Source organism: Bradyrhizobium sp. Leo78 (genome assembly GCF_059512425.1).
Window position 1 is genome coordinate 55,957 of record NZ_JCAMOT010000031.1, and the last position, 44,166, is coordinate 100,122.

The 44,166-nt window shown below is 64.1% G+C and carries 36 protein-coding genes (1 of these 36 only partly in view); 14 read left to right on the forward strand and 22 right to left on the reverse strand.

The window, feature by feature from the left end; translation table 11 throughout:
* Positions 1–14, reverse strand: the 5' end (the start) of a protein-coding gene (locus AC5ZG1_RS30840; RefSeq protein WP_496135049.1) for a CBS domain-containing protein. The gene continues 655 nt to the left of window position 1, outside the view; 14 of the gene's 669 nt are visible here — the first part of the coding sequence; it begins with the start codon at positions 12–14; the stop codon falls past the left edge of the window.
* Positions 15–228: 214 nt separating this feature from the next.
* On the opposite strand from AC5ZG1_RS30840, the gene AC5ZG1_RS30845 reads away from it, so the two are divergent.
* The 4 genes from AC5ZG1_RS30845 to AC5ZG1_RS30860 all read left to right on the forward strand — a co-directional run bounded on the left by AC5ZG1_RS30845 (position 229) and on the right by AC5ZG1_RS30860 (position 2,878).
* Positions 229–459: an MGMT family protein gene (locus AC5ZG1_RS30845; protein ID WP_455999110.1), complete on the forward strand. Its 231-nt coding sequence runs from the start codon at positions 229–231 to the stop codon at positions 457–459.
* 568 nt (positions 460–1,027) lie between these two features.
* Positions 1,028–1,297, forward strand: a complete 270-nt coding sequence (locus AC5ZG1_RS30850; protein ID WP_496135050.1) for a hypothetical protein — start codon at positions 1,028–1,030, stop codon at positions 1,295–1,297.
* 388 nt (positions 1,298–1,685) lie between these two features.
* Positions 1,686–2,219, forward strand: a complete 534-nt coding sequence (locus tag AC5ZG1_RS30855) for a YkgB family protein (RefSeq protein ID WP_496135051.1) — start codon at positions 1,686–1,688, stop codon at positions 2,217–2,219.
* Positions 2,220–2,389: 170 nt separating this feature from the next.
* Positions 2,390–2,878 (forward strand): GDCCVxC domain-containing (seleno)protein, encoded by a 489-nt coding sequence (locus tag AC5ZG1_RS30860; protein WP_496135069.1) that lies wholly within the window; start codon positions 2,390–2,392, stop codon positions 2,876–2,878.
* A 57-nt stretch (positions 2,879–2,935) separates the two neighbouring features.
* Here AC5ZG1_RS30860 and AC5ZG1_RS30865 read toward each other — a convergent pair whose 3' ends face one another.
* The 6 genes from AC5ZG1_RS30865 to AC5ZG1_RS30890 form a co-directional block, all read right to left on the reverse strand.
* The gene (locus AC5ZG1_RS30865; RefSeq protein ID WP_028169234.1) at positions 2,936–3,520 is read right to left on the reverse strand and encodes a TetR/AcrR family transcriptional regulator; all 585 of its coding nucleotides are present in this window, start codon (positions 3,518–3,520) and stop codon (positions 2,936–2,938) included.
* A 16-nt stretch (positions 3,521–3,536) separates the two neighbouring features.
* Positions 3,537–4,991 carry an amidase family protein gene (locus AC5ZG1_RS30870; protein ID WP_496135052.1) on the reverse strand — a complete coding sequence of 485 codons (1,455 nt, stop codon included), beginning with the start codon at positions 4,989–4,991 and terminating at the stop codon, positions 3,537–3,539.
* Between the two features lie 512 nt (positions 4,992–5,503).
* Positions 5,504–6,301 carry a transglycosylase SLT domain-containing protein gene (locus AC5ZG1_RS30875; RefSeq protein ID WP_496135053.1) on the reverse strand — a complete coding sequence of 266 codons (798 nt, stop codon included), beginning with the start codon at positions 6,299–6,301 and terminating at the stop codon, positions 5,504–5,506.
* Positions 6,302–6,721: 420 nt separating this feature from the next.
* Complete coding sequence (locus AC5ZG1_RS30880; RefSeq protein ID WP_496135070.1) at positions 6,722–7,171, reverse strand: amidase family protein; 450 nt, start codon at positions 7,169–7,171, stop codon at positions 6,722–6,724.
* A complete protein-coding gene (locus AC5ZG1_RS30885) occupies positions 7,104–7,796 on the reverse strand; it encodes a glutathione S-transferase C-terminal domain-containing protein (RefSeq protein WP_496135054.1) in 693 nt (230 codons plus the stop codon). Before AC5ZG1_RS30885 ends, AC5ZG1_RS30880 begins: the two co-directional genes overlap by 68 nt.
* 164 nt (positions 7,797–7,960) lie before the next feature.
* Positions 7,961–8,548 (reverse strand): TetR/AcrR family transcriptional regulator, encoded by a 588-nt coding sequence (locus AC5ZG1_RS30890; protein WP_496135055.1) that lies wholly within the window; start codon positions 8,546–8,548, stop codon positions 7,961–7,963.
* A 101-nt stretch (positions 8,549–8,649) separates the two neighbouring features.
* On the opposite strand from AC5ZG1_RS30890, the gene AC5ZG1_RS30895 reads away from it, so the two are divergent.
* The 3 genes from AC5ZG1_RS30895 (at position 8,650) to AC5ZG1_RS30905 (ending at position 14,703) form a co-directional block, all read left to right on the forward strand.
* A complete protein-coding gene (locus AC5ZG1_RS30895; RefSeq protein WP_496135056.1) occupies positions 8,650–10,059 on the forward strand; it encodes an amidase in 1,410 nt (469 codons plus the stop codon).
* Between the two features lie 757 nt (positions 10,060–10,816).
* Positions 10,817–12,190, forward strand: a complete 1,374-nt coding sequence (locus AC5ZG1_RS30900) for a cation-efflux pump (protein WP_130227485.1) — start codon at positions 10,817–10,819, stop codon at positions 12,188–12,190.
* Positions 12,191–12,387: 197 nt separating this feature from the next.
* Positions 12,388–14,703 carry a sensor histidine kinase gene (locus AC5ZG1_RS30905; RefSeq protein WP_496135057.1) on the forward strand — a complete coding sequence of 772 codons (2,316 nt, stop codon included), beginning with the start codon at positions 12,388–12,390 and terminating at the stop codon, positions 14,701–14,703.
* 45 nt (positions 14,704–14,748) lie between these two features.
* Here the strand turns inward: AC5ZG1_RS30905 and mdoH are convergent, their stop codons facing one another.
* From mdoH to AC5ZG1_RS30920, 3 genes are all read right to left on the reverse strand, one after another.
* Positions 14,749–16,884, reverse strand: coding sequence for a glucans biosynthesis glucosyltransferase MdoH (gene mdoH / locus AC5ZG1_RS30910; RefSeq protein WP_496135058.1), 2,136 nt, complete (start codon positions 16,882–16,884; stop codon positions 14,749–14,751).
* Positions 16,872–18,326: a glucan biosynthesis protein G gene (locus AC5ZG1_RS30915; RefSeq protein WP_130227484.1), complete on the reverse strand. Its 1,455-nt coding sequence runs from the start codon at positions 18,324–18,326 to the stop codon at positions 16,872–16,874. The genes mdoH and AC5ZG1_RS30915 overlap by 13 nt, the downstream gene beginning before the upstream one ends.
* Before the next feature lie 307 nt (positions 18,327–18,633).
* Positions 18,634–19,548: a LysR family transcriptional regulator gene (locus AC5ZG1_RS30920; protein ID WP_496135059.1), complete on the reverse strand. Its 915-nt coding sequence runs from the start codon at positions 19,546–19,548 to the stop codon at positions 18,634–18,636.
* A 237-nt stretch (positions 19,549–19,785) separates the two neighbouring features.
* Here AC5ZG1_RS30920 and AC5ZG1_RS30925 point away from each other — a divergent pair, with 237 nt between their 5' ends.
* From AC5ZG1_RS30925 to AC5ZG1_RS30945, 5 genes are read left to right on the forward strand one after another with little or no spacing between them, the layout of a single operon-like run.
* A complete protein-coding gene (locus AC5ZG1_RS30925) occupies positions 19,786–20,262 on the forward strand; it encodes a formate dehydrogenase subunit gamma (RefSeq protein ID WP_028167967.1) in 477 nt (158 codons plus the stop codon).
* The gene (locus AC5ZG1_RS30930; protein ID WP_496135060.1) at positions 20,259–21,815 is read left to right on the forward strand and encodes a formate dehydrogenase beta subunit; all 1,557 of its coding nucleotides are present in this window, start codon (positions 20,259–20,261) and stop codon (positions 21,813–21,815) included. Before AC5ZG1_RS30925 ends, AC5ZG1_RS30930 begins: the two co-directional genes overlap by 4 nt.
* 10 nt (positions 21,816–21,825) lie before the next feature.
* Positions 21,826–24,702, forward strand: coding sequence for a formate dehydrogenase subunit alpha (fdhF, locus tag AC5ZG1_RS30935; RefSeq protein ID WP_496135061.1), 2,877 nt, complete (start codon positions 21,826–21,828; stop codon positions 24,700–24,702).
* 2 nt (positions 24,703–24,704) lie between these two features.
* The gene (gene fdhD / locus AC5ZG1_RS30940; RefSeq protein ID WP_028167970.1) at positions 24,705–25,535 is read left to right on the forward strand and encodes a formate dehydrogenase accessory sulfurtransferase FdhD; all 831 of its coding nucleotides are present in this window, start codon (positions 24,705–24,707) and stop codon (positions 25,533–25,535) included.
* Complete coding sequence (locus AC5ZG1_RS30945; RefSeq protein ID WP_028167971.1) at positions 25,525–25,737, forward strand: formate dehydrogenase subunit delta; 213 nt, start codon at positions 25,525–25,527, stop codon at positions 25,735–25,737. Before fdhD ends, AC5ZG1_RS30945 begins: the two co-directional genes overlap by 11 nt.
* 201 nt (positions 25,738–25,938) lie before the next feature.
* Here AC5ZG1_RS30945 and AC5ZG1_RS30950 read toward each other — a convergent pair whose 3' ends face one another.
* The 12 genes from AC5ZG1_RS30950 to AC5ZG1_RS31005 form a co-directional block, all read right to left on the reverse strand.
* Positions 25,939–28,899 carry a bifunctional [glutamine synthetase] adenylyltransferase/[glutamine synthetase]-adenylyl-L-tyrosine phosphorylase gene (locus AC5ZG1_RS30950; RefSeq protein ID WP_496135062.1) on the reverse strand — a complete coding sequence of 987 codons (2,961 nt, stop codon included), beginning with the start codon at positions 28,897–28,899 and terminating at the stop codon, positions 25,939–25,941.
* A complete protein-coding gene (locus AC5ZG1_RS30955; protein WP_130227473.1) occupies positions 28,896–30,356 on the reverse strand; it encodes an ATP-binding protein in 1,461 nt (486 codons plus the stop codon). The genes AC5ZG1_RS30950 and AC5ZG1_RS30955 overlap by 4 nt, the downstream gene beginning before the upstream one ends.
* A gap of 84 nt (positions 30,357–30,440) precedes the next feature.
* Positions 30,441–31,121 carry a response regulator transcription factor gene (locus AC5ZG1_RS30960; RefSeq protein ID WP_130227483.1) on the reverse strand — a complete coding sequence of 227 codons (681 nt, stop codon included), beginning with the start codon at positions 31,119–31,121 and terminating at the stop codon, positions 30,441–30,443.
* Positions 31,122–31,445: 324 nt separating this feature from the next.
* A complete protein-coding gene (locus AC5ZG1_RS30965; RefSeq protein WP_496135063.1) occupies positions 31,446–33,029 on the reverse strand; it encodes a Do family serine endopeptidase in 1,584 nt (527 codons plus the stop codon).
* 230 nt (positions 33,030–33,259) lie between these two features.
* Positions 33,260–34,603, reverse strand: coding sequence for a methyl-accepting chemotaxis protein (locus tag AC5ZG1_RS30970; protein WP_474418914.1), 1,344 nt, complete (start codon positions 34,601–34,603; stop codon positions 33,260–33,262).
* 290 nt (positions 34,604–34,893) lie between these two features.
* Positions 34,894–35,391 (reverse strand): cytochrome c-type biogenesis protein, encoded by a 498-nt coding sequence (locus AC5ZG1_RS30975; protein WP_496135064.1) that lies wholly within the window; start codon positions 35,389–35,391, stop codon positions 34,894–34,896.
* Positions 35,391–37,373, reverse strand: a complete 1,983-nt coding sequence (locus AC5ZG1_RS30980) for a heme lyase CcmF/NrfE family subunit (protein ID WP_130227470.1) — start codon at positions 37,371–37,373, stop codon at positions 35,391–35,393. Before AC5ZG1_RS30980 ends, AC5ZG1_RS30975 begins: the two co-directional genes overlap by 1 nt.
* A complete protein-coding gene (gene ccmE / locus AC5ZG1_RS30985; RefSeq protein ID WP_130227469.1) occupies positions 37,370–37,858 on the reverse strand; it encodes a cytochrome c maturation protein CcmE in 489 nt (162 codons plus the stop codon). The genes AC5ZG1_RS30980 and ccmE overlap by 4 nt, the downstream gene beginning before the upstream one ends.
* Before the next feature lie 29 nt (positions 37,859–37,887).
* On the reverse strand, positions 37,888–38,994 hold the full coding sequence (gene ccmI / locus AC5ZG1_RS30990) for a c-type cytochrome biogenesis protein CcmI (protein WP_496135065.1): 1,107 nt from the start codon (positions 38,992–38,994) through the stop codon (positions 37,888–37,890).
* A gap of 198 nt (positions 38,995–39,192) precedes the next feature.
* Positions 39,193–40,596 carry a hypothetical protein gene (locus AC5ZG1_RS30995; RefSeq protein ID WP_496135066.1) on the reverse strand — a complete coding sequence of 468 codons (1,404 nt, stop codon included), beginning with the start codon at positions 40,594–40,596 and terminating at the stop codon, positions 39,193–39,195.
* Between the two features lie 126 nt (positions 40,597–40,722).
* Positions 40,723–42,096, reverse strand: coding sequence for an ATP-binding protein (locus AC5ZG1_RS31000; protein ID WP_496135067.1), 1,374 nt, complete (start codon positions 42,094–42,096; stop codon positions 40,723–40,725).
* Positions 42,097–42,212: 116 nt separating this feature from the next.
* The gene (locus AC5ZG1_RS31005; protein ID WP_496135068.1) at positions 42,213–42,884 is read right to left on the reverse strand and encodes a response regulator transcription factor; all 672 of its coding nucleotides are present in this window, start codon (positions 42,882–42,884) and stop codon (positions 42,213–42,215) included.
* 235 nt (positions 42,885–43,119) lie between these two features.
* Here AC5ZG1_RS31005 and AC5ZG1_RS31010 point away from each other — a divergent pair, with 235 nt between their 5' ends.
* Together AC5ZG1_RS31010 and AC5ZG1_RS31015 are read left to right on the forward strand one after the other, a co-directional pair.
* Positions 43,120–43,521, forward strand: coding sequence for a VanZ family protein (locus tag AC5ZG1_RS31010; RefSeq protein ID WP_456645070.1), 402 nt, complete (start codon positions 43,120–43,122; stop codon positions 43,519–43,521).
* A gap of 161 nt (positions 43,522–43,682) precedes the next feature.
* Positions 43,683–43,892, forward strand: coding sequence for a hypothetical protein (locus tag AC5ZG1_RS31015; protein ID WP_028167983.1), 210 nt, complete (start codon positions 43,683–43,685; stop codon positions 43,890–43,892).
* Positions 43,893–44,166: the final 274 nt, after the last annotated feature.

The following is a 44,166-nucleotide window of genomic DNA, read 5'->3' on the forward strand; positions in this document are numbered from 1 at the left end:
TCCCGCGCCTGCATGTCCGGCTCCCTTGTTCGGGGCAAAAAATCTACCACGCGCGCCGACTTATTGCAGCCCCGCAGGAAGCATGTCCGGTCGGGGTTCAAGATACAAAGAACTCAGAGTGAGCAAACCTAGCCCACTCCGCCCCAGTATGCGGACCTCAATGAGGCGCTCGTTCCAATCGAAAGTAAACAGGCGAAAACCTTCTGAGAAACGTGCTACACTCGGCGTATGAAAACGTTTTCAGATAAGGTCCGCGACATCGTACGTAAGATCCCAAAGGGGACGACCATGACGTACAAAGCTGTCGCTGCTAAAGCCGGCAATCCGAAAGCTGCACGCGCGGTTGGTGCCATCATGCGCACGAATTACGACCCATCGATCCCGTGTCATCGCGTTATTGCAAGCGACGGCTCAATGCGCGGCTACGTTCGTCCGCGCCGTCGGCCGGCCCAACAATGATCCGCTTGACAGGGAGCTTCACCGCTGGATCGCGGAAGAACGTGACGTAGCGCGCTTTACCGCTGCTTTGGGTCAAACTGAGAAGAACTCAGAGTGAGCCCATCTTTTCCGCTTTGACCTCGAATGCGGACATTCATCACAGCGGTCCGCATGTCTCCGACGGGCCAAAATCTGAAGTGTCTGACTGGCGCGCCCTATCCGTTTCGTAGATTGGCAACCTCGGGCCTGGCCAGAAATGGGTGGCGCCCGAACGGGCCTTGATTGTGCCGAACGTGAACGTGTCGCGCCGCCTTGGCACGCCTTCGGCCGCGCTAGATGATCGAGTGACTTCGATTGAGCGAGGCTCGCCACGTACTTGTTTGACGTGCTTAGAGAACAAAGATCGTTGTTTTTCGAAAGCCAAGGCGTTGAAGTCGTCGCATGCTACTGAAAACGACGGGCTAGCGTCTCGATCAGACTTTTCGGATATCAAACTGCCGAGCAAGTCGGTTGACGTTCGGTATTGATTTCCCTTTCCCTGATGAGGTGGGTTTTACGTTTGAGCTCGATAACTGCTTGAGAGCGGATCATGTCAAGCAAGTTTGTATATGGAGTCACATTGGCTCTGGCGTCGTTGTTGCTGGCAAACATTGGATCTGCAGAGGACGCCTCGTCAGGCCGCAAGGGATCATGGCCGATCCGCAATGGGCACAACTACCAGCCAACCGAGCATGAACTGAGAGGCTTGCATCAGGAGGATGTCACGGCCGATCAGGCGCGCGAGATTGACCGATTGTATGAGCAGCTCCTGGCAAACGGTGAAAAAGTCCGAAATCGGCATCCCGCACCCAAACGTTGAGGATACGCCCGTTGGGTAGGAGGTGAGCGGCTATCAGGTGAAGAACCTCTCGCAAACGCTGGATAAAGCCAAAGCGGCAGGCGTTGGGAGCAAGCAAGAGCAATTGCAGGCATCGCTCCTTTAGTTACTACAGGGTCTACTTTTCCACCTCTGGGCGACAGGAAATCGCAATGAAAACATATGACTTGATGGTGATTGGGTCAGGCACCGCCGCTCAGGTCACCGAGTCCTCCGGCCGAGACGATGGAGCTTATAATTGAGCCTGTAAAGCCTCATCAATCTCAGTCGCGCGCTTATGGTGACATTCGTCGTCATCAGCCAGATGCGATCTTGGCTCCGGAGTGCGATCCCGAGGATTGCTTGGCCTTCTCGTTGAGGAAAAATCCAAATGAACGCTATCGCTCAGCTTCTCGGCCGCACGGGCCTCCTGAAGGTCGATTATCACCTGCTCCGCGCCGCAATGGTGATCATCTTCGCATGGTTCGGGTACGACAAATGGTTCGAATCGGAGATCAGAGGACTGCTGCCCATAATTACCCACGGCCCGCTTATCTCCTGGACGATTCCGGTGTTGGGCATTCGCGGCACCGGCATTCTTCTCGGCACCTCAGAATGGACGTTTGGCACGTTGCTGCTTCTGGGTTTCTGGAACAACAAAGCGGGCATGCTCGGCGCCCTCGGTTCGACCTTCACCTTCATCGCTACCTTCACGGCATTTCCGTTCGTTCCGGACGCGTGGGATGCTGGCGCCGGAGGCTTTCCAGCGATGACGAATAGTTCGGCCTTCCTTTTGAAGGATCTCGTGCTGCTCGCTGTCTCAGTCTACCTCCTGAAGGAAGACGTTAAACGGATCGTCACCCCGGGTCGCGCGTTGCAATCTTCCGAAATGAAGGCTGGTGCGCTCCGACTGGCAGACAATTGAAAAGATCAAAGAGTCTACCCGGGGCGCTGGTTGCGGTGTCCTACAAGGACAAGACGGCAACGGTCATTTATGACGACGCTAACGCCGACGTGAACCAACTAACCTCGGCCACCACGAAGGCTAGTTATCCGTCCACATCCAAGAGCTGATCCGATGCTTTTCAATCGACTATCACTTGTCCGTACTGCGCCGTCGCGAAAGTCGAGATTATGCCGACGGATGCCTGTCAGTTTTTCTATGAATGCACCGGCTACGGCACAAAGCTAAAGCCCAAGTCCGTGATCTGGATCATCGCCCTCATCTGGATGGGCACAGCGCGCATGCTGAATGCGCGAAGCTGTACTCGTACACACTGCCGATACATCGGACCTTACTACCTCGCCATGACCGTACCCGTGATGGTGCTTGGTGCGGAGGTCGTCACCATCGGCATACTTGGATGGGTTTGTTTGGGCGTGATCATCCTCGGTGGCAGCGGGCTGATATGGTGGGCCACAGAACGCGCTGGGGGAAGCTCTCTCAGTGTTGATAGCGGAACGCTGTTCACCGCACGAGGTCCGTTGTGGGTCATTTTCGACCCATTCCGCGGGCTCTGCCTACCACTTGATGTCCGCTTTGCTCCAAAACGGTTGCCGGCCCGAGCATCGTGTTTGACCTGACGGTTGTGATTCAAGCTCACGAGCTGGGGCCACGTTTCATGCGCTACGAACTCGCGACTATGGGGGAGACGGCGTTCGCGCCAGCTGCAGCGCAGCCTCGACGCCCCCTTCTAGGATCTGCTCCGCCTGGGCAGCGTCGGGCACGGCCCGCGCGAACTGGAGGGTGCCCACCATGAGGCCGAAGATGGCCGTCGCACGGCGGACGCTCTTTGCGGAGCCGGCATCTGGAAGCAGTGCAGCCAGCGTCGAAACGTAGCTTCGCAGCGCCTCCTCGTAGGCCCGCCGGGTGGGCAAGGGCTGGCGGGCGATTTCCGGGAGCAACGCCGCCGAAGGGCACCCCGCGGCCAGGTTTTCAAGGTGGGCGCGGTTCAGGTAGCTCCGGATCGCGCCTTCGAGATCGAGGCCCCTTCGCTGATCTTCATCGAGGCGATGTTGCTGGTCGGCGAGCGCGCTCGCCAGCGCCTCGCGAACGAGCGCCTCCTTGGAGTCGAAGTGCGGAGAGAATGCCCCTTTGGTCAGGCCGGCTTCGCCCATGACCCCGCCGATCCCGGCGGCGGAGACGCCGTCTCGGCGAAAGCATTTCGACGCCACATCGACGATGTGCCGTCGCGTCGCCGCCTTATGACCCTTCTCGAAACGCATTGTTCCTTCTCGTTCCCTAGCCTGCCGACAAGACGCCTTCGATCCGGCGTGCAAGGTCCAAGAGCGTCCCGTCACTCCCCAAGGGGGCGTCCAGCTCAAGGCCGATGGGGAGGCCGCCGCGCGATAGGCCAGCCGGAAGGCTAATACCCGGCAGGCCCACGCTACTCGCCAACACGGTGTGGTTCGCCAGGGTAAGGTGACTAACCTGCCGCCCCGCGATTTGGAAGTTCGTCTGCTGTTCGATCAAAGGCGCCGTGCAGGGCGTCGTCGGTTGCAGTATGGCCTGCACCCCTCGGGCGACGAACACCTCGTCGAGCCGGCGTTGGATTTCCGGGCGGCTCACAGCCAGTGCGGTCTGATAGGCCTCTGCGGAGATAGCGCCTGCACCTTCCGGCAAGACCACATGTCTCCACGTGTCACGAAGCTCGGGCTTGAGTCCCTCGATGATCTCCTCGAACGTGGTCGGGATATCGTGGCGGCGAAGGAACTCAGAAATCGCGCCCATCGTCTCATGGAAGAAGATGCTCCATGTCGCTGTCTGCGTAAGGGCGCCGAAGTCATCGCCAAGGTCGACCTCAACGACCTCGGCGCCGGCGTCCCGCAGCCGACGCACCACCTCGCGGAAGCGCCCTTCGATTTCCGGGTCGACCAGATCGAGAACTTGTCGCGGTGCGTAGGCCAGCCGGGTCCCCTTCGCGTCGTATCCGCGCCCGGATGGCTCCGCGGCCATTTCACCGGTCACCACCTGATCCATAAGAGCGCAATCCTCAACGCTGCGGGCGAACACGCCCGTCGTGTCGAGGGTATGGGAGATCGGCGCAACGCCATTGCGGGGCCATCGCCCGGTCGTAGGCTTGAATCCCACTACGCCACAGAGCGATGCGGGCACCCGGATCGACCCGACGGTATCACCCCCTAAGGATGCGGGAACGATGCCGGCGGCCACGGATGCGGCGGATCCGCTCGACGAGCCGCCCGACACGCGATCGCGGGCGAACGGGTTCTTCACCTGGCCATAGCGGGCATTGTGACCGGTCAAGCCGTAGGACATCTCGACGAGGTTGTTCTTGCCGAAGACCAGAGCGCCCGCCCCCTTGATGGCGCGGACAGCGTCCGCATCTTCCCGCGGCACGAAGTGAGCGAGACCGCCGAGACCAAGGCTCGTAGGCAGCCCTTTCGTCAAATAGCTGTCCTTCACCCCGAGCGGCACGCCCAGGAGCGGCGCCACCGACCCGGCCGCACGCGCCGTGTCCGCGTCCCGCGCGGCCACGAGCACGGCGGCCTCGTCGATAGTGATGAAGGCATTGAGCTCGGCAAGCGCTCCGGCGCGCTGCAGAAGCGCCGTGGTGTAGGTCTCCGACGTGATGTCGCCGTTACGAACTGCGGCTGCAGCGGCTGCGAGCCCAAGGGAGGCCAAGTCCGCGGTGTCTCGCGATGCGGCGCGGCGTGAAGTGGCGGTTGCGTCGTCCATGAAATCCTCGCAAGAGAGCTGAGACGCGGCATCTCACTGCCACGAACGGCGGTTTAGCTCGATGTAATTACAATCATCATATAAAATTACGATCGTAATTCAATAGGAATCTTCGCGGAGATGTGGCGTCGCCAGACACATAAAGGTGAGACGCCGGCAGCAGCGGCCAAACGGTGGCCAGGGCAAGCATGCGGGTGTACGGCCGCCGAGCACGCTCTTACGCACTCATTCAGCATGGAAGATGCGGATTGATTGAGCCGGGGCAATCACTCGTTTCGACGAACCACAGACCTGGCTCATCGTCGTCATAGTGATCGCAGGGCTCCTCAGATTGCGGGAGCCACGCCATCTATTTGCTCAAGCATTCCGGGCGGCGGGACTGCTGGCCTACTTCACACCGGCGCCATGGTCACGGTCGGCAGGCTGAGCACATGACTTTTGCTTCGGGACCGGACTCCCAAGAGTGCCGACACACCTTCCCGACGAAACGACGTGTGGGCGGTCGCAAACTGTCATCTCAAGCGTTCGGCCGTCGCTAGCGTCGGCGCCGGATAGCGGGCATAGAGGGTGTCGACGCGGTCCCGCCACATCGCCACGAACGCGCCCGAGGTGAGGCGATCGACCGACTTCCATTCGCGTTTGACCGCTGGCAGCGTGTTGCCCCAGATGGCGCGCTTGCACCATCGCTCGCCCTTCGCCGAGCCCTCCTGGGTTGCGCACATCGATTTCCAGGCAATCCGCTGCGGATGGCTGACGTGTTCGGCGGCTCCTTCCCCGCCCTGCTGGTGGATCAGGTAGAGATCGGAAAACGTCGGCTGCTTGTGAGTTATTACTTCGAATAGAACAGCCTCGGTGACGAACTTGTAGGCGGCAGCCATCGCGTTGTCGCGAGGATTGAGGATGTCGCCCGATCCGTATTTGCCGAACTCAGCCTTGCTCAGCTGGAACAGACCGATATAGGAGCCAGTGCGTTGCCTGGGATCGAAATCGGATTCGATTTTGGCGACCGCCTTCATGAAATTGGCATCGACATCGAACGCCTTGGCCGCGCGTTCGATCTCCTGGACGGGCGTTCCGAGCGGGACGCCGCTCAACGCCGACGAGGCGATCTTGGCGGGTTTCTCCGGCGGCGGAATTTCCGAGTAGACATAATACTTCAGATACGACTGTTTGCCTTCGTCCGGATTGGGCGAAGCAGGCGGACCGCCCTGTCGTAGCGTCGCCTCGTTCTCGGGCGGCACAGCCTCGAGGCTGGCACTGGCGTGCAACATCCGTCGTTGCCGCAGCGAACTGGTCACATCGGACGGCATCGCCGCGTCCGGCGCCGCGGCGCTGAATCCCTCCGCAACGATCGCATTAGCCGATGACCTTGTATCGAATTTCGCCTCGAGGACCGGGGCCGGCAATGCTGCCAGGGCGTTTGTCAGGACCCTCGTCACATTAAGCGGCATGGCGCTGAATGCATCAGCAACTCTCGCATTCGGCGTTGCGACGCTCGGGGGCGATGCCGCGATTTGACAAATCGCGGCAAGCGAAGTCGCGATCAGCGCGCCGGCAACACAGCTTGCTTGCCAAATCTTCAATGTCGCCAGCCGCGCTGCCGCGGTTCCCCCATACAATTCCGACTGCAGATCCCCGACTTGGTGCGCAGATTAAGGGGACAAAGGGAAGACAATAGGGCGCACCTGTGGCGCAGGTGCGGCCTGTCTCGGCCGCTTCGCCAAGATCGCCTAAATTGGAGTTGGGGTCTTGATGCACCTCCCGCCGAGGGACAGGACAGACGCCATGTCCGCGCCTTCCCGCGGTACGAAGTGAGCGAGACCGTCGAGACCCAGGCTCGTGGGCAGCCCTTTCGCCAAATAGCTGCCCCTCACCCCGAGCGGCACGCCTAGCAGCGGCGGCGCCGCCCCAACCGCACGCGCCTTGTCCACGTCCCTTGCGGCCGCGAGCACGGCAGCCTCGTCGATGGCGATGAAGGCATTGAGTTCGGCAAGCGCTCGGGCACGCTGCAGAAGCGCCGTGGTGTAGGTCTCCGACGTGATGTCGCCGTTACGAATTGCGGCTGCAGCGGCTGCGGGCCGTGCGGCATCGGCGGCTAATCTTCTTCCGTTCTCACATACTGACTGCCGTATGGATGGAGCGGCAATGTTGTACCAAACCGTCGTGCGAGACCACGAAATACTTCAGCGGTGTGTCGATCTCGTAGAAATAGATGTTGGCGACGAAGCCATAGATGCCGGCGTCGATGGCCGTCGGTCTGTCGCCATGCACATAGCCTTGCCGCGGGATCAGGCTCGCGAGTGCGGCGAGATCGGCGAGCCCGCGGGCCATCACGGCGTCGGCCTCGAAGCGGCCGATGCCCTGGTAATAGTAGCGCTGGATGTTGAACTCCCTGGCCTTCATCAACCCGTCATCGGTAAGGCTCGGATGCTCTCGCTTGAGCGCATCGCGGAACTGGGGCCAGTAGCGCTCGTCCTTCCAGCGGGAATAGGACATCACCCAGTAGAGATCGTCGAGCGTGCGTGTGATGAGGAGATTGGTCGCGCGCTGCGCCGGCGTCAGCGCGACGTCCAGCGTCACGCCATATTTTTCGGTGGCATACGCAAGGATGGTCTCGCTGTCACCGACGCTGTCATTGCCATCTACGATATATGGCAATTGTCCGCGCGGCGCCTTCGACGCATCGAAAATATGCTCGTGCCGGAACGGCACGCCAGCGAGCTTGAGGAAGGCGAATACCTTCAGACCGTAGCCATTGTTGTCGGCGACGCAGAACAGCGGCGGATAGGAATAAAGCGTGAGCATGGTGGCCTGTCAGGTTCAAGCAGGCTATTTTCAAAGTTGACCAGTCGAAAAAGACCGGCAGACACCCCCAGTGCGCCGAGCATAGTCTAGGCCACCAATTAAATCGAGGACGCCAACGTCTGCTTTGGGTCCAAGAGCCGACATGAAGAACTGGCGCCGAGGCTCTACGACCGACGAGATGCTTTCTTTCCGCCCGGCAGGAGACCAGCGGCTCGATAGCCATCGATGAGTGCATCGAACAGTGAGATGTCCGAGCGGCTGCGTGCCATGAGCTGGGCCCCCGCGACGGCGGCGAAGATCGAGCTGGCTCGGGCTTCGCTTTCCTCACGTCCGACCAAGCCCGCCGCGACAAGAGTTCTGCTCAGCCACGCGACGTTGACGTCGCCGAAAGCTTGCACCTCCTTCTGAACCTCCACCGGCAGGTCGTCGTATTCGGCGGACATGAAGCTGCAAAGGCACAGACGGTTGCCGCTCTCGAGCGATCTTCGGAAGATGCTGGGATATGCTTGCAGACAGCGCAGCGGGTCGGCGCATTCCGACGACATGGCCTCCAGTTCGGCGGCCGTATCTTCCCAATAACGCTTCGCTACCGCCGCGCCGAGATCGGCCTTGCTCGGGAAGTGGTGGTAGATGCTCGGGGCTCTGATACCCACATCGGCCGCGAGATCGCGGAAGTTCAGGCCGCTGTAGCCGTGAGCCTGCGCCGTCCGCCTGGCCGCCGCCAAGATCGCTTCTCGTGAATTTGCGCTCAACGAACCCCCCTATACGCTACCTACCAAGCGTTAGATAGGGGTTGACGCCAGGTTTTGGAAGAGATAACTGCACCCTACCAAGTGTTAGGTAGGCAACATGCATGAAGACCGACATCATCTATTCCGACGCCACCAAGCTGGCCGAACTGATCCGCACAAAGGAGCTGTCGCCACTGGAGGTCGTGCAGGCACACCTCGATCGCATCGCGGCCGTGGACCCGAAGATCAACGCGATTGTTACGCTCGCCGACGATGCGCTCGAAGCAGCCAAGGTGGCGGAGAAGGCGATCGTCGCCGGCGAGGAGCTCGGGCCGCTGCATGGCGTGCCTTTCACGGTGAAGGACTCGATCGACACTGCAGGCGTGGCGACCCAGCGCGGTTCGCCGATCTTCAAGGGACGCGTTCCCGAGATCGACGCGACCAGCGTCGCACGCATGAAGAAGGCGGGCGGCATCTTGCTCGCGAAGACCAACCTTCCCGAGTTCTCCTACTGGATCGAAAGCGACAATCTGCTCTCCGGCAGGTCGAATAATCCTTGGGATCTGACCCGCACGCCGGGGGGCTCGAGCGGCGGTGAATCCGCGGCCATCGCGGCCGGCATGTCGCCGCTGGGACTGGGCACCGACCTTGCGATCTCGGTGCGCGGTCCGGCCGCGCAGACCGGGATCGTCTCCCTCAAGGCAACGCATGGGCGTGTGCCCATGACTGGGATCTGGCCGCGCGCGCCGCGCCGCTTCTGGCATGTTGGTCCCATGGCACGCAGTGTCCGCGACCTCGCGCTCGCCTTCTCGCAACTGGCCGGCCCTGACGGCCAAGACGCTTTCGCAACGAGCACCGCGCAGTTCGATGCGGGGGTCGGGCGCTCGCCCCATCGTCAGCTCCGGGTGGGCTGGCTGGTCGAGCCCGGCTTCGGGCCGGTGGCCCCCGAGGTCGCGGACACAGTGAAGACGGCCGCGGAGGCGCTCAAGGACCTGGGCTCTTTCGTGGAGCCGGTGCGCATCCCGGCGCTCGAGCGCGACTTCGCCCTCGACGTGTTCAACCGCCTTCACGTGATGGAGATGAAGCCTGCATTCGCGGAGGCGACCGCCGGCCGCAGTCAGGGCGAGCTCTATAAAATGGCCAAGACCATGCTCTCGCTGCCCGACACGTCCATGAAGGACTACATCGACGCGGAGCAGGCCGCCGAGCGGCTGCGCGACGGCTATGCCGACTATTTCAGGACATACGACGCGCTAATCACCCCGGTCTTGCCGATCCCGGCCCACAAGCATGGCGTCGCAGAGTTCGTCATCAACGGCAAGACCGTGGACGCCACCTTCCTCCAGGGCGCCACCGTGCCGCTCAACGTCACCGGGTTGCCCGGGCTGTCGATGCGGTTCGGCACCAGTAAGGAAGGACTGCCGATCAACGTGCAGCTTGTCGGAAGCTGGCTCGCCGAGTCGACTATCCTGCATCTTGCCTCCCTACTCGAGAACGTGAGCACCGTGCGAGACCTGCATCCGAACCTCTGAGAAGAAGACCTCTAACCGAACGCGAGCGCCGGCATCGTGTGACTCCGTAGCGATGCCGGCGTTAACTGAATCAACAATCGACTGGAAGTCGGAGTTTGCGCCGTCTCATCCGTTCTCTCTTCGACGGGCAAATCAGCAAATCCTGTCCAGTCCGCGCAGAAAAAATATTTCTGTTTTTCCGAAATGCAAATCAGTCTATTAATCCGCGCGTCTCACCCGATTGAGGGGCGCTTCGCGATCGTCACGAGTGTTGCGGTGGGATGCGGTGGACGCGGATTGCGCAACGGACGAGTGCGCATGAGGCGGACGGCGAAGTCGTGTGGTCCTGACGCCCCGACGCTGGCGTCAAGTCCGTGAGAAGCCAACGCCTCTCACGGGCGACGGTGGCAAGAAGCCCGGCCTCACCGGGGAGAGCACGATATAAGCCGTAAAACCATTGCGCAGGGAATGCCGGAGTGTCTCCGCTGAACCTGTATGCTCGTGTGCACTTCTTTCTGCACTTATGCACACGAGACCGCGGGTGCAGCGCGCACCCGGCGTTCCCTGCGCCCTCTTGGTTCTGGGCGAATGATTTTGCAAAGCTCGGGTGAAACGCGCCGCGAGACTGTGGACCTGCATCTGAAATGTGTCTGGTGAACTCACGCGAAACATTTTCTGGATTCGGAATAATTCGCAACAACCTGCAGCTGCGAGTGAGTAGCGATTGCGACTGCGATCGGCGCTTGATGTTGGCGGGTGGGCTGCTACACCGCAGGCGATGAGCGCTCACAACGTCAAATCCTCGGTCGCAGCGATCTCGGTCTTTGCCAGCGGTGGCATGGCCGCGGCGAAACTCGTCGTCGGGATCGCGATCGGATCGCTGGCGCTGATTTCGGAGGCCCTGCACTCCTCGGTCGACCTGATCGCGACCATCATCACCTGGGCGGTGGTGCGGGTGTCCGACCTGCCCGCGGACGAAGAGCATCATTACGGCCACGGCAAGCTCGAAAGCATCTCCGCGCTCGGCGTGATCGCCCTGCTTTACGTGCTCGCGGGCGGCATCCTGGTCGAGGCCTATAGCCGGCTGAGCGAAGGCGCGCCGCCGCCGTCAATCTCCGCGATCCCCTTCGTGGTCCTCATCATCGACATCATCGTCAATCTCTGGCGGGCGCGGGCGCTGCATCGCGCCGCGCGGGAAACCAAGAGCCAGGCGCTCGCCGCCGACGCGCTGCATTTCGCCTCCGACGTGATGGGCTCGTTCGCCGTCATCATCGGCCTCGTGCTGGCCGGCCTCGGCTTCTGGTGGGGCGACGCCGCCGCGGCCATCGCCGTCGCCGTCATGATCGCCCTGCTCGGCCTGCGGATGGCGCGCTCGACCGTGGAGACGCTGACCGACCGGGCGCCGGAAGGCGCGCTTGAGAAGGCGACCGCGGCGATCCGGAACGTGCCTGGTGTGGTCGAGGTCGAGCGGCTGCGCGTGCGCATGGTCGGCCCGACCTATTTCATCGACGCCATCGCCAAGGTGCCGCGCACCATTCCGATCGACCGCGTCGAGGAGATCAAGCGCAGGGCGCAGGCCGCGGTCGCCGGCGTGCTCGGCGATGCCGACCTCACCTTCACCGCGGTGCCGGTCGCGCGCGACAATGAGAGCGTGCGCGAGCGCATCATGGTGATCGCGCGCAATTCCGGGCTTGCCATCCATCACGTCACCGTGCACGCGCTCGGCGAGAAGCTGATCGTCAGCATCGACCTCGAGGTCGACGGCGAGATGGAACTCACCGCGGCCCATGCCATCGCCCACGATCTCGAACGCGCGATCCGCGAGGACTTCGGCGAGGACGTCGAAGTCGACACCCACATCGAGCCGCTCGAGCCGGAACTGCCGTGGGGCAGCAACGCCGCGCCCGATCGCGTCGAGACCATCAGACAGGCGCTGACGCGCTTTGCCGCCGACGGCCCGATCCATGACATCCACAATGTGCGCGTCCGCGACTCCGACGCCGGCGAGATCGTCAACTTCCACTGCCGCGCCGCGCCGTCGATGAGCGTCATCAAGGTGCACGAGGAAGTCGACGCGATCGAGCGCGCGCTGCGCCGCGCCTTCCCCACCATCAAGCGCGTCATCAGCCACGCCGAGCCGCCGCACAGGTAGGAACACACATCGACGTTCTCGTTTCGGACTCGGTTTGCGAGCCGCGATTCTGTCTTGGACAAGAATTATTTCGCATTAACGAATCGTTGACTCTCGACACGCCGGGAAAACTGGATTCAAATCATAATGATTCGGGAGCAACGTGGGGTTGGCTTCCGAACTGTGTGGCAAATCAGATTGCGGTGGGGGTCTAGGGCATGACGCGTGCGCATGCGGCGAACGCGTGCGTTCAATCCGATTCGATCAAGGGATTGGCGCAATCGATCGCGAAACCAGACTACCACAGGCTCTTGACCGCTGAGCCTGCGTTGCGCCGGGCCGTGCCCACGCTGATCATCGCCTTCCTGATCACGATCTGCCTCGGCGCCTTCGTCCAGGTGGTCGACCAGAGCCGGCAGAAGCGCGCCGCCCTGAAGCGCGATCTCTCCGCCCTCTCCGATATCCTCGCCGAGCGGCTCGATCGCCTGACCTCGAGCCGCCGCGAACACCTTGGCAATATCGAGCAGTTGCAGAACCTGTTGCCCGACCTCATTCCGTCCTGGGGCATCGCCAGGGGCCGCCATGTCATCGTCACCAGCGTCGATCATCGCGTGCTCGCCCGCGCCCCGATCGACGGGCTCGGCGAGAACGACCGTGTGTTCGACATCGTCTCCACCGCGCAACTGCTCGTCGCGCCGAGCCAGCAGGGTATCCTCGCCGACATGATCCTGCCGAACGGCGACAGCGCGCTGGCCATTTCGGTTCAGGTGAAATCGCTGCCCGGCCAGGTGGTCGTGATCCAGGAGATGAACGAGCCGATCTGGGGATCGGACGCCGCGCTCTCGGTCACGCTCTCGGCGACCACGGGCTTCGTCGTGCTCATCCTCGGCTTCGCCTTCCACTGGCAGTCGACCCGCGCCCGCGAGGGCGATCTCATCAATGACGCCGTCCGCGGCCGAATCGACACCGCGCTCAACCGCGGCCGCTGCGGCCTGTGGGACTGGGACCTCTCGCGCGGTCGCATCTTCTGGTCGCAGTCGATGTTCACCCTGCTCGGCCTCGAATCCCGCAACGACCTTTTGACCTTCGGCGAGGTCAACGCGCTGGTGAAATCGGACGACATCGATCTGTTCGACATCGCCGACCAGCTCATCTCCGGCAAGATCGACCACATCGACCAGTCGTTCCGCATGCAGCACACCGAGGGCCACTGGATCTGGCTGCGCGTGCGCTGCGAGCTCAGCCACGCATCGGCCGATGGCGGCCTGCACCTGATCGGCATCGCGGTCGACATCACCGAGCAGAAGAGCCTCGCCGAAAAAACTGTTGAAGCAGACCTGCGGCTGCGCGACGCCATCGAGACCATTCCGGAAGCCTTCGTGCTCTGGGATGCCGAGGACCGCCTCGTGCTCTGCAACTCGCACTTCCAGCGCCTGCACAAATTGCCGGATTCGGCCGTTGCCCCTGGCACCTCCTACGAGACCGTGATCGAGGTCGGCAGCATGCCGGAGGTCCGCACGCGGTTGCACGAGGCCGGCGTGCCGATGCCGGGCGCGCGCACCTTCGAGGCGCAGCTCGACGACGGGAAGTGGCTGCACATCTCCGAGCGCCGCACCAAGGACGGCGGCTACGTCTCGGTCGGCACCGACATCACCCGCATCAAGGCCCACGAGCAGAAGCTCGTCGACAACGATCTGCGCCTGCGCGCCACCGTCGTCGATCTGAAGCGTTCGCAGACCGAGCTCGAGCGGCAGGCGATCGAGCTCGCCGACCTCGCGGAAAAATATTCGCAGGAGAAGACCCGCGCCGAGGAAGCCAACGCCGCCAAGTCGAAATTCCTCGCCAATATGAGCCACGAGCTGCGCACGCCACTGAACGCCATCATCGGCTTCTCCGAGATCATGGGCAGCGGCATGTTCGGCGCGCTCGGCTCGGACAAGTATCAGGAATATTGCCACGACATCCTCACCAGCGGCAAATATCTGCTCGACGTCATCAACGACATCCTCGACATGTCGAAGATCGAAGCCGGGCGCATGAAGCTCGATTTGGAGCCGCTCGATCTGTCGAGGACGCTCGCGGAATCGCTGCGCGTGGTGTCTGGACGCGCCCAGGCCAAGCAGCTCACGCTCGATGCCGACATCGAACGCACGATTCCCGTGGTGGCCGATCGCCGCGCGATCAAGCAGATCGTCGTCAACCTGCTCTCGAATGCGGTAAAGTTTACGCCCGACAGCGGCCGGGTGATCGTGCGCAGCCAGGTGCTGGACGATCAAATCGTGATGCTGATCGCCGACACCGGCATCGGCATCGCGCAGGACTCACTGCAGCGCCTCGGCAAGCCGTTCGAGCAAGTCGAGAGCCAGCTCACCAAGACCTATCAGGGCTCGGGTCTCGGCCTTGCGATCGCACGCTCGCTGACCAGCCTGCATGGCGGCTCGATGAAGCTGCGCTCCAAGCTCGGCGTCGGCACCGTCGTCCGCATCGCCCTGCCACGCAACGCCTTTGCGGCGAGGATGCGGGAGGCGGCGTAGCTGTTGCACCGCTGTCGTCCCGGGTCAAACCCGGAACGACGATCGTCAGGCGGCCTTGGCCGGCAACTGCAGGACGCTCTCAAGCAACGCCCGGTCGTTCAACACCGCCAACGTCTCGCGCGCGGTGAGAGAGGCGACGGCCTGCTCGAAGGTGTCGCTCGCCTCAACGCGGGCGCGGGCTGTTGCGAGCTGCGGGTCGATTTCCTGCGGTCGCCGGCGCGCCGGTGGTGGGAGCGAGCGGAGATGCTGCGTCAGGAATTGCGGGTCGCGTTGCAGTTCGACCAGCGCACGGCCACGCTCAACCGAAGGCGATGCCGCCAGTTCGTTCGCACGGACCAGCACGGCCGGCGGCGCGACTTCCTCCGGTGTCGCAAACAGCGCCTTCATCCGCGGCTTCGCCGTATAGGCGCCGATCGGAATGGCAAACAACAGCCCGACGATGACCGGCGACATCCACAACAGCAGCGGCAGAGAGACGGCGTAGGCGCTCGCGGCCATCAGTACGCCGAAGGCCGTAGGCACTCCATACTTGCGATAGAGCTCGCGCCGCTCGACCGAGCCGTCGTCACGGCGCTGCGTCTGCCATCCGGCATCACGGCCAATCAGGATCTCGATCACCGCGATCGACTGGAACACCATCATCGCGGGTGCGATCATGGCGGAGATCAGCACTTCGACGATGACACCGAGGAAAGCGCGAATGGCGCCGCCGAACCGCCGCCGCGTGTCCCGCTGCGTCAACAGCAACAGGAAGCCGAGCAGTTTCGGCACGATCAGAAGCGCCATGGTGGCGCCGAACACCCAGGCCGCGAGCACGGGGTCCTGCGCAGGCCAGTTGGGAAACAGCGCAAACCCCTTCGGAAAATATTCGGGGCGGACAAAGCGGGCCTGCAACGAGATCAGTATGCCGAGCAGCAGGAACGTAAACCACAGCGGCGCAGTGATATACGAACCGATCCCGGTCATGAAATGCAGGCGCGAAATCCAGTGCAGTCCGCGCGTCGGCAACACGGCGAGATGCTGCAGGTTTCCCTGGCACCACCTCCGGTCGCGCGCCGCGAAATCCAATAGCGAAGGCGGCACTTCCTCGAAACTGCCGCCGAGCGTCGGCGCCATATAGATGCCCCAGCCGGAGCGGCGCATCAGCGCGGCCTCGACGAAGTCGTGGCTCAGGATATGTCCGCCGAACGGCTTTCGTCCGTGCAACTCCGGCAGCCCGGCCGCCTCGGCGAACGCTGCCACCCTGATGATGGCATTGTGCCCCCAATAATTGCCTTCGGAGCCGTGCCACCAGGCTACGCCCGCGGCGATCATCGGCCCGTAAAGCCGGCCGGCAAATTGCTGCAGGCGGCTGAACAGGCTTCGCGCATTGACGATGATCGGCAGCGTCTGCAGCAATGCGGCCGCAGAATTAGCCTCCATCGCATGGACCATCCGCACCATCGTCTCGCCGGTCATCAGGCTGTCGGCATCGAGGACGATCATGAACTGATAGCCGCTGCCGAAGCGGGAAACCCACTCGGCGATATTGCCGGACTTGCGCGCGACGTTGTTGGCGCGGTGACGATAATAGAGCCGATCGGAACCGCAGGCTTGCCGCAGTTTCAGGAAAGCGCGCTCCTCGGCGATCCAGATATCGGGATCGGTGCTGTCGCTCAGCACGAACCAGTCGAAGTGCTCACCATGCCCGGTCGCCTCGACGGACTCGTAGATCGCACGCAGCCGGGCCATCAACTGGATTTCGTTTTCATTATAGGTCGGCAGCAGAACCGCCGTCCGGCTCGCGATATCAGGCAAGGAACCGCTGGCGGCGATTTGCAGCGCGTTCCCTCCTCTGCCGAGCAGGACGAAAAAGCCCGCAAGAGCGGAAGCAAACGAGAAGCCGATCCAGGCGAGCAAGGTCACGAACAGCGCGAGCACCATCCATTCCAGGACGGTCACGCCCCCGACTTCGAGCACCTTGTACATCTCGTACGCGCCGGCGCCGGTGAGCGCGATAGTGGCTGCAAAGACAAACGTCCGCCGCCGCCACATGCTTGACGCCACCGGTACAGGCTGCCGCGTCGCCTGCGGCGCGCGCGCGAAGTCCGATGTGATCATCTCGAGCGGATCTTCGCGTGGCAGGAACCCGCCCGCCAGCGCGTCCGGCGCCAGCGGCGACGACGTCGCTACGGAGCCCATCGATAAACCCACACTTCGGAAAGAGGTTTATCGTCTTGCACCAGCAAGGCCCGAAGCTCGACGGGCGTATCCTTCTTCACCGCGCATTGGAAACTGAGCCGCCACCCACCCGTGTCGGGGTTCGGTTGGGTGACGATGTTGGTGATCTCGGACTTCTCGGCGCTCACGACGCCCTTGATGCTGCTGGGATCGATTGCCTTCAGGTTGTCGCCGACCAGATCCAGCACGAACAATTTGCTGTCCTCGCCACGCGCGCCGATACCGGTGCGTACGAAGCGGGCGAGCGAATGAGGCTTCGGCATATCCGGGCCCCAGTGCAGGCGATAGGTGAAATTGTTTTCGCTCTTCGCCTTCAGCGGCGCCTTGGGCCGCCAAAACGCTGCAATGTTATCGTGGATTTCCTCCTTGGTCGGAATCTCGATCAGCACGACGCCGCCCTCGCCCCAATCGCCGATCGGTTCGACCCAGAGGCTCGGGCGAGCCTCGAAACGCGACTCGATATCCTCATAGGCGGCGAATCTCTTCTCGCGCTGCATCAACCCAAATCCGCGCGGATTGAGGTCCTGGAAGGTGCTGACCTGAAGATCCCGCGGATTGCTCAGCGGACGCCACAGGCTTTCACCCTTGCCGTTGAAAATCGCGAGCCCGTCGGAATCGTGCACCGAGGGACGAAAATCGTCGACATCGTTGCGGTCGTTGGGGCCGAAGAAGAACATGCTGGTCATCGGCGCCAGCCCTGCATGCTCGAGATCGGCCCGCGGATAAAGCGACATCTCGACGTCGAACACCGTGGTCTCGCCGGGCCGCAAGGTGAAGCGGTAGCTCGCGGCGCAGCTCTTGCTGTCGAGCAGCGCGTGGATGACGAGTGAGGTCGCGTTGGCTGCGGGGCGCTCCAGCCAGAACGCCTTGAAATAAGGAAACTCCTCTCCCTTCGCCTCTCCAGTGTCGATCGACAATCCCCGCGCCGACAATCCGTAGGTTTCACCCTTGGCGACGGCACGGAAATAGCTGGCGCCGAGGAAGACGCAGACCTCATCGAAATAGTCGGGCCTGTTGATCGGCGCGTGGATGCGAAAGCCGGCAAAGCCGAGATTATCAGCGGCGAACGCCGGCACATTGTCGCCGAACGAGAAGTCGTCCTTGCGATAACGGATTTCGCTCGCCTGACCGTCGATGACTTCGAAGATGCTGACCTTGTTCTTGTAGAAGAAGCCCCGATGAAAGAACTGCGCCTGGAACGGCAGCTTTTCGGCACGCCACAGCGCGCGCTCCGGCATGAAGCGGATCGAGCGATACTGATCGTAGTTCAGATCCTTCAGCTCGGACGGCAGCTTTTCATCGGGCGCCTCGAACGATTTGCTCGCGAGGCTGCGCGCAAGTTCCCGGACGGTGGACGGATCAAACGGAACGGCGGCGACGGCTTCGGTTCCGGGAAACAACATGAGTGTCGGCAGCACTGCCGAGCCTTGCAGTAGCTGGCGACGATTCACGGGAACTCCCAGATGTTTGAACCAAGCGTAGCATTGCAACAGTCGAGCCGTCGGCAAAGTTCCCCTCGATGCTGCAAGGCGAGAAGAGATTTCAGTTCAGACAATCATCGCTTGGAGCTTTGGGAAAATCAGCATTCTGCCGCTATTCGGCCGCCAGAACGGCCTGAATTGAGCGGCGATTGAAATGTGAACTGGAGGAGACAGTCAGGCGCCCTGACGGCCGCGCCGTGACGCGCGCGTCAACGTAGTGACACGTGGGTCACGCGCTATGATTGGGAGATACCGGCTCCAGCGTGGGCGCGACTTCGCGGGCGACCTGGACCAGCGCGGCAATCAAGGGCGTCATCGGGTCGCGCTGCGGGATCACCAGGCCGATGCTGTAGTTCACGACAGGGTCGACGATCGGAATGCTGCGCACGGCATCGGCGAGGCCGAGTGTCTCCGCAAGCTTTGCCGGCATCACGCTTGCCCAGCGGCCGGTCTTCACATGGGTGTAGAGCACGAGCAGCGAGTTCGACGTCAACGTCGGCGTTGCTTCCGCGCCGACCGAACGAAGTGCGCGATCGATGATGCGGCGGTTCTGCATGTCGGGAGTCAGCAAGCAGAGCGGCACCTGCCCGACCTCTTTCCATGTGACGGTGTCGCGATCGCCGAACATGGCATCGGGCGACGTCAGCAAGCGGTAGCTCTCGCCATAGAGACGGATGGTGCGAACCTTGCCGATCGGCTCGTTCTCGATATAGGTCAGCCCGGCATCGACCTCGAGGTTCTCCAGGAGGCCCAGCACGTCGGACGAGGTGCAGGATTGGATGCGAAAGCGCACGTCCGGATGACGGGCGCGAAACGGCGTGGTCAGTGAAGCCACCATGCCGAGCGCGGTCGGGATCGCCGCGATCCGGATCTCGCCGGAAAGCTTGTGCTTCAGCCCATTGATCTCCTCCCGCATCGCGCGGGCATCGCCGACGATACGGCGCGCCCAATCGAGCGCGCGCTCACCCTCGGGCGTGAAGCCCTGAAAGCGGGAGCCGCGTTGCACCAGCATCACGCCAAGGAGATCCTCGAGCTGCTTGAGGCTCGTCGACATCGTCGGCTGCGTGACGCCGCACGCCTCCGCCGCGCGGCCGAAATGCCGCTCCTTTGCGAGCGCCAACAGGAGTTCAAGCTTGTCGATCAAGAAGGCCTCATCAGCTCTGGCATGCCACTTCGAATATAACGATCACAACCGCGACGAACACGAGAAAAAGCCGTATCGCACAAGGTGTTTTGCTACCAATTCTATTTGTATATCGATCGATTTCATATCCAAATCGATCGTTGTTCACGATCGCAGCATGAGACAGCTTTATTGATATCTAGATCGATTCCAACTCTCATAGCGGCGAGTAAAAACCCTCCGATTTGAGAGATGTGGATGACGTCGGCCTACGAACCCTGGAACGAAGCGCGCGGCGCCGAGATCATCGCCGAGCATGCCAAGCTCGAAGGCGCGACGCTGGTCATCCTGCACGCGCTGCAGGAGGCCTTCGGCTACGTGCCCGAGCCCGCGATCCCGATGGTCGCTTCCGCGCTTAATCTCTCGCGTGCCGAAGTCCACGGCGTGTTCACCTTCTACCATGATTTCCGCAAGGCGCCCGCAGGCCGTCATGTGCTGAAGCTCTGCCGCGCGGAGGCCTGTCAGGCCGCCGGCGGCGATGCGCTGGCCGCGCGCGCCGAAGCCAAGCTCGGCGTTGCGCTCGGCAATACCACGGCCGATGAGCGCGTAACGCTGGAGCCAATCTACTGCCTCGGCCTCTGCGCCACCGCGCCATCAGCGATGCTGGACGGCCGCATGGTCGGCCGGCTCGACGAAGCGCGCCTCGATGCGCTGGTGAAGGAGGCGCAGCGATGACGATGCGACTCTTTGTCCCCCGCGATGCCGGCGCGGTCGCCGTTGGCGCCGACGAGGTCGTGACGGCGCTGGAGCTCGCCGCCGAGCAGCGCGGCCTCGCGATCGAGATTGTCAGGACCGGCTCGCGCGGGCTGTATTGGCTGGAGCCGATGGTCGAAGTCGCAACAGCGGCGGGCCGGGTCGCGTTCGGACCGGTGAGCGCTGCGGACGCGACCTCCCTGCTCGATGCGATGGCCGCCGATGGGCCGCATCCGCTGCGCCTCGGCATCGCCGACGATATCCCGTGGCTGAAGCGCCAGACCCGCCTGACCTTCGCGCGCTGCGGCGTGATCGATCCGCGCTCAGTCGAGGACTATCGCGCCCATGGCGGCTACAGGGGCCTGGAGCGGGCGCTGACGCTCTCCCCCGACGAGATCCTAGCCGACGTCACCAGCTCCGGCCTGCGCGGCCGCGGCGGTGCCGGCTTCCCGACCGGCATCAAGTGGAAGACGGTCGCGCAGGCCAGCGCCGACCGAAAGTACATCGTCTGCAATGCCGACGAAGGCGACAGCGGCACCTTCGCAGACCGCATGATCATGGAAGGCGACCCCTTCGTGCTGATCGAGGGCATGACGATCGCCGGCATCACGGTCGGCGCCACCAAGGGCTACATTTACACCCGCTCCGAATATCCACATGCGGTCGAGGCGATGAATGCCGCGATCGCAGCGGCCAAGCGCGCCGGCTATCTCGGCGCTCGCATCGGCGGTTCCGCGCACAGCTTTGATCTCGAGGTGCGCGTCGGCGCCGGCGCCTATGTCTGCGGCGAGGAAACCTCGCTGCTCGAAAGCCTCGAAGGCCGCCGTGGCATCGTGCGCGCCAAGCCGCCGCTGCCCGCACACAAGGGCCTGTTCGGGCGGCCGACGGTGATCAACAACGTGCTGTCGTTCGCCGCGATCCCGTTCATCCTCGATAACGGCGCCAAGGCTTACGCAGATTTTGGCATGGGCCGCTCACGCGGCACGATGCCGATCCAGCTTGCCGGCAATGTGAAGCATGGCGGCCTGTTCGAGACCGCATTCGGCATCACGCTCGGCGAACTTGTCGACGAGATCGGCGGCGGCTCCTTCACCGGCCGTCCGGTGCGCGCGGTGCAAGTGGGTGGCCCGCTCGGCGCCTACTTCCCGCGCGCTCTCTTTGATACGCCGTTCGACTATGAGGCTTTCGCTGCACGCGACGGATTGATCGGCCATGGCGGCATCGTCGTGTTCGACGACAGTGTCGATATGCGCAAGCAAGCGCGCTTTGCGATGGAATTCTGCGCGATCGAATCCTGTGGCAAGTGCACGCCTTGCCGGATCGGCTCGACCCGCGGCGTGGAGACCATCGAGAAGATCATCCGCGGCGAGCGCGTGGCCGAAAACCTCGCCCTCGTCGAGGACCTCTGCAACACCATGAAGTTCGGCTCGCTCTGCGCGCTCGGCGGCTTCACGCCCTACCCCGTGCTGAGTGCCCTCAGGCATTTCCGGGATGATTTCGGCCCGGCACCGGCCCGCTTAGAGGCCGCGGAATAGGAAAATCGCCATGTCATTGATCGAGGAAATCGACTTCGGCACGCCGCGCTCCAAATCGGAGACCATGGTCACGCTGACCATCGACGGCAAGCCCATTACGGTGCCCGAGGGCACCTCCATCATGCGCGCGGCGATGGAAGCAGGTCACCAGATCCCGAAGCTGTGCGCGACCGACATGGTCGACGCCTTCGGCTCCTGCCGCTTGTGCCTGGTCGAGATCGAGGGACGCACGGGCACGCCGGCGTCCTGCACCACGCCGGTGGCGCCAGGGCTGGTCGTGCATACCCAGAGCGAGCGGCTGAAGAAGCTGCGCAAGGGCGTGATGGAGCTCTACATCTCCGACCATCCGCTGGACTGCCTGACCTGCGCCGCCAATGGCGATTGCGAATTGCAGGACATGGCAGGCGCAGTCGGCTTGCGCGACGTGCGCTACGGCTATGAGGGCGACAACCATGTGTTCGCCAAGTCCGCTGGCGCGGTCAATCCGGCCTGGATGCCGAAGGACGAGTCCAATCCCTACTTCACCTACGATCCCTCAAAATGCATCGTCTGCTCGCGCTGCGTCCGCGCCTGCGAGGAGGTGCAAGGCACCTTCGCACTGACGATTGCCGGCCGCGGCTTCGACAGCCGCGTCTCGCCGGGCATGAGCGAAAGCTTCCTCGGCTCCGAATGCGTCTCCTGCGGCGCCTGCGTGCAGGCCTGCCCGACCGCGACGCTGACGGAAAAATCGGTGATCGAGATCGGCCAGCCCGAGCATTCCGTGGTGACCACCTGTGCTTATTGCGGCGTCGGCTGCGCCTTCAAGGCGGAAATGCGCGGCGAGGAAGTGGTGCGCATGGTCCCGTACAAGGACGGCAAGGCCAATCGCGGACACTCCTGCGTCAAGGGACGCTTTGCCTGGGGTTATACCAACCACAAGGAACGCATCCTGAAGCCGATGATCCGCGAGCGGATCGCCGATCCCTGGCGCGAAGTGTCGTGGGACGAAGCGTTCTCGTTTGCCGCCGCGAAGTTCAAGGCGATCCAGCAGAAATACGGCCGCGACGCGGTCGGCGGCATCACGTCGTCCCGCTGCACCAATGAAGAGACCTATCTGGTGCAGAAGCTGATCCGCGGCGGCTTCGGCAACAACAATGTCGATACCTGCGCCCGGGTCTGCCACTCGCCGACCGGCTATGGCCTGTCGCAAACCTTCGGCACCTCGGCCGGCACGCAGGACTTCGACTCGGTCGAAGAGACCGATGTCGTGATCGTGATCGGCGCCAACCCGGCCTCTGCCCACCCCGTGTTCGCCTCGCGCTTAAAGAAGCGGCTGCGGCAAGGGGCAAAACTGATCGTGATCGATCCGCGTCGCACCGAGATGGTGGAGTCCCCTCACCTTGAGGCGCTGCATCTGCCGCTGATGCCGGGCACCAATGTCGCTGTCATGACGGCGCTCGCGCACGTCATCGTGACCGAGGGCCTCGTCAACGAAGCCTTCGTGCGCGAGCGCTGCGACTGGAGCGAGTTCGAGGAATGGGCGGCGTTCGTCGCGCAGCCGAACAACAGCCCGGAAGCCACCGCGATCCTGACCGGAGTCGACCCGAAGGATCTGCGCGAGGCGGCGCGCATCTACGCCACCGGCGGCAACGGCGCGATCTATTACGGCTTGGGCGTCACCGAGCACAGCCAGGGCTCGACCACGGTGATCGCGATCGCCAACCTCGCGATGGTGACAGGCAATATCGGCCGCCCCGGCGTCGGAGTGAACCCGCTACGCGGCCAGAACAACGTGCAAGGCTCCTGCGACATGGGCTCGTTCCCGCACGAACTGCCGGGCTATCGCCACATCTCGACGGATGCGGTGCGTGACCAGTTCGAGGCGATGTGGAACGTCAAGCTCAACCCCGAGCCGGGCCTGCGCATCCCCAACATGTTCGACGCCGCGATCGAAGGCACCTTCATGGGCCTCTACGTGCAGGGCGAGGACATCCTGCAATCCGATCCCAACACCTCCCACGTGGTGGCGGCCCTGTCAGCGATGGAATGCGTGATCGTGCACGACCTGTTCCTGAACGAGACTGCGAACTACGCGCACGTGTTCCTGCCGGGCTCGAGTTTCCTGGAGAAGGATGGAACCTTCACCAATGCCGAGCGTCGTATCCAGCGCGTGCGCAAGGTGATGACGCCGAAGAATGGCATGGCCGACTGGGAAGTGACGATCGCACTCGCCAAGGCGATGGGCTTCGAGATGAACTACAACCACCCCTCCGAGATCATGGACGAGATCGCGGCGCTGACCCCGACCTTCGCCGGCGTCTCCTACGCCAAGCTCGACGAGCTCGGCTCGGTGCAGTGGCCCTGCAACGAGAAGGCGCCCGAGGGTACGCCGGTGATGCATATCGGCGGCTTCGTCCGCGGCAAGGGCAAGTTCATCGTCACCGAATATCTCGCGACCGACGAGCGTACCGGCCCGCGTTTCCCGCTGTTGCTCACGACGGGGCGCATCCTCAGCCAGTACAATGTCGGCGCGCAGACCCGCCGTACAGAGAATGTGGTCTGGCACAGCGAGGACCGGCTCGAGATCCATCCGCATGATGCCGAGCAGCGCGGCGTGCGCGATGGCGATTGGGTGCGCCTCAAGAGCCGCGCCGGCGAGACCACGCTGCGCGCGCTCATCACCGATCGTGTCGCGCCGGGCGTGGTTTACACCACGTTCCATCATCCGGACACGCAGGCCAATGTGATCACGACCGACTATTCGGACTGGGCCACGAATTGTCCGGAATACAAGGTCACCGCCGTGCAGGTCTCGCCGTCGAATGGTCCGTCCGACTGGCAGAAGGCCTATGAGGCGCAGGCGAAGCATTCACGCCGGATCGCGCCGGTCGTGGAAGCCGCGGAGTGAGGATGCACGATCCCGTCACCAGCGCGAAGCGGCAGGTCTGGCGCGACGGCAGCCTCAGCGAAGGCACGCGCCAGATCCCCGAGGAGACGGCGCTGGCGCTGACCTATAATGGCGGCACCTACGCCGTGATGATGGGCACGCCGCAGGACCTGCGCGATTTTGCCGTGGGCTTCAGCCTCAGCGAAGGCGTTGTTCAATCCGCCGAGGAGATCGAGACGCTCGACGTCATCGAGCTCGACGACGGCATCGAGCTGCGGATGTGGCTGGCGCCCGAAAAGGCCGCGCTGATCAATGAGCGGCGGCGGCATATCGCGGGCCCGACCGGCTGCGGCCTCTGCGGCATCGACTCGATCGCCGAAGCGGTTCGTCCGGCGGCAATCGTGCCGAAGGGCCGCAGTTTCTCGCCGCGCGAGATCATGGCCGCGATGGCCGCGATCGCCCCGCTGCAGGCGATCAACCTCAGGACACGCGCAGTGCATGCCGCGGCGTTCTGGACGCCGGCGCGCGGCATTGTCGCGCTGCGCGAGGATGTCGGCCGTCACAATGCGCTCGACAAGCTCGCCGGTGCGCTGGCGCAGGCCAAAGTGCCTACCAGCGACGGCATGGTGCTGTTGACGAGCCGCGTCTCGGTCGAGATGGTGCAGAAGACGGCGACCATCGGCGCGCCGCTTATGGTCGCGGTGTCGGCGCCGACAGCGCTTGCCGTGCGCATGGCCGACGCCGCCGGCATCACGCTCGCGGCGATCGCACGCGCCGACGGGTTCGAAGTGTTCACACATGCGGAGCGGATCGTTCCCCACGCCGATAGCAGGAAAGCCATCCATGTCGCCTGACCGACTGATTTACATGGCCAACCAGATCGGCAAGTTCTTCCAGAACCAGGGGCACGAGCGCGCGGTGCCGGGCATCGCCGAGCATATCAAGAAATTCTGGGACCCGCGGATGCGGAAGGCGATCTTCGCCCATCTCGACGCCGGCGGCGCTGGGCTTGATCCGTACGTCCACGAGGCGCTCAAGAAGTTGAAGAAGGCATAGGCCACAACACTGAATGGTGGGCACGCGTCGCTTTGCCCACCCTACGGCGCTGTCGTCCCGGCGAACGCCGGGACCCATAACCACAGGATCGGGTTGTGGCGCGCGCAAGCGGTTGCGGCGGAGCACATTACAAACGCCTGCGGTTATGGGTCCCGGGTCAAGCCCGGGACGACACCGAATTTGTAGCGATCGGCGCCGCGCCTAACGTCCGCCGACGATCGCGTTGAACACGCGGCGGACTTCGCTCTGCGTCTCGCGCACGCCGGCTTCGAGGGCGGAGAAATCCGGCGTGTCGCCTGCGCGCGCCATCACGCGTAGCAGATCGTCACCCGCGGTTTCGGGATTGAATTTGCCAATCACGCAAAGGCGCAGGATCTGCGTGAGGTCGTGATAGAGCCGCGCGGCCGAGCGCAGCACTTCGGCTTCCGACTGGCCGAGCACGCCGAGCTTTGCGGCGTTGTCGAGCACCTGCAATGTGGAGACGCTGAGAATGTCCGGCTTCTCGGCGGCGTGCACGAGTTGCAGATATTGCGCGATGAAATCGATGTCGATGAGGCCGCCAGCGGCGAGCTTCAGGTCCCAGATGTCGTCCTCGCCCTTCTCGAGCGCGATCGCGCGCCGCATCTCGACGACGTCGTTGGCGGTTTTGCCCGCATCGCGCTTGCGCGTCAGCACGCGGCGGATGATGTCTTCGATCTTCTCGCGGAACGCCGGCGATGACGAGATCACGCGCGCCCGCGTCAGCGCCATGTGCTCCCAGGTCCAGGCCTCGCGCTCCTGATATTCGGCGAAGGAATCGAGCCGTGATGCCAGCGGACCGGCGCGGCCCGATGGGCGCAGCCGCATGTCGACCTCGTAGAGCACGCCGTAATTGGTTCGTGTCGTGAAGGCGGAGATCAGGCGCTGGGTGAAGCGGGCAAAATACTGCGCACCGTGCAGCGCGCGGTCGCCGTCGGAGTCCGGGCGCTCGTGGTCGTAGTCGTAGAGCAGGATCAGGTCGAGATCGGAGGACGCCGTCATCTCGCGGCTGCCGAGCCGGCCCATGGCGAGGATCGCGGTCTCCTGGTCGTTGATGCGGCCGTATTGGGTGGCGAACTGGTCGGTGACGAGGCCATGCACGGTGTGCACGATGCCTTCCGCGACGTCGGCGAAGGCGACGCTCGCCTGCTGCGCCGACACCGTGCCGGAGAGGATCCGCGTGCCGATCAGGAACAGGCTTTCCTGGCCGAACAGCCGCAGGCGATCGAGGAAGTCCTCGTAGGAGCCGGCGTCCTTGAGTGTGATCGCGAGCCGCTCCGACAATTCGCGCTGGTCCGGCATCGCGCCGAAGAAACGCGGATCGATCAGCCCGTCCATGATCTGCGGCTGCCGCGCCAGCATGTCGCCGAGCCGCGGCGCGGCGCCGAGGATCAGCGCCACCAGCGCGACCAGGTCGCGGTTCTGGCTCAGCAGCGTGATCAGCCGCCCGCCCCGCTGCAGCGCCCCGAGGAAACGGTCGAACGCCACAACCGCAGCGTCCGGCTCCTCGGCATGCGCGAGGCCGTCGATCAGGCCCGGAATGAACTCGAGGAAAGCGTTGCGCGTCGCCTCCACGCGCAGCGCGCGATAGTCGCCTTCGATCCATTGCTGCACGGTCTTTGCGACCGCGACCGGCTTCTCGAAGCCGAGACTGACGAGATGCTCGAGCAGCCGCTGGTCTTCGGGGCCGGCGCCGTAGTTCAGCTTCGGCAGCTTTGCCGTGCCGGTCGGCTCGTCGCCCTCGAAAAGTTTGGCGTAATGGCCCTGCACGATGTTGAGATGCGCGAGCAATTCCATCGCAAAGGTGGCCCTGCTCGTATAGCCGAGGAAATGAGCAAAGCGCTCGATCGCCGCGGGATCTTCCGGCAGCGTGTGCGTCTGCTCGTCGGCGATCATCTGCAGACGATGCTCGACGCGGCGCAGGAACTGATAGGCCGCGGTGAGCTCGTCACGCGCCTCAAAGGTGATCCAGTTGCTGGAGGCCAGCATCGCGAGCGCCTCGAGCGTCGGCCGCACCCGCAATTCCGGATGCCGCCCGCCCGCGATCAACTGCTGGGTCTGGGCGAAGAACTCGATCTCGCGGATGCCGCCGCGGCCGACCTTGACGTTGTGGCCCTCGACCGAGATCTCGCTCTGGCCGCGGTAGGTCTGCATCTGCCGCTTCATGTCGTGGACATCGGCAAGCGCGGCGAAGTCCAGATGCTTGCGCCAGACGAAGGGGGCGATTTCCGCAAGCAGCACCTCGCCCGCCCTGCTGTCGCCGGCGCAGGGGCGCGCCTTGATCATCGCGGCGCGTTCCCAGGTCCGCCCTTCCCGCGCGTAATAGTTCAGGGCCGAATCGGTCGATATCGCGACCTGCGTCGACGCCGGATCGGGCCGCAGCCGCAGGTCGACGCGGAACACATACCCGTCGCCGGAGCGCTGCTGCAGCAGGCGCGCCATCGATTGGGTGACGCGGACGAAGAACGGCTGTGGTTCGATATCCTCGGCCAGCGAGGTCGCAGCCGGATCGTAGAAGACGATGAGATCGATATCGCTGGAATAGTTCAGCTCGCCCGCGCCCATCTTGCCCATCGCGAGCACGATCAACCCGCTGCCCTCTTCGGGACGGTCGGGGTCGGGCGCATGGAGGCGGCCGCGCGCCATCTCCTGGCGCAGCAGGTAGCGCAGCGCCGACTGCACGGACGCGACCGCGAGGTCGGTCAGCGCGGCGGTGACCCGTGTGACCGGCCACACGCCGCCAATGTCGCAAAGCGCGATCAGGAGCGCCGCCTCCGCCTTCATGCGACGGAGCAGTTGCATCACTTCGGCCTCGCCTGAGGCGGCGAACACGTCGTGCGAGGTCTTGTCGATCAGGTCGGCCAGATGCGGCTCCGCGTCGCAGGAGAGCAGCCGGATCAGCCGCGCCGGATCGGCGCGCACGAGCTCGAACAGGAACGGCGAGCATTCCGCAATGCCGAGCAGGATGCGCTTGGCGAAGGGATAGCCGAGCAGTTCATCGAGCGCGGCCGATTGCGCCGGCTCGAGTTCGGCGAGCCAGTCTGTCAGGCGCTGTTCGGCTTGGATGGGCGCGGACACATACGGTCCGTCCGCGAACCGCGCGGCCAGACGATGTCCCGCGGAGCCCGGCGCGGAAGCGTTCATGCCGCCTTCTGTGGCACATCCTGCGTTTGGGCCGCAAGCCTGTCAGCCGCGCCGGCACGCGCCGGCAGCACCAGCGTCGCAACCAGCCCGGGATGGGCGTCGCCGAGCCTGAGCTCGCCGCCGTGCAGTGTCGCGACCGCCGCGGCGAGGCTGAGCCCAAGCCCGGAACCCGGCAGCGTGCGGCTCGCCTCGAGCCGGACGAATCGTTCCACCGCGTGCTTGCGATCGGCCTCGGGAATGCCCGGACCATGATCGGTGACGCTGAGCAGCACGGAGTCGGCCTCGCGCCGCGCCTCGATCAGGATCTCCTTGGCTGCGGCGGCCGCCTCCGGGTCGATCGGCTGCACGACCGGCTTGCCATATTTGATCGCGTTCTCGACGAGGTTGGCGAGCGCCTGGCTGATCAATTCACGGTTGCCGTGCATCGCGCTGGGCGCGGTCTTCACATGCAGGCTCATGCCGTCGTCCTCGGCGAGCGGCTCATAGAGCTCATGGATGCCGGCGGCGACATCGGCCGCGTCGAAATCATCCATGTTGCCGCGCGCCTGACCTGACTCAGCCCGTGCGATCATCAAGAGTGCATTGAAGGTACGGATCAGGCCATCGGATTCCTCGATGGTGCGCTCCAGCGCCGCCCGGTAATCGGCCTCGCTCCTGGCGCGCGCCAACGCCTCCTCGGCGCGGTTGCGAAGGCGCGTCAGCGGGGTCTTGAGGTCGTGGGCTATGTTGTCGGAGACCTCCTTCAGCCCCGTCATCAGCGCCTCGATGCGCTCCAGCATGGCGTTGAGGTTCTCGGCGAGACGATCGAGCTCGTCGCCGCTGCGGCCGACCGGCAGGCGATCGGAGAGATCGCCGGCCATGATGCGCTGGGCGGTGCCGGTCATGGCATCGATCCGCTGCAGCACCCGCCGCGCGACGAAGATGCCGCCGCCGATGCCGAGCACGACCACGACCAGGATCGACCATTGCGCGGCTTTGGCAACGATGCCGAACAGCCGCCGCCGCTCCTCGAGGTCGCGCCCGATCAAGAGCCGGAAGCCATTGGTCATCTCGGTGACCCGCACCAGCGCGCGGTGATCGGTGTTGTCGTTGTCGTCGAGCCGCCGATAGGCCGTCTCGGTCCAACCCTGCATTCCCATCACCCCTGGCGCCAGCGAGCCGACATTGCCGGCGATCGCCTGCCCGTTCGGTGCGGTCACGAGATAGAGGTTGGCGCCCGGCCGCAGCGCCCGATTGCCGATCGTGAACACAAGGCCGCGCAGGCCACGCCGGTTGTAGATCTCGGTGACTTCGCCGACCTCGGCATTGACCGTGGAGGTGATCTGCTCGGTGATCAGCCGGCGCGTATTCCACGCGAAATAGCCGAGCAGCGAGGCGGCGAACAGCGCAAACAAGAACAGATAGACCAGCGTCAGCCGGAACGCCGTGGTGCGGATCAGTTTACCGAATGCCGTCACGGATGATGCTACCCAAGATGTTGCTGTTGCGCGTTGCTATCCGATGCTCCCCAGCACCGATGCAGCTACGTCTTTCGGACTCAGCTACCGTATCCCGTCGCGGATCATGTACCCTGCCCCGCGGATCGTGTGCAGCAAGGGCCGCTCGAAGCCCTTGTCGATCTTGGAGCGCAGGCGCGAGATGTGCACGTCGATGACGTTGGTCTGCGGATCGAAGTGATAGTCCCAGACATTCTCGAGCAGCATGGTGCGCGTCACCACCTGCCCTGCATGCTTCATCAGATATTCGAGCAGGCGGAATTCGCGCGGCTGCAGCGTCAGCTCGTCCTTGCCGCGGGCGACGCGGTGCGACAGGCGGTCGAGCTCGAGATCGCCGACCCGATAGACCGTCTCTTCCGCCGGGCCGACATTGCGGCGCGACAGGACTTCGACGCGCGCCAGCAGTTCGGCGAATGAATAGGGTTTCGGCAGGTAGTCGTCGCCGCCGGCGCGCAAGCCCTTGATGCGGTCGTCGACCTGGCCGAGCGCAGAGAGGATCAATACCGGCGTACGGTTCCCCTTGTCGCGCAGCGTTCCGATCAGGGACAGGCCGTCCCGCTTCGGCAGCATGCGGTCGACGACGAGGACGTCATAGTCGCCGCTTTCGGCCATCGACAGACCCTCCTCGCCGTCGTCGGCGAGGTCGGCGATATAGCCGACTTCGCGGAACGCCTTGACGAGATAGTCGGCGGATTCGCGATCGTCTTCGATGATCAGGAGGCGCATCTGGGGTGCGGCTAAAGGTGCGGTGGCGGTCACGGGATTGGTTTCCTCTCAGCATGGCGCGGCCGCCCTGCACATGCAAGACGGCCGCGCGCGTTCGCGTTGATTTGCATGATCCTTCCGGAAAACCGGCTTCCGCTTTTCCGGATCACGCTGGAGGGGAAAGAGTGGGCGGTGAAGCTGGGGGACTCCACCGCCCTAGGCCTTCCGACGGAGGGGGGCGCATTCCACCGGAAGGTAGCAAGAGGGGGCGAGCGTTGAGGCTCGCTCCCCAGGAAGGGCCGTCGGCGGGGGCGACGATTGCCGGCGACGCCTTCCATCTCGTATTTAACCCTTCGCCAGCGGGACTGCCACAAAGCGCGACGAACCGCCGCTCTTTACACGCATCAAAACGCTGTTCTTGTTGTCGTTCCGTGCGGAGGTGATCGCATCGCGCACATCACCGGCGCTGGTGACGTTCTTGCCGGCGACTTCAAGAATGACGTCGCCTTCCTTGAAGCCGCGCTCGGCCGCGGCGCTCTTCGGGTCGACCTCGGTCACGACGACGCCGTCCTTGCCGGCGCCGGCCACGCTGTTGGCGGGGGCCACCGTCAGGCCGAGCTTCGGCACATCGGTGCCGCGGGAAGAAGAGCCGCGATCGCCGTTGTCGTTATCGGCCTTGGCCTCAACCGTGTTCGGCAACTGGCCGAGCGTGAGGTTGACGGTCTTCTCCGTGCCCTTGTGCAGGACGTTGAGCTTCACCGCATTGCCTGGCGCCAGGCCGCCGATGGTGCGGGCGAGCTCGCGCGCATCCTTGACCGTTTCGCCGTTGACGGCGGTGATGACGTCGCCGGACTCGATGCCGGCCTTGGCCGCCGGACCGTTGGCCTGGGGCTCCGCCACCAGCGCGCCTTCGGCCTTCTTCATGCCGAGGCTGTCGGCGATGTCGGAGGTCACCGGCTGGATCTGGACGCCGATCCAGCCGCGGCTGACCGTGCCCTTGTCCTTGAGCTGGGCGACGACGCTCTTCACCGTCGCGGCCGGGATCGAGAAGGCGATGCCGACGCTGCCGCCGGAGGGCGAGTAGATCGCGGTGTTGACGCCCATCACCTCACCGGACACGTCGAACGCCGGGCCACCGGAGTTGCCCTTGTTCACGGGCGCGTCGATCTGGATGAAATCGTCATACGGGCCGTTGCCGATGTCGCGGCCGGAGGCCGAGACGATGCCGGCAGTGACCGTGCCGCCGAGCCCGAAGGGGTTGCCGACCGCCAGCACCCAGTCGCCGATCCGCGGCTTGGTGTCGGACAGCTTGGCGAACGGGAAGTTGGAACCACCCTCGACCTTGACTAGCGCGAGGTCGGTACGCGGATCGGTGCCGATCACCTTGGCCGAATAGGTCTTGCCGTCATCGGTCGTGACCTCGACCTTGTCGGCGCCGTCAACGACGTGGTTGTTGGTCACCGCAAAGCCGTCAGCCGAAATGAAAAAACCCGAACCCTGGCCGGTCACGATGCCACGGCCACGCGGTCCGCCGCGCATGCCCGGGGGGAGCCCATCCTGTCCACCGAAGCGACGGAAGAAACGCTCCATCGGCGAGCCCGGCGGGAACGGCGAGTCCTCGTTGCTGTCGTCCTTGGCGAGCTTCTCGCCGATATTGACCTTGACCGAAATCACCGACGGCTTCACGCGCTCGACAATATCGGCAAAGCCGACCGGCTGCTGAACCTTGCGGACCTCGTTGTTGACCTGCGCCTGCGCCGGGCTGGCGAACAGATCGCTCGGCGTGTGTTGCGGGCTCAAACCATAGCCGGCGACGCCGAGGCCGGCGACGACCGAAGCCATCAACGCAAATCTGCGGGCCGAGAACAGCGAACGCCGCGGCGCGCGGTAAGACGGCAGAGACGAAAGATCGGTGGGTCGTTCGGTCATTCTAAAAATCTCCAAGAGCCAGAACTCGAAAGGTGCGGGGGCAAGCACCGGACGTGTCTAAACATGGGGGCGTCAGCCTTACGGCGCGCTGGCTGCGGAATTAAACTTTTGTAATAGAGACGAGACCGGGTGCGGCAGAATATCGCAGCTCTGCCAATGGGTTAGTCGCGAGCTGAAGGAGCTCGCGGCAAGTCCCGCCCGCAGGTTCCAGGTCGCAAAATCGCGAGCCGTCAGACTGCCCTGACGCTGGCAATGAAACCCTCGACCTCGCGCTTGAGGATGTCCGCCTGCTGCGACAGGTCGACCGCGGAATCCTTGGCCTCGCCGGCCATGCGGCCGGTGTCGGACGACGTCGTGGTGATCTGCACGATGTGGTTGGTGACGTCCATGGTTCCCCTCGCCGCGTCCTGGACGCTCCTGGAGATGTCCTGGGTGGCGTTGCGCTGGCGTGCGGTGTCGACGTCGATGCCCGACATGATCGAGCTGATTTCGGCGATCGTGTTCGATATCCCATCGATGGCGCCGCGCGTTTCCGCCGTGATCGCCTGGATGCTCGTGACCTGCTGCGAGATCTCCTCGGTCGCCTTGCTGGTCTGGCTGGCCAGGTTCTTCACCTCGGAGGCGACCACCGCAAATCCCTTGCCGGCCTCGCCGGCCCGCGCGGCTTCGATGGTGGCGTTGAGCGCCAACAGGTTGGTCTGCGAGGCAACCGTCTGGATCAATTGCACGACGGCCCCGATCTTCTCGGCCGCGTCCGAGAGCGCGTGGATGGTGTCGGCGCTCTGGCGCGCCTGCGCCACCGCCCCTTCGGCACGCTGAGTGGCGTCGGTGACGCGCTGGCTGATCGCCGCGATCGAGGTCGTCATCTGCTCCGCTGATGTCGCCACCGTCTGGACGCTGGTGCTGGCCTGGCCGGCTGCGCTGGCAACCGCGCTCGCCTTCTGGCTGGTCTCGTTGGCGGCACGCGACAGCGTTTCGGCGTTGCCCCTGAGGCGGACGGCCGATGCGGCAACGCTGCCGACGACATTGGCGACGAGGCCGTTGAAGTCGCGGATCTTCTCGTCGAGATAGCGAGTCCGCTCGCGCTGGTTGTGGGCGTCGCGCAGTTCCTGGTCGGTCAGCCGCTGGCGTTCGATCCCGTTGGTCTTGAACACTTCGAGCGCGCCGGCGAGCAGCCCGATTTCATTGCTCCTGCCGAGACCCGGAATCGGGGTCTCGTACTTCTGCTCGGCCACCTCGCGCATCGCATGCACCATGCCAGCCAGCGGCCGCATGACGCCGTCCCGAACCGCGAAGTAGGTGGTCAGGCAAACCGTAAGCGCGATCACGGCGATCGCACCGCAGGCAATAAGGAAGTAGGAGAACGCGGTCTGCGCCTCCTGATAGATCTGCATGGCATGCTCGCGGCCGGGGCCGCTCAGCGATTTGAACTCAGCGGCAAGCGCCGTGATCTCGTTGTTGAGGTAGAGCACGGCGATGAAGCCCGTACCGCCGCCGATCCCAAGCAGCACCAGAAGCGCAATGACAACGGATGCGACAAGGAAGCGGATAGTCAGATTGCTGTTGGAAAACATCGGCTTGCTCAAGAGCGTTACGACAAAGCATCATCACGCTCTATCGTTTTGTGAACGTGATCCTCTCGGACAACCGGCACCCACTTTTCCGGATCATGCTCTGGAGGAAGGGCGAGGCAAAGTTCCACACAAAAGGTCAAGATTGGATGAATGTTCGGGCAGATGCCGACGCGCATGGACCTACGTAACAGTACGTAGATCAGAGCGTTTTCGAGCGAAGCATGCCCTCGGACTTGATCCGAGGGTGGTACCGGTTCGCGTGAAGAAAACGCGTCGAAACCAAAAAAGCGCTAGCCACGCCTTTCCGGCGCTTCCTCCGACATCAGCGCAGCCAGCCGGCTCTCCTCTTCAGGAGTGAGATGGGCGCCGGTTGTGGCGGCCGCCGGGGCGGCTGGCCGGCGGCGGCCAAACCGCCAAAGCGCCACGCCGCCTCCGACCAGGACTAGCGGCGGGACCAGCCAGAGCAGCAGCGTATGCGGATTGAAGCGCGGCTTCAGCAGGACGAATTCGCCGTAGCGCGCCACCAGGAAATCGATCACCTGCCGATCGCTGTCGCCGGCCGCGATCCGCTCGCGGACCAGGATGCGCAGGTCGCGCGCCAGCGGCGCCTCGGAATCGTCGATCGACTGGTTCTGGCACACCATGCAACGCAGTTCGCGCGACAGCTCCCGCGCCCGCGCTTCCTTGGCGGGATCGGCCATGATCTCGTCAGGCTGCACGGCGAACGCCGCCGGTGCGCCGAACGACACGGCGAACGCCAGCACACAAGCTGCAAGCGCCCTCCGCATCACTCCGCCGCCTGCAATGCGCGCGCGGCCTTGGCCGGCTTGGGCGCACCGACGCGCAGGCGCCGGTCGGACAGCGACAAGAAGCCGCCAAAAGCCATCAGCACCGGGCCGAACCAGATCAAGAGCACCATGGGCTTGTGATAGATGCGCACCGCGATGCCGCCGTCGGCGGCGATATCGCCGAGCGAGATATAGAGCTGGCTCACCCCGCGCGTCAGCAGCGCGGCCTCGGTGGTGGACGCACCGCGCGTGGTGAAATTGCGCTTCGACGGCGTCATGACGTTGAGCGTCTTGCCGTCGAGGCCGACCGTGAACCTCGCCACCATCTCGCGGAAATTCGGTCCCTGGCGCTGGCCGATATCGTCGAGCTTCAATTCGTAGCCGGCGACTTTCGCGGAGTCGCCCGGCTTCATGGTGCCGATATATTCGCTGTTCCAGGTGGTCTCGCAGACGATCCCGATCAGGGCGATACCGACGCCGGCATGGGCGAACGCCGTGCCCCACGCCGCCCGCGGCAGGCCGCGCGCCCGCTGCACGGAGGTGCCGAACGGAAGCCGGAACAGCCCGATACGCTCGGCGAGGTCGGTGAGCGCCCCAGCGACGACGAATACCGCAAGCCCGATCGCGAGCGGCGCGAAGCTGGCACCGCCGCGCGTCCAGGCCCACAGCACCGCGATCGCAATCAGCGCGACGATCCCGGCCGCGGTCAGGCGCTGAGCGGCGCCAAGCAGGTCGCCGCGCTTCCAGGCCAGCAAGGGGCCGAACGGCACGGCGATCATCAATGGCACGAACAGCGGCCCGAAGGTCAGGTTGAAGAACGGCGCGCCGACCGAGATCTTGTCGCCGGTCAGGACCTCGAGCGCCAGCGGATAGAGCGTGCCGATGAACACGGTCGCGCAGGCCGTGGTCAGGAACAGGTTGTTGAGCACCAGCGCGCCCTCGCGCGAGATCGGCGCGAACAGGCCGCCCTGCTTCAACGATGCGGCCCGGGCCGCATAGAGCGACAGGCTGCCGCCGATGAAGAGGCAGAGGATCAAGAGGATGAACACCCCGCGCGTCGGATCGGTCGCAAAGGCGTGCACCGAAGTCAGGACGCCGGAGCGCACCAGGAAGGTACCGAGCAAGGACAGCGAGAAGGTCAGGATCGACAGCAGGATAGTCCAGACCTTCAGCGCGTTGCGCTTCTCCATCACGACCGCCGAATGCAACAGCGCCGTGCCGGCGAGCCAGGGCATCAGCGAGGCGTTCTCGACGGGATCCCAGAACCACCAGCCGCCCCAACCGAGCTCGTAATAGGCCCAGTACGAGCCCATCGCGATGCCGAGCGTAAGGAAGATCCAGGCCAGCAGCGTCCACGGCCGCACCCAGCGCGCCCAGGCGGCATCGATGCGGCCCTCGATCAGGGCGGCGACCGCAAAGGAGAACGAGATCGAGAAGCCGACATAGCCGAGATAGAGCATCGGCGGATGCACGGCGAGGCCGATATCCTGCAGCACCGGGTTCAGATCCCTGCCCTCGATCGGCGGATTGGCAATGCGCAGGAACGGATTCGAGGTGAGCAGGATGAAGAGATAGAAGGCGCTTGCGATCCAGGCCTGCACCGCGAGCACATGCGCGCGCAGGGTCAGCGGCAGGTTGTTGCCGAAGGCGGCGACGAGGCCGCCGAACAGCGCCAGGATCGACACCCAGAGCAGCATCGATCCCTCGTGGTTACCCCAGACGCCGGTGATCTTGTAGATCAGCGGCTTCATCGAGTGCGAGTTCTCGAACACGTTGACGACGGAGAAATCCGAGGTCACGTGCAGCATCACCAGCGCAATGAACGAGGCACCCACGAACAAGAGCTGCGCGAGTGCGGTGGAGCGCGCGACGTTCATCAGCGCGACATCGCCCCAGCGCGCGCCGAGCATCGGCACAATCGACTGGATCAGCGCCAGCCCAAGCGCCAGCACCAGCGCGTAATGTCCGGCTTCCGCGATCAACGCATCGCCCCCTGCACCGGCTGCGGCTCGGCCGAGGCGCTGGGCTTGCCGTAATCGTCCTTCCAGTGGCCCTGCTTCTTCAGGGCGTCGGCGACCTCCTTGGGCATGTAGGTCTCGTCGTGCTTTGCGAGCACGGTGTCGGCGCGGAACACACCGGATTGATCCAGCGCGCCCTCGGCGACGACGCCCTGCCCTTCGCGGAACAGGTCCGGCAGGATTCCCTTGTAGGCGACCGGCAGCGTGGCGCTGCCGTCGGCCACCTCAAACGTCACCGCGAGGTTGTCGCCGCGTTTGAGCGAGCCGGGCTGCACCAGCCCACCGAGGCGGAACCGCTTCCCGGCGGAGATATGCTTTTCCGCAACCATCGAGGGCGTGGAGAAGAACACGATGGAATCGCGCAAGGCGCTGAGCACCAGCGCGGCCGCCACCGCGAGCACCGCCAGCGAACCGCCGATCATCACCAAGCGCCGCTGCTTACGCGTCATGGTTCCCTATGGTCCTGTCTGTGCGCATGTCATCCATCCAGCCCGAGATTCTTCAGGCCTTCATTGAGCTGGCGCAAGCGTTCGGCATCATTGGCAACCGCCTGGCGGGCATCGGTGAGCGCGGCAACCGCCTTGTCGCGCTCTCCCATCACCATATAGGCGCGCACCAGCCGCAGCCATCCCTCGACATCGCTACCGTCCTGCTTCAGGCGCGTGGCGAGCCGGTCGACCATGCCACGGATCATCGCGGAGCGGTCGTCCGTGCTCATGTCCTTGGCCGCGGCCATGGTCTCGTCTGACAGCGCGGGCGCGACGACACCGCCGCCGACCCGCGTCAGCGAGGCCTGCACCAGCGATCGCCACGGCGCATCCGCCGGCGCCTTGGCGAGCATCGCGCGCCAGATCGAGGCTGCGTCGTCCTTGCGGCCGTCCTGCTCGGCGGCGAGCCCGAGGAAGTAGTTCGCCTTGGGATCGTCGGCGTTTTGCGCCACGGCGCGCTCGAATTCGGCCTTGGCCTCCGCGGTGACGACGCCTCCGGCCACACCGGTCAGCGCCTCGCCAAGATCGGCGCGGCGTTCCGAACTGTCGCCGTTATAGGTGATCGAATTGCGATAGGCGCGCACCGCGTCGTCGTAACGGCCGAGCCTGGAGAGCACCGGCGCCAGCACGTTCCAGCCGCGGCCATCGGTCGGATTCTTCTCGAGATGCGCCTCCACCTGCGCCACCAGATTGGCGAGCGGCTGATTGACGTCTGCCATGCGGCTGCGCGCGGCGAGCGGAAAATCGCCGAGCTGTGGCGAGCCCAGCGCAAGATAGAACGCCGCCGCCATCACCGGCAGTCCGACCAGCGCCGCCACGGCGGCCGACCGCCGCAGCGGCAGGTTGGCTTTTGGCGCCGCCGCAGCCTCGCCGTCCACGGCGGCAAGCAAGCGTCGGCCGATCTCGACCCGCGCCGCCTCGGCTTCCGACGCCCCGATCAAGCCCGAAGCAAGATCGCGCTCGATCTCGGCGAGCTGGTCCTTGTAAACATTGGCCTCGCTGCCGCCTGATGTCGCAGGCGTCGCGCGACCAAGCGGCCAAAGCACGGCGAAGATCGCCGCGACCGTCATCAGCGCGAACACAAACCACAGTGTCATCAACGAGTTCCCGGGCGAACGGCACCGAAAGCTGGTACCGATGTGCCGCTTTACACCACCGGCGGGAAGCGGAGCAATTGACAATTGCTGGATCGGAACCGCCCTCCGTAACCAACCGGAGGGAGAAATTGCGGGAGCAACCGAATTTTCGCGCGACCCCGATATCGGATCGCAGAAGGAAAACCGTAAAAATGACGATCAGCCAGCGCGGGACGATTTGCGCTCGCCGGTCATCGCGTTCTCCGCGGCGCGGTTCATCAGCGAAGCGTAGTCGTGGCCGAACAGGACCTCGCAGAAGCGGATCGCTGCGCTGGCCTGCTGCTGCCGATAGCCCCGCACCCTGTGGTCGCCGGCGCGCAAGGACTGCACCAGCGCCTCCGTGGACTGCTCGACATATTGCTGCAGGTCGGAATAGGTCCGCAGCGTCACCTCGTTGATGGCAAGCTCGCTCGCATAGGTGCGGCACACCGCGACGAAATCGATGAGGGCGGCGACCTCCTCGACTTCGGTCGTGTCGATCATGGCGGCGGCGGAGATATCCTTGTCCGGGCGCTGGCGCAGAATGCGGCGGACCCGGCCGGGAACGCTGTCGATCTCCGATTGCATTGAATTGGAGATATCGGCCCGGATCGAGGCCAACTGCCTGCCCCAGGTGGATTCGTTGCGCAGGTCGAGCTCCGTACGCAGGCCGCGCACACCATCATGCAGCGTCTTCAATTGATCCCCGACATTGTCGAGATGACCGCGCCGGATATCGCTGCGCAGGCAGGCTGCGAGATAGGAGAGATCGTGCAAGGCGATCGTGACGGCAACGCCATAGGGCGTGGCGGCGACGCGGATCTCGTCGTCGGAAGCCGCCATCTTGATCGCGAGGCGGATGATCTGCCAGGGCGCGACCAGGCGCTGCATCACCAGCGACAGCGCGAAGGGTAGCAATTGCGGCGTCTGCAGCGAGGGGACGTTGAGCGCGGCGGTGACAGAGGCGATCTGGGTGTCGCCGAACATCCGGAGCTGGCTCGGAAGCCGGCTGCCGAGCGTCTCCAGTGCCTCGCGCGCGCGCAGCACCAGCCCGATCGACACCAGGTCTTCGACCACATTGGGTGGGCCAACGCGCGACAGCGCCCGCTGTTTGTCATCACCGGGCACTGGCGTCGCGACCTTGACGATCGCCTCCGCGGCGGCGACCTGATATTTGCGGGCTGCGGCCTCGGCGGCCGAAGTTGCACCGCTGTCGTGCGCCTTCACAAGCGCGGTCTCGAATTCGCGGGTCGCATCAGGCGCGCCCTCGCGGCCGAGCCACTGCCATATCGGCAGCAGCGAGGTGCGGCGGACCTGTCCCGGCCGGATCGGGAAATTGCCTTCGGCGAGGAACGGCTCGAGCGGACGGAACAATAGGCGCGCCGGATCATCGCCCCGGGGGCGCGTCTCCTCCTCCTCGGCCCGGCGCACGATCTTGCGCAACTGCTCGAGCACCAGGGTGGCGACGCTGACGTCCTCGCCGCGCTCCACTGCGCGCTCGAACTCGCGCATCAGCAGCGCCTGCGATTGCGGCGGAAGCTGCGCGAGATAATCCCTCAGCCGCTCGGTTGGTGTCTGGCTCATGGGCCTGGGGTGATTGAATGCTCGTGATGGCGACGCAGGAAGGCATCGGCTCGGCATGATAGGAGGGCGCGCGTTAAGAAGGCGTTTAGGAAATGATGCACGGTCCCTCGCCGTGCCTCTCGGCTGTCAAACTCCCGGCAATTCCAGTTCCGCCCGCAAGCCGCCGATCGGCGCATTGCGGAGTGACAGGCTGCCGCCGTAGAGGCCGGCGAGATCGGTGACGATTGAAAGCCCGAGTCCCGAGCCCGGCTTGGATTCGTCGAGCCGCTGGCCGCGCCGCGACACCTGGGCGCGCTCGGCGGCCGACAAGCCGCGCCCGTCGTCGTCGACGATAATATGCAGCCGCGGGCCGGCACCCGGCTCCGCCGGCGGCTCGACCAGGACCTCGATGAAGACCTGCGAGGCCGCCCATTTGCAGGCATTGTCGACGAGGTTGCCGGCCATCTCCTCGAGGTCCTGGCGCTCGCCGCGGAATTTCGCCGATGGGTCGGCCTTCAGCTCGATGGTGATGTCGCGGTCGCGGTGGATCTTTTCCATGGTTCGCCGCAGTGCCTCGAGCACCGGTGCCACTTCGGTGACGGTGGCGACGATGGTGACGCGCGCGGCGATGCGGGCGCGCTCCAGGTGATGCGTGACCTGGTCGCGCATCACTTCGGCCTGCTCCAGCACCTTGGCGGCAAAGGGATCGGGGGCATGCGTCGCGGCCTCGTTGACGATCACCGACAAGGGCGTCTTGACCGCGTGGGCGAGATTGCCGACATGGGTGCGCGCGCGCTCGACGATCTCGCGGTTGGCATCGATCAGCGCGTTGGTCTCGCGCGCGAGCGGCGCGATCTCCACCGGAAACTTGCCTTCAAGCCGTTCGGCGCGGCCGGAGCGGATATCGGCGATCGCCTCCGAAATGCGCTTGAGCGGCGCCAGGCCGAAACGGACCTGGAAGATCGTGGTCAGCAACAGCACGATGCCAAGCGAGGTGAAGGTGCCGCCGAGGTAGTAGTCGAAGCTGCGCGTCTCATCGAATATCTCGCTGGCGTCGCCGGCGACGCCGACCAGGAACCTGCCGTCGCTGCCAAGATCGACCGGACGCTCGACCATGCGCAGCGTCTGTCCCTCGGGGCCATCGACATAGCCGATGCGAATGCCGGCGGCGGTCAGCTCGAAGCCCTGATCCTCCAGTTTCGGCAACTTCTTGTCCCACAGCGACCGCGAGGCGCGCATCTCGCCCTTTTCCACGTCGGTGCGCAGGATCTGCCAGTACCAGCCGGACAGCGGCAGTTCGAACAGCGGCTCGCCGAGCTGGAACTGGTGGTCCGCCGGTTCGTCAGGCGTGGCGACCTCGGCGATCAGGGTGCGGAGATAGAGGTTGAGGCGACGGTCGAAGGCACGCTCCGTCGCATCACGATACACCGAGGACAGGATGAAGCCGGTGATCGCCAGGATCACCACCAGCCATGCGGTCGCCGACAGGAACAGGCGGGTGGCGAGCGAGCTTCCACGCATCAGAGCAGGATCCCGAAAAGGCTGGCCCCGCATCTAATGCGAGGTGGGCACCGGTTTTCGGATAAGATCATGCTGCGATCAAAAAGTAAGCCCGGCGACCAGCGGCGCCGGGGCGGTTACGCGCCTTTCGGCGGCGGCGTCAGCAGATAGCCGAGGCCGCGGACGGTCTGGATGATGTCGACGTCGAGTTTCTTGCGGATGCGTCCGACGAACACTTCGATGGTATTCGAGTCGCGGTCGAAGTCCTGGTCGTAGAGATGCTCGACCAGCTCGGTGCGCGATACCACGCGCCCGGTGTGGTGCATCAGATAGGCCAGCAGCCGGTATTCATGCGAGGTCATCTTCACCGGGTTGCCGGAGACGCTGACGCGGCCGGTGCGGGTATCCAGTGTCACCGGGCCGCAGGTCAATTCGGACTGGGCGTGGCCAGTGGAGCGGCGCAGCAGCGCCCGGATCCGCGCCAAGATCTCTTCCATATGAAAGGGCTTTGCGACGTAGTCGTCGGCGCCGGCGTCGAAGCCTTGCACCTTGTCGCTCCAGCGGTCGCGCGCGGTCAGGATCAGGACCGGCATGGCGCGGCCGTTGCGTCGCCAGGCTTCCAGCACCGAGATGCCGTCCATCTTCGGCAGGCCGATGTCGAGGACGACGGCATCGTAGGGCTCACTGTCGCCGAGATAGTGCCCCTCCTCGCCGTCGAAAGCACGATCGACCACATAGCCGGCATCCGTCAGCGCGGTCGTAAGCTGGCGATTGAGATCCGGATCATCCTCAACGACGAGTAGGCGCAATTTGGCCTCCGATGGCGAGTCGCAGCTTAGCTAAGATGAGACCCACCGGCGTGAACGGGCTATGAACAAGATGAACGGTGTCATGTTACTTTTTGTTCATTTCCGCGGCTTGATAGCAGATTTGGACCGGCTGAACAGCCGCCGGGTTAACGATATCGACTGATAGCGCTGCCATGCGTGCGGCGACGATCGTGCGTGGGTTGAGCTCGGCCCCGTTTTTGCTTAGCAACAACCTATGAATCAACGACTGTCCCTGGGCGCCGCCTGGCTGGTGCTCGCCTTCATCGCCTTCGCGACGCTTTCCCCGCTTCAAGACCGCCCTGTCGTCGCAGGTCCCCAGTTCGAGCATTTCACAGCGTTCGCGCTGATGGGATTTGCATTCGTGCGGGCCTATCCCAACCGGCTGCTCTTGATCATCGCCGTCGTCATCGGCACCGCGTTCGCGCTGGAGGCCCTGCAACTGCTGACGCCGGATCGGCACGGCCGTCTGCTCGACGCGCTGGTCAAGGCTGGCGGCGGGCTCTCCGGGATTGCCATCGGCCATTTCGCGGAATTGCTACTGCGCGGCCCACTCAACCGCTTCAAGGCAATACGCCCCGAGGGTGCGCAGGAACCGCCGTCGGCGCTGCAGCCTTAGCGACAAACGCAGAGCGTTTGCGCTGACCGCTTAGGGTTAAAACAGACGTCACATTGAAATGCCACGATCATCCGAATAACCTCAGCCGCACGGCGATGCATTGCTGGCATGAGGCTTGCTTCGTCGACAATTTGTAGCGTCCGGGTGGATTGAATTTCGAAATGAGTTTTCAGCTCGTATGCATTGAATGCGACAGCATCGGCGTGGTGATCGACGATGGTGAACTCGCCCCGCCCTCCGCGATCGTCAAATGCAGCCATTGCTCGGCCGCGCGCGGCACGCTCGGCGAATTGCGCAGCTTGGCGCTGTCAGACCGGCGCGACTTGTTCGATGTCGGCTTGGGCATCGGCACGACGGGCGCGGCGATCTAGCTGAGGCGTTTCTATTTCCGCGATGAAGGACCGCGTGGGTCGCGCTCAGCGCGTCGTGCTATCGCGATGATCCTGTCTCGATTTGATCTCCCGAACAACCGACTGTCTCTTAGAAAGACGACTGCATGTTTCCAAGACCAAAACCGGTACTGCTCCCGAACACCTATGCCTTCGAATCCGAGCCGATGGTGAAGCCAACCGGGTTTCGCGAATATGACGCGCGCTGGCTGTTCGGCAAGGAAATCAATCTGATGGGCGTGCAGGCGCTGGGCAT

What these genes read in the sequence shown, in the direction of transcription:
- AC5ZG1_RS30865 (WP_028169234.1), bottom strand. Translation starts at nt 3,520, where the DNA reads ATGCGTTTCGAGAAGGGTCATAAGGCGGCGACGCGACGGCACATCGTC.
- AC5ZG1_RS30945 (WP_028167971.1), top strand. Translation starts at nt 25,525, where the DNA reads ATGTCGCCTGACCGACTGATTTACATGGCCAACCAGATCGGCAAGTTC.
- AC5ZG1_RS30855 (WP_496135051.1), top strand. Translation starts at nt 1,686, where the DNA reads ATGAACGCTATCGCTCAGCTTCTCGGCCGCACGGGCCTCCTGAAGGTC.
- AC5ZG1_RS30930 (WP_496135060.1), top strand. Translation starts at nt 20,259, where the DNA reads ATGACGATGCGACTCTTTGTCCCCCGCGATGCCGGCGCGGTCGCCGTT.
- AC5ZG1_RS30845 (WP_455999110.1), top strand. Translation starts at nt 229, where the DNA reads ATGAAAACGTTTTCAGATAAGGTCCGCGACATCGTACGTAAGATCCCA.
- AC5ZG1_RS30870 (WP_496135052.1), bottom strand. Translation starts at nt 4,991, where the DNA reads ATGGACGACGCAACCGCCACTTCACGCCGCGCCGCATCGCGAGACACC.
- AC5ZG1_RS30970 (WP_474418914.1), bottom strand. Translation starts at nt 34,603, where the DNA reads ATGTTTTCCAACAGCAATCTGACTATCCGCTTCCTTGTCGCATCCGTT.
- AC5ZG1_RS30995 (WP_496135066.1), bottom strand. Translation starts at nt 40,596, where the DNA reads ATGAGCCAGACACCAACCGAGCGGCTGAGGGATTATCTCGCGCAGCTT.
- fdhF (WP_496135061.1), top strand. Translation starts at nt 21,826, where the DNA reads ATGTCATTGATCGAGGAAATCGACTTCGGCACGCCGCGCTCCAAATCG.
- AC5ZG1_RS30925 (WP_028167967.1), top strand. Translation starts at nt 19,786, where the DNA reads ATGACGTCGGCCTACGAACCCTGGAACGAAGCGCGCGGCGCCGAGATC.
- ccmE (WP_130227469.1), bottom strand. Translation starts at nt 37,858, where the DNA reads ATGACGCGTAAGCAGCGGCGCTTGGTGATGATCGGCGGTTCGCTGGCG.
- mdoH (WP_496135058.1), bottom strand. Translation starts at nt 16,884, where the DNA reads ATGGGCTCCGTAGCGACGTCGTCGCCGCTGGCGCCGGACGCGCTGGCG.
- AC5ZG1_RS31010 (WP_456645070.1), top strand. Translation starts at nt 43,120, where the DNA reads ATGAATCAACGACTGTCCCTGGGCGCCGCCTGGCTGGTGCTCGCCTTC.
- AC5ZG1_RS30975 (WP_496135064.1), bottom strand. Translation starts at nt 35,391, where the DNA reads ATGCGGAGGGCGCTTGCAGCTTGTGTGCTGGCGTTCGCCGTGTCGTTC.
- AC5ZG1_RS30895 (WP_496135056.1), top strand. Translation starts at nt 8,650, where the DNA reads ATGAAGACCGACATCATCTATTCCGACGCCACCAAGCTGGCCGAACTG.
- AC5ZG1_RS30850 (WP_496135050.1), top strand. Translation starts at nt 1,028, where the DNA reads ATGTCAAGCAAGTTTGTATATGGAGTCACATTGGCTCTGGCGTCGTTG.
- AC5ZG1_RS30950 (WP_496135062.1), bottom strand. Translation starts at nt 28,899, where the DNA reads ATGAACGCTTCCGCGCCGGGCTCCGCGGGACATCGTCTGGCCGCGCGG.
- AC5ZG1_RS30885 (WP_496135054.1), bottom strand. Translation starts at nt 7,796, where the DNA reads ATGCTCACGCTTTATTCCTATCCGCCGCTGTTCTGCGTCGCCGACAAC.
- AC5ZG1_RS30960 (WP_130227483.1), bottom strand. Translation starts at nt 31,121, where the DNA reads ATGCGCCTCCTGATCATCGAAGACGATCGCGAATCCGCCGACTATCTC.
- AC5ZG1_RS30875 (WP_496135053.1), bottom strand. Translation starts at nt 6,301, where the DNA reads ATGCCGTCCGATGTGACCAGTTCGCTGCGGCAACGACGGATGTTGCAC.
- AC5ZG1_RS30900 (WP_130227485.1), top strand. Translation starts at nt 10,817, where the DNA reads ATGAGCGCTCACAACGTCAAATCCTCGGTCGCAGCGATCTCGGTCTTT.
- AC5ZG1_RS31015 (WP_028167983.1), top strand. Translation starts at nt 43,683, where the DNA reads ATGAGTTTTCAGCTCGTATGCATTGAATGCGACAGCATCGGCGTGGTG.
- AC5ZG1_RS30915 (WP_130227484.1), bottom strand. Translation starts at nt 18,326, where the DNA reads ATGTTGTTTCCCGGAACCGAAGCCGTCGCCGCCGTTCCGTTTGATCCG.
- fdhD (WP_028167970.1), top strand. Translation starts at nt 24,705, where the DNA reads ATGCACGATCCCGTCACCAGCGCGAAGCGGCAGGTCTGGCGCGACGGC.
- AC5ZG1_RS30965 (WP_496135063.1), bottom strand. Translation starts at nt 33,029, where the DNA reads ATGACCGAACGACCCACCGATCTTTCGTCTCTGCCGTCTTACCGCGCG.
- AC5ZG1_RS30905 (WP_496135057.1), top strand. Translation starts at nt 12,388, where the DNA reads ATGACGCGTGCGCATGCGGCGAACGCGTGCGTTCAATCCGATTCGATC.
- ccmI (WP_496135065.1), bottom strand. Translation starts at nt 38,994, where the DNA reads ATGACACTGTGGTTTGTGTTCGCGCTGATGACGGTCGCGGCGATCTTC.
- AC5ZG1_RS31000 (WP_496135067.1), bottom strand. Translation starts at nt 42,096, where the DNA reads ATGCGTGGAAGCTCGCTCGCCACCCGCCTGTTCCTGTCGGCGACCGCA.